At 45.1% G+C, this 47,574-nt stretch carries 38 protein-coding genes (1 of these 38 running past the window's edge); 11 read left to right on the top strand and 27 right to left on the bottom strand.

Features of this window, described 5'->3' with window-relative positions:
• The first annotated feature begins 330 nt into the window (after nt 1-330).
• Complete coding sequence (locus NBH01_RS07400) at nt 331-1,482, top strand: lactonase family protein (RefSeq protein WP_061474407.1); 1,152 nt, start codon at nt 331-333, stop codon at nt 1,480-1,482.
• A gap of 72 nt (nt 1,483-1,554) precedes the next feature.
• Here NBH01_RS07400 and NBH01_RS07395 read toward each other — a convergent pair whose 3' ends face one another.
• Together NBH01_RS07395 and NBH01_RS07390 are read right to left on the bottom strand one after the other, a co-directional pair.
• On the bottom strand, nt 1,555-4,836 hold the full coding sequence (locus NBH01_RS07395; protein WP_195381200.1) for a DUF5107 domain-containing protein: 3,282 nt from the start codon (nt 4,834-4,836) through the stop codon (nt 1,555-1,557).
• A gap of 21 nt (nt 4,837-4,857) precedes the next feature.
• The gene (locus NBH01_RS07390) at nt 4,858-6,240 is read right to left on the bottom strand and encodes a sugar porter family MFS transporter (protein ID WP_074856445.1); all 1,383 of its coding nucleotides are present in this window, start codon (nt 6,238-6,240) and stop codon (nt 4,858-4,860) included.
• Between the two features lie 162 nt (nt 6,241-6,402).
• Between NBH01_RS07390 and NBH01_RS07385 the strand changes: the two genes are divergently transcribed.
• Complete coding sequence (locus NBH01_RS07385; protein ID WP_008760063.1) at nt 6,403-7,290, top strand: AraC family transcriptional regulator; 888 nt, start codon at nt 6,403-6,405, stop codon at nt 7,288-7,290.
• A gap of 94 nt (nt 7,291-7,384) precedes the next feature.
• Here the strand turns inward: NBH01_RS07385 and NBH01_RS07380 are convergent, their stop codons facing one another.
• Nucleotides 7,385-9,598: a beta-N-acetylglucosaminidase gene (locus tag NBH01_RS07380; protein WP_225679012.1), complete on the bottom strand. Its 2,214-nt coding sequence runs from the start codon at nt 9,596-9,598 to the stop codon at nt 7,385-7,387.
• Between the two features lie 205 nt (nt 9,599-9,803).
• Between NBH01_RS07380 and NBH01_RS07375 the strand changes: the two genes are divergently transcribed.
• Nucleotides 9,804-11,444, top strand: coding sequence for a beta-N-acetylhexosaminidase (locus NBH01_RS07375; protein ID WP_011109236.1), 1,641 nt, complete (start codon nt 9,804-9,806; stop codon nt 11,442-11,444).
• A gap of 265 nt (nt 11,445-11,709) precedes the next feature.
• Here NBH01_RS07375 and NBH01_RS07370 read toward each other — a convergent pair whose 3' ends face one another.
• From NBH01_RS07370 to NBH01_RS07335, 8 genes are all read right to left on the bottom strand, one after another.
• Nucleotides 11,710-12,348, bottom strand: a complete 639-nt coding sequence (locus tag NBH01_RS07370) for a M23 family metallopeptidase (protein WP_008760060.1) — start codon at nt 12,346-12,348, stop codon at nt 11,710-11,712.
• 11 nt (nt 12,349-12,359) lie between these two features.
• The gene (locus NBH01_RS07365; protein ID WP_008764547.1) at nt 12,360-13,025 is read right to left on the bottom strand and encodes a B3/B4 domain-containing protein; all 666 of its coding nucleotides are present in this window, start codon (nt 13,023-13,025) and stop codon (nt 12,360-12,362) included.
• A 39-nt stretch (nt 13,026-13,064) separates the two neighbouring features.
• On the bottom strand, nt 13,065-13,877 hold the full coding sequence (gene pgeF, locus NBH01_RS07360) for a peptidoglycan editing factor PgeF (protein ID WP_225679013.1): 813 nt from the start codon (nt 13,875-13,877) through the stop codon (nt 13,065-13,067).
• Nucleotides 13,874-15,040, bottom strand: a complete 1,167-nt coding sequence (gene obgE, locus NBH01_RS07355; RefSeq protein WP_008764545.1) for a GTPase ObgE — start codon at nt 15,038-15,040, stop codon at nt 13,874-13,876. Before obgE ends, pgeF begins: the two co-directional genes overlap by 4 nt.
• A gap of 12 nt (nt 15,041-15,052) precedes the next feature.
• Nucleotides 15,053-15,622 carry an adenylate kinase gene (locus NBH01_RS07350; protein ID WP_008760056.1) on the bottom strand — a complete coding sequence of 190 codons (570 nt, stop codon included), beginning with the start codon at nt 15,620-15,622 and terminating at the stop codon, nt 15,053-15,055.
• A gap of 33 nt (nt 15,623-15,655) precedes the next feature.
• Complete coding sequence (gene hpt, locus NBH01_RS07345; RefSeq protein WP_008760055.1) at nt 15,656-16,192, bottom strand: hypoxanthine phosphoribosyltransferase; 537 nt, start codon at nt 16,190-16,192, stop codon at nt 15,656-15,658.
• A gap of 41 nt (nt 16,193-16,233) precedes the next feature.
• A complete protein-coding gene (locus NBH01_RS07340; RefSeq protein ID WP_225679014.1) occupies nt 16,234-17,778 on the bottom strand; it encodes a peptide MFS transporter in 1,545 nt (514 codons plus the stop codon).
• A 192-nt stretch (nt 17,779-17,970) separates the two neighbouring features.
• Nucleotides 17,971-18,195, bottom strand: a complete 225-nt coding sequence (locus tag NBH01_RS07335; RefSeq protein WP_008760053.1) for a winged helix-turn-helix domain-containing protein — start codon at nt 18,193-18,195, stop codon at nt 17,971-17,973.
• A gap of 661 nt (nt 18,196-18,856) precedes the next feature.
• On the opposite strand from NBH01_RS07335, the gene NBH01_RS07330 reads away from it, so the two are divergent.
• The 3 genes from NBH01_RS07330 to NBH01_RS07320 all read left to right on the top strand — a co-directional run bounded on the left by NBH01_RS07330 (nt 18,857) and on the right by NBH01_RS07320 (nt 21,815).
• Nucleotides 18,857-20,368, top strand: coding sequence for an NAD(P)H-hydrate dehydratase (locus NBH01_RS07330; protein WP_225679015.1), 1,512 nt, complete (start codon nt 18,857-18,859; stop codon nt 20,366-20,368).
• A 73-nt stretch (nt 20,369-20,441) separates the two neighbouring features.
• Nucleotides 20,442-21,506: a DUF4831 family protein gene (locus NBH01_RS07325; RefSeq protein WP_195380961.1), complete on the top strand. Its 1,065-nt coding sequence runs from the start codon at nt 20,442-20,444 to the stop codon at nt 21,504-21,506.
• Nucleotides 21,507-21,527: 21 nt separating this feature from the next.
• On the top strand, nt 21,528-21,815 hold the full coding sequence (locus NBH01_RS07320; protein WP_011109229.1) for a basic helix-loop-helix domain-containing protein: 288 nt from the start codon (nt 21,528-21,530) through the stop codon (nt 21,813-21,815).
• Here the strand turns inward: NBH01_RS07320 and NBH01_RS07315 are convergent.
• From NBH01_RS07315 to NBH01_RS07245, 15 genes are all read right to left on the bottom strand, one after another.
• On the bottom strand, nt 21,805-22,152 hold the full coding sequence (locus NBH01_RS07315) for a PqqD family protein (RefSeq protein WP_055216975.1): 348 nt from the start codon (nt 22,150-22,152) through the stop codon (nt 21,805-21,807). The two genes, NBH01_RS07320 and NBH01_RS07315, sit on opposite strands and share 11 nt — an antisense overlap.
• 44 nt (nt 22,153-22,196) lie before the next feature.
• A complete protein-coding gene (locus NBH01_RS07310; RefSeq protein ID WP_008764538.1) occupies nt 22,197-23,585 on the bottom strand; it encodes an MFS transporter in 1,389 nt (462 codons plus the stop codon).
• A gap of 290 nt (nt 23,586-23,875) precedes the next feature.
• A complete protein-coding gene (gene secG / locus NBH01_RS07305) occupies nt 23,876-24,271 on the bottom strand; it encodes a preprotein translocase subunit SecG (RefSeq protein ID WP_008760047.1) in 396 nt (131 codons plus the stop codon).
• 6 nt (nt 24,272-24,277) lie between these two features.
• A complete protein-coding gene (locus tag NBH01_RS07300; protein ID WP_008764537.1) occupies nt 24,278-25,072 on the bottom strand; it encodes a DUF8458 domain-containing protein in 795 nt (264 codons plus the stop codon).
• 4 nt (nt 25,073-25,076) lie between these two features.
• Nucleotides 25,077-25,604, bottom strand: a complete 528-nt coding sequence (gene lptE / locus NBH01_RS07295; protein WP_008764536.1) for an LPS assembly lipoprotein LptE — start codon at nt 25,602-25,604, stop codon at nt 25,077-25,079.
• Complete coding sequence (locus NBH01_RS07290) at nt 25,591-26,832, bottom strand: sigma-54 interaction domain-containing protein (RefSeq protein ID WP_008760045.1); 1,242 nt, start codon at nt 26,830-26,832, stop codon at nt 25,591-25,593. Before NBH01_RS07290 ends, lptE begins: the two co-directional genes overlap by 14 nt.
• Nucleotides 26,833-26,962: 130 nt before the next feature.
• Complete coding sequence (gene pdxA, locus NBH01_RS07285; protein WP_151209607.1) at nt 26,963-28,057, bottom strand: 4-hydroxythreonine-4-phosphate dehydrogenase PdxA; 1,095 nt, start codon at nt 28,055-28,057, stop codon at nt 26,963-26,965.
• Nucleotides 28,058-28,061: 4 nt separating this feature from the next.
• Nucleotides 28,062-29,099 carry a DUF4837 family protein gene (locus tag NBH01_RS07280; RefSeq protein ID WP_074856424.1) on the bottom strand — a complete coding sequence of 346 codons (1,038 nt, stop codon included), beginning with the start codon at nt 29,097-29,099 and terminating at the stop codon, nt 28,062-28,064.
• 17 nt (nt 29,100-29,116) lie between these two features.
• Nucleotides 29,117-30,151 carry a dual-specificity RNA methyltransferase RlmN gene (gene rlmN, locus NBH01_RS07275; RefSeq protein ID WP_032813593.1) on the bottom strand — a complete coding sequence of 345 codons (1,035 nt, stop codon included), beginning with the start codon at nt 30,149-30,151 and terminating at the stop codon, nt 29,117-29,119.
• A 141-nt stretch (nt 30,152-30,292) separates the two neighbouring features.
• Nucleotides 30,293-32,431 carry a peptidylprolyl isomerase gene (locus NBH01_RS07270; RefSeq protein ID WP_195380960.1) on the bottom strand — a complete coding sequence of 713 codons (2,139 nt, stop codon included), beginning with the start codon at nt 32,429-32,431 and terminating at the stop codon, nt 30,293-30,295.
• Nucleotides 32,432-32,550: 119 nt separating this feature from the next.
• The gene (locus tag NBH01_RS07265) at nt 32,551-33,807 is read right to left on the bottom strand and encodes a hemolysin family protein (protein WP_008760040.1); all 1,257 of its coding nucleotides are present in this window, start codon (nt 33,805-33,807) and stop codon (nt 32,551-32,553) included.
• A gap of 3 nt (nt 33,808-33,810) precedes the next feature.
• Nucleotides 33,811-34,464 carry an LPS export ABC transporter periplasmic protein LptC gene (gene lptC / locus NBH01_RS07260; RefSeq protein ID WP_008764532.1) on the bottom strand — a complete coding sequence of 218 codons (654 nt, stop codon included), beginning with the start codon at nt 34,462-34,464 and terminating at the stop codon, nt 33,811-33,813.
• 5 nt (nt 34,465-34,469) lie between these two features.
• Nucleotides 34,470-35,795 (bottom strand): hypothetical protein, encoded by a 1,326-nt coding sequence (locus NBH01_RS07255; RefSeq protein WP_090613393.1) that lies wholly within the window; start codon nt 35,793-35,795, stop codon nt 34,470-34,472.
• Between the two features lie 57 nt (nt 35,796-35,852).
• Complete coding sequence (gene bamG, locus NBH01_RS07250; RefSeq protein WP_008760037.1) at nt 35,853-37,148, bottom strand: BamG family beta-barrel-assembly machinery protein; 1,296 nt, start codon at nt 37,146-37,148, stop codon at nt 35,853-35,855.
• On the bottom strand, nt 37,135-37,866 hold the full coding sequence (locus tag NBH01_RS07245) for a type III pantothenate kinase (RefSeq protein WP_008760036.1): 732 nt from the start codon (nt 37,864-37,866) through the stop codon (nt 37,135-37,137). Before NBH01_RS07245 ends, bamG begins: the two co-directional genes overlap by 14 nt.
• A 463-nt stretch (nt 37,867-38,329) precedes the next feature.
• On the opposite strand from NBH01_RS07245, the gene lnb reads away from it, so the two are divergent.
• The 5 genes from lnb to NBH01_RS07220 all read left to right on the top strand — a co-directional run bounded on the left by lnb (nt 38,330) and on the right by NBH01_RS07220 (nt 46,331).
• On the top strand, nt 38,330-39,517 hold the full coding sequence (lnb, locus tag NBH01_RS07240; RefSeq protein WP_055216964.1) for a lipoprotein N-acyltransferase Lnb: 1,188 nt from the start codon (nt 38,330-38,332) through the stop codon (nt 39,515-39,517).
• Nucleotides 39,517-41,091, top strand: a complete 1,575-nt coding sequence (locus NBH01_RS07235) for an alkaline phosphatase family protein (protein ID WP_008764529.1) — start codon at nt 39,517-39,519, stop codon at nt 41,089-41,091. Before lnb ends, NBH01_RS07235 begins: the two co-directional genes overlap by 1 nt.
• 180 nt (nt 41,092-41,271) lie before the next feature.
• Complete coding sequence (gene secA, locus NBH01_RS07230) at nt 41,272-44,592, top strand: preprotein translocase subunit SecA (RefSeq protein ID WP_118337121.1); 3,321 nt, start codon at nt 41,272-41,274, stop codon at nt 44,590-44,592.
• Nucleotides 44,593-44,713: 121 nt separating this feature from the next.
• Entirely contained in the window at nt 44,714-45,823 is a 1,110-nt protein-coding gene (locus tag NBH01_RS07225; RefSeq protein ID WP_195440127.1) for a DUF6340 family protein, read from the top strand.
• 61 nt (nt 45,824-45,884) lie between these two features.
• The gene (locus NBH01_RS07220) at nt 45,885-46,331 is read left to right on the top strand and encodes a hypothetical protein (protein ID WP_117977668.1); all 447 of its coding nucleotides are present in this window, start codon (nt 45,885-45,887) and stop codon (nt 46,329-46,331) included.
• Between the two features lie 449 nt (nt 46,332-46,780).
• Here NBH01_RS07220 and NBH01_RS07215 read toward each other — a convergent pair whose 3' ends face one another.
• On the bottom strand, nt 46,781-47,574 hold the end of the coding sequence (locus NBH01_RS07215; RefSeq protein WP_225693595.1) for an alpha-N-acetylglucosaminidase. 1,417 nt of this gene lie beyond the right edge of the window; the window shows 794 of its 2,211 coding nt (coding positions 1,418-2,211); its start codon lies beyond the right edge, outside the window; the stop codon is at nt 46,781-46,783.

Below are 47,574 nucleotides of genomic sequence, written 5' to 3'. Positions count from 1 at the left end.
TAAGTAAACCGGAGGCAGGAATAATAAATAATAAAGTAAACAGCTGCCAGGGTTAGTAATATTTCTAGTCAACACATAGCAGCTATTAGAGATAAACAAGTCAACCATTATTAGGGAAGTACAGTTATATAGTAGAGTATAACTGGGACAGGTAAGGGAGATTTCCGTTTCAAGTAAAGAAACGACAGTTTCCTCGTAGAGAAACGACCGTTTCCTCGCCGGGAAACCATCGTGTCCTCGTAAGGGAACGACAAGGAAACTGCAATCATCTATTATACAAGACATTAGTATAGACTAAGGAAGTTGCTATCTAACAAAAAGAACCTATATATGCTAAAAACTTTTGCAACCATCTGTATTATCGGTATGTTCACATCTAGTTGTACATCAAAAAAGGCTTCCCGGACCGAAGGCTCCCATGAAGCAGAACAGGAACTGACAATGATTGTCGGTACTTACACTTCGGGAGACAGTAAAGGTCTCTATAGTTTCCGATTCAATGAAGAAAACGGAACCGCAACCGCACTCAGTGAAGCGGAAGTGGAAAACCCATCTTATCTCGTACCTTCTGCCGACGGCAAATTCATCTATGCAGTCAGCGAATTCAGCAACGAACAAGCTGCTGCCAATGCGTTTGCTTTCAATAAGGAGGAAGGAACTTTCCGACTGCTGAATACGCAGAAAACCGGAGGCGAAGATCCTTGCTACATCATTACCAACGGAAGTAATGTGGTTACTGCCAATTACAGTGGAGGAAGCATTTCTGTCTTCCCGATCGATAAGGACGGGGCACTTCTCCCCGCTTCTGAGGTGGTGAAGTTCAAAGGGTCGGGAGCCGACAAGGAACGTCAGGAGAAACCGCATCTGCATTGTGTCCGCATCACGCCGGATGGCAAATACTTATTTGCAGACGATCTGGGCACGGACCAGATACACAAATTTATTGTTAATCCGAATGCAAAGGCAGACAATGAAGATGTTTTTCTGAAAGAAGGAAGTCCCGCCTCTTATAAAGTAGAAGCCGGTTCGGGTCCCCGCCATCTGACATTTGCACCGAATGGAAGCTATGCGTATCTCATCAATGAACTATCGGGAACAGTCATTGCGTTTGAATATAACGACGGAGAGTTAAAAGAAATTCAGACCATTGCTGCCGACACTGTGGGAGCCAAAGGAAGTGGTGATATTCATATCAGCCCGGACGGCAAATTCCTGTATGCAAGTAACCGGCTAAAGGCTGACGGGCTGGCGATCTTCAGTATCCATCCGGAAAACGGTATGCTGACGAAAGTCGGTTATCAACTGACAGGCATTCACCCGCGCAATTTCATTATCACGCCTAACGGCAAGTATTTGCTGGTGGCTTGTCGGGATAGTAATGTGATACAGGTTTATGAAAGGGATACGGATACAGGATTACTGACGGATATACGTAAAGATATAAAGGTGGACAAGCCTGTCTGCATTAAGTTTGTACCATAAACAGGAAGAAGTACTTGGTTAGCACCGGACTGAAACAAGAGTACGCCGGTCCTAACCAAGAACCAATACTTCCTACCCAATCAGACTACGAAAAGCCTGAATACCCTGATGATTGATATCCAATCTTTCTACCTCACTCAGCAACCGAACGGATTTCTCTTTTTCGTTCAATCCCCAATAACCCAATGCCATCATATATTTGCAGTGAATGACGTTTCGTATGGTCAGGTCATCTTCCCATATTAACAAATCGGGTAGTGACACTGCAAAATAATCCATTTTAACCTTGTCAAAAAGATGTTTCTCTCCGTAAGTTGTCAGTTTATGGAAGCGTCCGTTAGCCTCATCCATGCGGTTCAGTTTCAACAAAGCCAGTCCCTGATAGAAAATCTTATCCGGTTTTGCATCATTGTAGTACATGGCAGCAGCCGGTTCGGTAGGACCGACAATCGCTTGTTCCCAGCATTCCACCGCTTTGTCATTCTGCCCCAGACCTTCATAAGCGCAACCCATGAAATAATAGAAATCATTTTCCTGTGCACCGTGCAACTTACCTTCACCCAAGTGATGCGGATATTCAAGACACTCTGCCAGCAACGAGACAGCTTCACTGTAATTCCCGGCTTCAAGTGCTTTCTTCGCCAGTTCCACACGGGCAAACTGATATTGTCCCGGTACTTTTCCTTCGCCGCCTTCCCACGGATGGAAGATATGCGCATCAAGTAACGTTTTAGCCTTTTCATACTCGCCTGTCTGATTCAGCAAAGTTATCTCTTCCAGTACGAGGTCGTCACGTTGCGCTATCAATTCGGGGTATTGCTGCAAGAACGCCAGACGTTCGGAATGCGGACGACGGACACGTTTATAGAGCTGATCCAATTCCATCAACACACGTGCATCGGTCGTATCGAGTTGGAAAGCACGTTCCATATATTCGATGGCTGTTGCTTCTTCATCCTTTTTGTTAAAGTTAGCCAAAGCCAGATTACGCCATATCGTAGGGAACTTGTCGTCCAGTCCGGCGGAAGTTTCCCATGCTTCGAGTGCCAAATCGTACTGACGTTTGTCGTAGTACAAATTACCCAGATAATAAGGTGCTTTCGCATCATTCGGGTTTTGTTCCATAGCACATTGCAAAGCAAGAATGGCTTCCAAGCGGTTAGGGAAACAATAGTCCGGACAAGCACCGGCAGCATCGGCAAATGCCTGTTCCGCACCGGATAACTTACCCTGAACAAGACACCAACCCAAGTAATAATAAGTCATCGGTGTTACACTGCCCTCAGCGATAGCTACATTCCACAAAGAAGCGGCTTCTGTCCAGCAACCGGCAGCACAATAATCGAGTGCGATTTCATCATAGTTGTGAGCTTCGCCACGCATCATCGTTTTTAAAGTAAGCAAGTCTTCGGCAGCATTGGTTATCAGATATTTCTCATAACGGCAACCGAAGTTGAATTTATCAATAGCCAATGAATCTTCAATCACTTGCAAGGCTTCTTCCGCTTTCCCCATCTGACGGAGAATGGTCGTTTTCAGAGCACGCGCTTTATGATTATGCCAGTTGCGGATAAGCGAACGGTCCACTTCGTCCAAAGCGTCTTCCAGACGTCCTTGCATTGTAGCAATCTGAGCACAGGCAAAATAACCGGCATCCTGCCAGGCTGCATTCCAGCATGATTTATAGAAACGGTCGTAAGCCTCATTATAGCGTCCCTGATATTTCAAGGCAAGTCCGAGATTATAGATAGGTTCTCCATCATACGGATTCGGGTTGCGCTTCTGCAAGGTCTTCACTGCTGTAAGCAAGTATTGTTCAGCTTTACGGAAACGGCCTTTACGAATATACCATAATCCGAGTGCATTATTGCTACGTACATCGATCGGGTCACGGCGCAAGGCTTCTTCGTAATAGTCTACCGGATTATAGGTGGCGTGTCTGTATTGTTCCAGATGTAAACCTGTCAGATAGAGTTGCTCGGTTGTTTTTATTTCTTCCGGTAACAAAGCAGCTTCGGCAGCATCCGGAATCGGTTTTACTTCGTCCGGTTCGGCATGCCAGTAAAGCAGTTCCTTGCCGTTTGCGGTGATTTCAAGATTCAGTTTGTTCAACTTCTCCCCTGCTACGTCTACCGTTTCATTCAATAGTTCTTCCGGAGTAATGGTCACTTGCCTGCTATAATACACTTTTCCATCGTCACTTTTCAGCACTACATTAACCACCTGCTTAGACGTTGCGAATATCTTGAAACGTACCTCCTTTTCACCTTCCGGTTCTATGTTCATTAACAAATCTTTGCTTGCATTCTTCACCACTCCTAGTTCACGGTAAGGCAGGAAGTACTGTACGAAGCTCTTTTCTTCGTAAGGTTGCAGCCATGTAAAGTCCGGTTGGTTCTCGGTATAGACACCAGCCATCAGTTCGATGTAAGGTCCGTCCTCGTCAGTCAGATTACGGTCCCATGCACGGCCGAAATCACCGTTTCCCCATGTCCATTGCTTTTTGCCCGGAGAAATATGATGATTTGCCACATGAAGCATACCTGCACAAGTGTCGTTTTCGTAGCCACCCTCAAAGTTGTAACGGGAGTTAACAGCCATATACGAAGTCGGAACTTTGATATTCTTATAGTTCGAAATGTCTACTCCGGCAGAATAGTCCATCTTATAATAAGTACCCGTTGCTATAGGGAAGCTGGATACGGCACGCTTCCCATGATCGAACACCGCATTGATGTCGGGCGGAAATACACTCTGATAGTAGTCGTTCACCGCTACGGCAGGATTCGCCCACCACAGGAAGGTTTGCGGCACTTCGGTGCGGTTGTAGAGCACCCCTTTTATTTCGAGAAAAGCATGTCCCGGACAAAGCGTGAAGCCCGCCATCCCTTTCTGATGAAACATCCGTTCCATTTCGTTCACCCATACAGTGACGCTGCCGTCAGCATTTTCTTCAATTGCCGTATCTACAGGCATATAAGTACTGGGACGATGATGCTGAGGCCAGTTAAACTCAATGCCTCCCGAAATCCACGGACCTGCCAGCCCCACTAATGCAGGTTTAATCACGTGATTGTAATAAATAAAATGACGTTCCCTGATCTTATCATAAGCCATTTGTACACGACCGCCTAACTCGGGCAGAATCATCACCTTGATGTATTCGTTTTCAATAAAGATAGCTTCGTATTCCTTATCTACTTTTTCATCGGACATCGATTCGATGACAGGATAAGGATAAACTACCCCACTACTGCCCTGGTAGACACGTTTCTCCAGGAAAATAGGATTCTTTTCCGGTTTACCTACTTCATAAGTAGGAATTACAACCTTTTCTCTCCATGCTTTTACCATGATATTATTAATTATATCTTTTTATTTTATCAGATCTTTCTCCAATGTCTCCAGCGATTTCCCTTTTGTCTCAGGCAATGCACGCAGGAAGAAAAGGAAGCCGAAGACGCAGATAGCCGAATAAATCCAGAATGTGCCGTAACTGCCCAATGCAGTATTCAGCAACGGAAATGTGTAGGTAAGCGTGAAACTACCGACCCACAAAGCGAAAGTACAGGTTGCCATAGCGACACCACGCACGCGGTTGGGGAATATCTCAGCAAGCAGTACCCACGTGATAGGCCCCAGAGACATGGCATAACAAGCTATCGCCAACACTACCAGCACTACCATAAAGAAACCGCTGACCTGAAAGAAGTAACACGTACCGAGAACCAGATAAATACCTGCCAGTCCTCCAGCTCCCAAAAGCATCAGAGCACGGCGCCCCAAACGTTCGACCGTATAGATAGCCACAAACGTAAAGATCACATTCGCTACACCGGTCACCACAATATTAAAAAGTACATCACCCAGCGAATAACCCGCTGACTGGAATATCTCCTGTGCATAATTGAAAATCACATTCGTACCGCACCATTGCTGGAACACAGCCACGATAACACCCAGTACGAGTACTTTACGGAACGGGCGACTGAACAATAATTTCAATCCTCCTTCCGACTTGGAAGCAGAGGTTTGTTCCACCATCTGAAATTCCTGCTCCGCATAGCGGTTTCCTCCTATCCGGCTGAGCACACTCCATGCTTTCTCTCTCTTGCCTTTCATTGCCAGCCAACGGGGACTTTCGGGAATAAAACAGGCTAGCAGCAAAAATACCGCTGCCGGAAATGCTGCTCCCCAAAACATCCAGCGCCATCCCATCTGCCCGTTCCATGAAGCACAGATATCGGCAGGCGTAAAGTCGGCAGGTATAGGCTCGGCTATCAGCCAGTTGGCTATTTGTGCGCCAAGGATTCCTAATACAATAGTCAGTTGATTGAGGGATACCAGTTTCCCCCGGATGGAAGTAGGAGCTACTTCGGCAATGTACATCGGAGACAGCCCCGAAGCGATACCGATGCCGATGCCTCCCAAAAAGCGTGCTGCCAGAAACCAGCTGAATACGGAAAATGCACCGGTAGCGTATGCGGAAGATAAAAAGATAAATGCGGAAATCAGCAAGAGAGGTTTCCTGCCGTAGCGGTCAGCCATCATACCGGCTACCATAGCACCGATCAGACAGCCAAGCAGGGCTACACTCATAGCCAGTCCCTGCATTGTCGGCGAATCGGCAATACCGAAATAGAGTTCATAGAAAGGTTTCGCTCCTCCGATTACCACCCAGTCATACCCAAAGAGCAGACCGCCCATCGCAGAAACCAAACAAATGGAATAGACAAACTTTTTATTATAACTTTTCATACCACTAGAAGATTGATTAATTGATGTTGCAAAGATAGAGCGTATCCAAAGCACAAAAAATAGAATTTCATTTTATAAAGATGGACAATCTTATTTTTAATGTATTATTTGACAGATCGCATACATTATTATATATTTGCGCAGAATAACCAATTATGTACTATGGTAAAACTAAAAGATGGATTTACCGGGGAAAGAGCCTTAGTATTACCCCGCATCATCGTTGATAAGATGGAAGAGGACCCGCTGACCTCCATGCTGCATATCACTGACATCGGATATTATCCCAAAGCCAAGCATCATTTTCGGGAACGGAAAGAGCCCATCAATCAATATGTCTTCATCTATTGTATTGATGGCGCCGGATCTTACCGGATCGGAGATCAGGAATATACCGTCTCCGCCAATCAGTATTTTATTCTTCCGGCAGGAGTCCCGCATTCATACGCTTCCAACAAATCGACGCCATGGACCATTTACTGGATACACTTCAAAGGTATTCTTGCTCCGTTCTATGCCAAAGACGCCAACCGTCCGATGGATATTCAGCCCGAACAACACTCCCGCATCAGTACGCGGATCAACCTGTTTGAAGAGATATTCAATACACTCAAAAATGGTTATAGCAACGAGAACCTGCGCTATGCGTTTTCGATGTTTCACTTTTATCTGGGAACATTACGCTATGTCCAGCAATATCGTAATGCAGGCACCAATGAGGCAGAAGATGAGGGAATAGTGAACGTTGCCATCCACTACATGAAAGAGAATATGGAGAAACATCTGAGCCTGGAAGAGATTTCGACACAAATCGGATATTCTCCGTCGCACTTCTCCATGTTGTTCAAAAAGCAAACGGGACACAGTCCGCTTACTTACTTTAATCTGCTAAAGATGCAGCAGGCCTGCCTGTTGCTGGATACCACCGATATGAAGATAAATCAGATATGCTATAAAATAGGCATTGAAGATACTTATTATTTTTCCCGCCTGTTCAGTAAGATCATGGGAATGTCACCACGGGAATATCGTAAATCAAAAAAAGGCTGACTAAAAAGTCGGTGGTAACTTCCAACTCTCCTCCTTCGGGAAGGAGGGGAATTGTGGGTAGTTCCGACTTTTTAGTCAGCCTATATAATCATTCTTATTTCTTCTCTATAGTCAGAACAAACTGGCGCAGATAGACCTGCTGTTCTTCATCACTCACATTCGTGAAGCGGACAAACTTCACAGGAGCTTTCTGCAAACCGGCCGACAATCTGCTTTCTTTCTGCTTCAGATCCACCGTTTTCCATTCCTTACCGTCCGTAGAGATCTCAAGGCATCCCCATGTGCAAGGAGCATCCTTACCAAAGTTTATCTGAATATTCTCTCCCGGATAGATGGCGTCCAGTTCTATTTCAACACTGTTTCCTGCTGCCCATTTCACAACTTCATTGGCAGGAGAAATGAGCACACGGTTCGCTTTCACCTGCAACGGCAGGTTCTTGATCTGCTCCACATTACTGATCATCTTATGCGGCATATAATCGGTAGTGGCATCCAGATGAGCATTAAACTTTTGATTGAAGAATTTCACAACTGTGGCAAAAGTCCGGTCAATTAATGGTTTTATCACTCGCGTAGCTGTCTTTACTCCCGGTTGATAAGGATTCTGATTACTCGTCTGATCGATATAGAACATCTGTTGCTGCAAAGCCTTCACATGATTGTATTTCCGCAGAAAATAAGATTCATTCCGGCCTTCTACCATCTTCAGCACTTCTTCTCCCATTTCAGCCGTCAGTTTAAACTGATGCACCCAAGGAGTGATTTCCACAATCAACGGTTTGTTCTCCGTATTCATCAACAGGATATCGGCGGATTCTTTCATACGTTCGAACGTATATTGAAGAGTCTCGAAATCTGCCTTATCGTAATTTTTGCCTTCTTTGAACGCTTTCAGGAAACGTTCGGCAGCCGGTTGGATATCCATAGATTCTTCGCGGCGGTATCCATGTCCGTTAGGTCCCAAGTCGGAATTGTGCATTGCAAAGCATTCAAGTTCTTCCGCTGCACTTGGCAGAATGGTACGGATCGCATCCTTCCACGTCTGCCATGTATCATACTTGGCAGGATTCCAGGCATAACTTGCCACACTATAAATCGCTATCTTTGACGATTCGGCATGTTCCATCGGATTGGTTACAAAGCCCGACATCTCTTTGGCAATCGTAGTATCGTTGCCATACACAGGACCGAGAAGCAGATGATCGCGCACATAATCGGACACCGGGAAGTTCCACCAGATATAAGCCGGACGCTTGATTCGTTCGTTAATCCATGAAATGCCGTCACGGGTAATATCGGAAATGACACGGTCTCCCGTCCACATGATCTGAATGGAAGGATTGAGTTTATCGCCCAGCGTAGTCAGATAATTGCCATTAGGGTTCGACCAGCTTTTATTATATTCCGTAGGGCACATCACCAGTTGGTTTATATCCGGTTTTACCTGTGCGAATTTCTCATCAATGTAGTTCAGTAGTTCCGCTTGTTTCTGCGGATTAGTACCTTCACCGGAGATATCATCAAAGAATACGGCGAACGAACGGACACCGAGCTGATACATCTTCTCAAATTTAGCGAGCAGAAGATCACGATCTTCCTGATTCCATTTGATATCCTGTCCCGGATGGATCGCCCATACAAAGTCAACTTCATTTTCATTGGCTACCGCCACCAATTCCTGCAACTGGGCAGCTTCTTTGTCGGGATAAGGCAAACGCCAGTTGGGAGCACTATGATACGGATCATCTTTCGGACCGTATATATAAGTGTTCATCTTGTTTTTACCGTAAAACTTCAGTTGGCTGAGGCGTGCCTGATGGCTCCAGGGAGTTCCGTAAAACCCTTCTACCACTCCCCGATACCGTACAGAAGGGTAATCTTTGATTTCTACTTCGGGCAGCTTTCCGTCTTTCAGCAATTGCGCAAAAGTTTGCAGAGCGTAATAAGTACCTCGTTCGTCGTTTCCGGCCAGTACGATTTCCTTCTCATTCACAGACAGGTAATAGCCTTCTTTGTGGTCAGGAATCTGGCGGCTATATTTACGCACACTCTTGTCACCTTTCTCACCAATAGAAATAAGCATCCCTTTCTTGCTGCTTTGCTTACCGGAAAGCAGTTCTTTCAGTACCTTTACAGCATGCGGATTGGCTTCTTCCCCGCCATTCAGCTGATAGACAGCAGGCAGATCGATGGTCTTGTTTTGAACAATGAGTTGTTGAGGAGGAGGTTGCAGACTAACATTCTGCGCAAAGGTAGTAACAGCACACAGGAGGCAGGCTCCCAACAGATAAATCTTGTTGTTTTTCATAAGTTGTAATAATGGGGGTTAGTTATCATGACTTATATCATGGTGCAAAGAAACACTAATTTATCAAATTAAGCAAATTTATGAGGAACCTAGATCAAACAAATCAAAAAGAGCAAACAAAATAATCATAAAGACATACTTTTCTGATTTATTATTTCTATCTTCGTCCGCTGTTATACTTTTTATTTAAATACCCCCAATTACCATGAAAATCAAACATTTTCTACCCCTGCTATTGCTACTCGGTAGCAATGAGATGCTTACAGCACAAGAAATCGCTCTCACCCCACAACCGGCTCACCTTACCGTAAAAGACGGCCGCTTTGAGTTTGGCAACCAACTTAAAGCCAAAGTCACTCCTTATCAGGGAGACAGCATCCGTATGGTCTTTGAATCATTCAAAAAGGAATTGCAAGAAGCAACCGGCATCAAGGTTTCATCTACTCAAAAAGAAGCTAAAGCAAGGATTATCTTAGATTTGAATCCACAACTTCCCGCTGAAGCTTATAAGCTGAACGTCTCGAAAAAACAAGTCCGGATCGAAGCCTCCCGTCCGGCAGGTTTCTATTATGCGCTACAAACGCTAAAGCAACTGATGCCCCGCAACGTAATGGCAGGCGTAGCAACGTCCGACCATTCACAATGGAGTCTCCCATCTGTCGAGATTGAAGATGCTCCCCGTTTCGAATGGAGAGGTTTTATGCTGGACGAAGGCAGACATTTCTTCGGTAAAGATGAGATAAAACGAGTAATCGACATGATGGCCATCTACAAAATGAATCGTTTCCACTGGCATCTGACAGAAGATCAAGGCTGGAGAATCGAAATAAAGAAATACCCCAAACTGACGGAGACAGGCGCATGGAGAAACAGCAAAGTACTTGCATACGGTGACGTGAAACCAGACGGTGAGCGTTATGGCGGCTTTTATACTCAGAAAGATATCAAAGAAATCGTAGCGTATGCAAAGAAGAAATTTATAGAAATCATTCCCGAAATAGACATTCCGGGACATTCACAGGCAGCCGTTGCAGCTTATCCGGAGTTCTTGGCGTGCGACCCAAGGGATAAACATGAAGTATGGCTACAACAAGGGATTTCTACTGATGTAATCAACGTAGCCAACCCGAAAGCGATGCAGTTTGCCAAAGAGGTAATTGATGAACTCACTGAATTGTTTCCATTCAATTATATTCATTTAGGCGGTGACGAATGCCCCACAAGGAAATGGCAAAAGAATGACGAATGCAAGAAGCTGCTGAGTGAAATAGGTTCTTCCAACTTCAGAGACTTGCAGATTTATTTCTACAAACAACTAAAAGATTACATTGCCACCAAACCTGCCGATCAACAACGCCAACTTATATTCTGGAACGAAGTGCTTCACGGAAATACCAGTATCCTTGGCAATGACATCACCATTATGGCATGGATCGGAGCTAATGCCGCCGCAAAACAGGCTGCCAAGCAAGGAATGAACACCATACTGAGCCCGCAAATACCTTATTATATCAACAGAAAACAGTCGAAACTTCCCACGGAACCGATGTCGCAGGGACATGGAACGGAAACTGTGGAGGCCGTTTATAACTATCAGCCGCTTAAAGACGTGGATGCTGCCTTGCAACCTTATTATAAAGGTGTACAAGCCAACTTTTGGACCGAATGGGTGACCGAACCTTCCGTTCTCGAATACCTGATGTTGCCACGTCTTGCCGCCGTTGCCGAAGCCGGATGGACACCACAAGAAAAAAGGAATTATGAAGACTTTAAAGAAAGGATTCGTAAGGATGCAGAGCTATACGACCTCAAAGGATGGAATTATGGCAAACATATCATGAAATAAGCAAACGCTTTCATTTGACTGCCGATAACTGGGGAGTGACTAAAAAGTCGGTAGTATCTCAATTCTCCTCCTTCGGGAAGGAGGAGTACCCGCAGGGGGAGGTGGTAGGTGAATACGCAGTCCACTTATTCACTGCAAATTATAGACAACCCTATTTTACCTACCACCCCGGCTTTCAGCCACCCCTCCTTCCCGAAGGGAAGGGGAGATACTATTGTCTTTTTAGTCAATCCCCTTCCGTCTTTTTCAGACCATCTCAGTTCTTTCACTTTTTATTTTGTGCCACACGATTATTATTCGCCTGTGGCTTCACCACTACCCCATTTCCATTCTTCGTACATTTAATACATTCCTTTCGTAATGTGCCCTCCTTCAGATTGAAAATAAGATTCGGATTAAAATGCTGACCGTTAATGCGGGTTTCAAAATGCACATGCTCCGTAGTAGCACGGCCGGTACGTCCGGTCAGTCCGATAGGTTGTCCGGCTTTCACCGTATCTCCGCTCTGTACCAAATTCTTGAAGTTATGACTGTAAATCGTTTCCAGCCCGTTCGCATGACGGACTACAACCAAATTTCCGTAAGCATAATATGGCTTCGACATACGTACGACTCCATCAAAAGCAGCACGAATCGTATCTTTGGCACACGTCTTTATATCTGCTCCCGAATGTCCTCCGCGAGTTCCGTAAGCGGAAATAACTTTGGCTCCCGGTAAGGGAAAAGCATATTCATGCTCTTGCAAAGAATCCAAATGCAGATATATATGATTGCTTTTCGCAAAAAGTCCGGGAGTAGCAACCCGTACATGATTCACCTCCATAGAAGAAAAAGAGGATTTACTTTGCGCATAAGCAAGAGTTGGTAAAAGCAGGACTGTCAATAAAATAAGTATGTTCTTCATGTATTCCTTTATTATTCAAAATAGATAAGCTCGCCGCCATCCGATCCGGCATAATCCCTCAGTAAGGATTGAATCATTTCAGCAGCTTCCTTTAATCCCTCTTTTCCGTTATACCCGTTGACTATCGCGAGAATATGAGTAGTCCCGACATCCATCTTCGTACGTTCGTGGTCGCTTGTCGGTGTCCCGATTCCTCCAAAAGAATCTCTGTACACCGGCAATCCTTCAATGTTCAAAATGCCCCGACCGATACCTTCGAAAGGTTCTTCCGCTTTGCCAATGCCAAGTTCAAGATGTTTACCCTGTATCTTATCCGCATCGAAGCCACCGATAGAATGTCCGGTACGGAGAGAAACCAGATTGATAAGGTCAACCAAAGTATCAATCTGATACAAAGGGATGCCACGCATCAGGCGACGGCGCAGCGCTTCTGCCGACGGACGATAACGCCCCGGATCTTTTCCGCAACGCTTATAAGCCTCACGGGTAGCAGCAATCACAGGTTGCAACTTAATGTCTGCCATTTGGGTGGTGGTAGTCAAGTCTTCTGTGAAAGTATTTATTTCTTTCCAAAGTCCATCGCAGTAAGCAGTATTCTTCACTGCTGCATATACGGCTGCTCCGGCAAAAACAGGGCAGGCGTTCTTTATTTCCTGAGATACTTTTATTTCAAACATACTTCTATTCAAGTTTATATCAACTTACGTTCAAGTCTATTATTTATGAATCATGATCCCCGACAGAATCCGTCCGGACTTAATGCCCAAACGCCTTGCCGAGAAAAACTCGTCGTGATGAATATACGTACATATCCGGGCAAGCTCCACCTGGCCGGACGGCACACCGAAAGCAAGGATTTGCATCCGGTTCGCTTCCCACAAGTCGATATGATGTTTTCCGGTTTCCTCTTTCCTGATAGAAATACGAGGCATATCAAAACCATTCTTCTGAAATGCTTCGTACACTTCCTCACCCACTTCAAAAGAAGCCAATGAGATACTCGGACCGATACAGGCAACTACATCTTCTCCACTTGTGCCAAACTCCTTTTCCATCCGCAACAAAGTATCACGCACGATGTATGCTACCGTCCCTCTCCATCCGGAATGAATGGCAGCTATGGCACTATGTTTCTTATCATATATCAACACAGGAACACAATCCGCAGTAGAAATACAAAGACAATATCCCGGCTCGCGGGTAATCAAAGCATCCACTCCGTGCAGCATCTCCTGTCGTTGTTGAGACGAAGCCGATAAATAAGCATCCCCGATCAGCAGGCAATTCGTCTCATGAGTCTGCACAGGAATCACCAGTTCTTCGGGTATCTGCGACATTCCTTCCATCAGAAGCGTCTGATTCCGCCGGACCTTTTCCGCCTCGTCTCCACTGTAAGGCGTACAGTTGAATGACGCATAATTTCCCTCGCTGCATCCTCCCTGCCGGGTAGTTACAAAATGAGAAATGTTGGAGTATGAGCTTAACGACTCATACCCCAACATTCTTTTATCTCTTGTGATTGAAATCATTTTTCTTCCCAATCCTCTTCTTCGTATTCGTAGTCGAGATCATCATCGTCGTCGTCAGCGTCTTCCTCATATTCATAGTCGAGTTCTTCATCCTCGCCCATGTCCTTGAGTTCCTGCTGCAGACGGGTCACGTCTTTCGGACGGTGAACAATGTCTTCTATCTTATTACTTTCCTTGTTCAGTTCCTCCCACAGAATGTCTTTCAACACTGAGATTCCCAAACCGGAAACAGAAGAAATGAATATATGCGGAACACCCTCGGGCAATGTCGGTTCAATCTCGTCCATCAGCTCCTGATCGAGCATATCGCTCTTCGTGATAGCCAGCACACGTTGTTTGTCCAGCATTTCGGGATTGAACGTACGCAACTCATTCAGCAATACTTCATACTCCTTGCGGATATCATCGCTATCCGCCGGAACCATGAACAACAGCAACGAGTTACGCTCGATATGACGCAGAAACCGCAGTCCCAATCCTTTTCCCTGACTGGCTCCCTCGATGATACCCGGTATGTCCGCCATCACGAATGACTTTCCATCGCGATAGGAAACAATTCCCAAATTCGGTTCGAGTGTCGTAAACGGGTAATCGGCAATCTTCGGTTTCGCAGCCGAAATGGCAGAAAGTAACGTAGACTTTCCCGCATTCGGGAAACCTACCAGTCCTACATCTGCCAACAGTTTCAGCTCCATGATCACCGTCATTTCCTGCATCGGTTCGCCCGGCTGCGCAAAACGCGGAGCCTGACGGGTAGCCGTCTTGAAATGACTGTTTCCCTGACCGCCACGACCGCCTTTCAGCAAGATCACTTCCTGTCCGTCGTCCGTCACATCGCAAAGGTATTCTCCGGTTTCGGCGTTATACACTACCGTTCCGCAGGGTACTTCGATCACTTTATCCGCACCGTCTTTTCCGAAACTACGGTTCTTGCTGCCCGATTCGCCATGACCTGCCATCGCATGACGGTCATACTTCAAGTGAAGCAATGTCCAGTAATTACGGTTACCGCGCAAGATAATATGGCCTCCTCTTCCACCATCGCCCCCATCGGGACCTCCGTTAGGACAATATTTCTCGCGCCTCATGTGCGTAGAGCCTCTTCCGCCCTTGCCTGAGCGACAGTATATCTTTACGTAATCAACAAAATTCGATTCAGCCATATTTTTTATTTATTATAATTTGTCTACCGCTTCGCAGATATCAGCGAAGATACCATCCATAGTACCCAGACCGTTGATGTGCTGGTATTTCTTTTCGTTCTTGTACCAGTCGATCAGCGGAGATGTCTGTGAATGATATACATGCAGACGTTTTTTGATTGTTTCTTCGTTGTCGTCGGCACGACCGGAGTCTTTGCCACGTTTGATCAGACGTACCATCAGTTCATCTTCCGGAACTTCGAGATCCAACATTACAGAAACATCCTGTCCTCTTTCCGCCAACATCTTCTTTAATGCTTCCGCCTGTGCAATTGTTCTTGGGAAACCGTCGAAAATTACACCTTTGCTGTCTTTGAAGCTATCGAATACGCTTGCCAGAATATCAATCATCAATTCATCCGGAATCAACTGCCCCTGGTCGATGTAACCTTTAGCAGTTTTGCCCAGTTCCGTGCCGTTCTTGATTTCTGCACGCAATACATCTCCTGTCGAGATGTGGTTGATTCCATACTTTTCTACAATACGTTCGCTCTGCGTTCCTTTTCCTGAACCCGGAGCACCGAAAATTACAATGTTCAACATCTTTTTAACCTAAAAATTAATTTGTATTTGAATTTAATCTACTACAGTATAAATATCGGGATAATTGCGTCCGAAACCATCATAATCCAATCCGTAGCCAACGATAAAATCATTCGGTATTTCCATCGCTACGTATTCTATGTTCAGATTGACCTTCAGCTTTTCCGGTTTCACCAGCAAAGAGGCGATATGAATCGCTTCGGGGTTGCGTGTGCCCAGTGTATCCAGCAGACGCTGCATCGTCAGTCCGGTATCTACAATATCTTCTACGATCACTACCGTACGTCCGGCAATGTCTTCATTCAGCCCGATCACTTCTTTAATTACTCCGGTGGAAGTCACCCCCTGATAAGATGCCAACTTCACGAATGAAATTTCGCACGGAATCGTAATATGCTTCAGCAAGTCGGCGGTAAACATGAACGAGCCGTTCAACACACTGAGGAAGAGCGGATTCTTACCTGCCAAATCACGATTGATTTCGTTCGCTACGCGAATCACTTCTTTTTGAATATCCTGTTCCTTAATGGAAACAGTAAATTGCTTGTCTTTTATCTGTATGGTATCCATAACCAGTCATTTTAAAAAAGTTGTCGCAAAAATACAATTTTTTATTCTACCCCGTGCATCATCTTCTGTAATTTCTTCGAGAGAAGGAACAGAATCAGTGAGGCAACACCGGACATAATGACGAACAGCATGAAGAAGTCGTACATGGTAGCAATCTGATAACCAAGGATTGATTTCACTTTTCCGTCTTCGGGATAGAGACCGCTCAGCATACCTGCAAATTTATTTGCGGTGGCGGTAGAAAGATACCAGATCCCCATCATCAAGGAGGCGAAACGTAACGGACTCAACTTATTAACCATAGAAAGCCCGATAGGTGACAGAGCGATTTCTCCCATTGTATGAATAAAATAAAGTCCTGTCAGCCAGATCATGCTCACCTTTACTCCCGGAATAGCATCTTTCACTCCAAAACAGATGAAGAGATAACCAAGAGAAAGCAGCAACAGACCGATTGCCTGCTTGGTAGGGGAAGCCGGTTCCATGTTTCGCTTATTCAGAAAGCTCCATATACCGGGCATAATATAGGCAAGGATCACTACAAAAAGCGGATTGAATGACTGGAACCACGAAGCCGGCATCTCCCAGCCGAAAATGCTGCGGTCAGTCTGTTCGGAAGCGAATAATGTCAGAGAAGCTCCTGCCTGCTCGTAAGCTGCCCAGAAGAAAATGACGAAGAAAGCTACGATATAGATTACGAAAATACGGCTACGTTCTACTTTGGTCAATGAACCATCCAGCAGAATGAGCACTGGAAAGACAATACAAGCCGTAAAGATACCCACACTAATCCAGTCATCGCTAAAGGCATAGCTAAAAAAGGCTATTAAGGCAACTGTAAGGGCAGTAATGATGATGATATTACGTACTTTGGTACGTTTGTCCATCTTCGGATGTGAAATATGTTCGGCTTTATCCCCCTTTTTTTCACGTCTGGCATCGGGGACGATACCAATCGGTTCACCGGAAGGAGAGAAAAGGTATTTATTCTTCTGAGTTTCAAAGAGGACAACAGTGAACAGCGTCATGATTCCGGATGCGAGGAATCCCCATTTAAAGTCCTGCGGATTACCTGTGTCTCCCAAGAAACCGCAAATCAAAGGAGCAGCGAAAGAACCGACATTAACACCCATATAGAAAATGGTGTATGCAGCATCCAACCGTTTATCCCCCGGTTCATATAATTGCCCGACAAGCGAAGAAACGGTAGGCTTAAAGCAACCGTTACCTAAAATCATGAATCCGAGCCCACCATACATCATCCAGTGGGCAAGGTCTGTATTGTTTAGTGAAGAGGCACTCATAAACATCAGGAACTGACCGACTGCCATCATCACCGCTCCCCAAAACACCGAACGACGGATGCCCCAATATTTATCGGCAATGTATCCGCCGATCAACGGAGTCAGATAGACCAGTCCGGTGTAGCTACCGTAGATAGAGGCTGCCGCTTCTTTATCAAAAAGCAATGCCTGCGTCAGAAAGAGGATAAAGATGGCACGCATACCGTAGTAACTGAAACGTTCTGCCGTGCTCGTTGCGAAAATTAGGTAAAGGCCTTTCGGGTGCCCTTTCAATGAACTCATGAATTATGTGTTTAGTAGTTTATGGGGTGCAAAGGTACTAAAAAGTAGATTAAATGCCTCAAAAAAGAAGATTCTTATGGAATAGAAAAATACAGGATGGCGTGCAAGAAGTCTCAGTTACCCACCTTATTATGTTTTCAACAGTGTAAATAATCAAGTGGATATTCCCCTTAAATGTGGGTCAGTCGCCATTTATCCAAAAGTAAATTCAACATTCTCAATACTGGCATAGAGCATTCCTTCTTTTTTTCTAAGCAGGATTTTATTTTCCCTTGCCAACCAGCCGATAGCAATCGCTACATCCTCGAACGTCAAACCTAACTCATGGCACAAGGTGAACATAGACTGTTCGCCCTTTTCATTTAAGATGCGCCATACTTTCCCGGCATTTGAGCCAATTCTTTTCTTTTCCATCATGCAAACTTTAGAAGATTAAACAATTTATATTTATAATCTAAACATTGTGAGCACAGGAGAATAACGTAAAGCACATTACTGCACTACAAAGATATCATTTTTTTCGAAAAAAGCAAATAATCAAGGCATTAGCTGTTTATATTGTACCATATCTACTGACAGCTTTATTCCAAACGCCGAAGACACTCATAAAGGAAGCAGTTCTATAGCAGGCCGGAGAAGGCGTAACTATCTCTCAAAGTATCGGAAGATTAAGGAGAAAGCAGTAGAATAGTTACATCAAAGCACCGATATCATTAACTGACCACGGTCGTGACAAGCATTGTTCACGACCGTGATTAGCATTGCTCACGGTCGTGGCGAAGTCTTGTCACGGCCGTGAGCAACTAAAGAAAAAGGCACTTTAAGAGAAGAATGCCTGCATCTTAGCCGAAAAGTCTCCGCATCTTATCTGAAGAATGCCCGTACCTTTGCAGAGAAATATCCGCCCCCCAACTGAGGAATCACAGACAGACAGGACAAAGCCACCCCAAGATAACTTCTGATTTCCCCTGCATTTTTCAATTTGCCACTTTATCTAAAGCCGAAAACCAACCGGAATAAAGGATTAATTCAGAGTTTTTGTGTAAGTTTGTGCGTCGAAAACTAAAAGAATATCGCAATGAAAATATTTCCAAGCAGCAGCATTAAGAAGTTAGATGCCTATACCATTGAACATGAACCGATTGCATCCATAGATTTAATGGAGCGTGCCGCACAGGCGCTGACTAAAGCCATCACCAACAGATGGAATCCGGAAACACCTGTCACCATCTTTGCCGGACCGGGCAATAATGGCGGAGACGCCCTCGCCGTCGCCCGCATGATGGCGGAAAAAGGATACAAGATCGAAGTATATCTCTTCAACACGAAAGGCGAACTTTCGCCCGACTGCCAGACCAACAAAGAACTGGTAGAGATGATGGAAGAAGTAACTTTCCATGAAATCAGCACCCAGTTCGTACCTCCCACACTGACATCGGAGCATCTCGTGATCGACGGATTATTCGGTTCCGGACTCAACAAACCATTGAGCGGAGGATTCGCTGCCGTTGTGAAATATATCAATGCCTCTCCCGCCATGGTAGTCTCCATCGACATCCCTTCCGGGCTGATGGGAGAAGAAAATACATTCAATGTAAAAAGCAATATTATCCGTGCGGATGTCACTTTCAGCCTGCAACTTCCTAAACTGGCCTTCCTCTTTGCCGAAAATACAGAATTTGTTGGCGAATGGGAATTATTGGACATCCAGCTGAGCGAAGAAGGAATCGAAGAGACTGAAACAAACTACGAAATGCTGGAAATCGAAGAAATCCGTTCGCTGATCAAGCCACGCCAGCAATTCGCCCATAAAGGAAACTTCGGACATGCCCTGCTGATAGCCGGTTCGAAAGGAATGGCAGGTGCATCGGTACTGGCCGCCCGTGCCTGTCTGCGCTCGGGAGTAGGTCTGCTGACCGTACACGCGCCGTTATGCAACAACGATATTCTGCAAACGTCCGCCCCCGAAGCCATGGTAGAAACAGATGTCAGCGAAACATGCTTTGCCGTACCTACCGATACGGACGATTATCAAGCTGTCGGCATCGGTCCGGGACTCGGTCGCAGCGAGGAAACGGAAGCTGCCTTGATAGAACAACTGGAACATTGTCAGACTCCGACCGTAGTGGATGCCGACGCGCTCAATATTCTGGCCAATCACCGACATACGCTCACCCATCTGCCGAAAGGTTCCATCCTCACCCCTCACCCGAAAGAACTGGAACGTCTGGTCGGCAAATGTCAGGACTCATACGAACGACTGATGAAAGCCTGCGAACTGGCTCACACTGCCAAAGTACATATCATTCTGAAGGGAGCTTATTCCGCCATTATCACCCCCGAAGGCAAATGTTACTTCAACCAGACCGGTAATCCCGGTATGGCAACAGGAGGCAGCGGAGATGTACTGACAGGAGTAATCCTTGCACTCCTTGCGCAAGGCTATCCTGCCGAGGATGCCGCAAAGATCGGTACTTACATTCACGGATTGGCCGGAGACATCGCCCAGAAAAAACAGGGCATGATCGGATTAATCGCAAGTGATATCGTGACCTGTCTGCCGACGGCATGGCGACTTGTAAGCGAATAAAAGTTAAGAACTTACGGTTTATTCAATAACTTCATTAACTTTGTTTTTCAAAATCAGCTAAAAAGAACCGAATATGAAAAAGTTAATCATAGCAACAGGACTACTAATGGCAACTTCCGCCTATGCGCAGACCGAAGTGCTGACAGGAGTGACACGAGGAAAAGACTACGGAGTAGTGTACGCCCTCCCCAAAACCCAGATAGAAATAGAAATAAAAGCAAATAAAGTCAACTATAAGCCGGGTGAATTCAGCAAATACGCCGACCGCTACCTGAGACTGACCAACGTCTCTGCCGAACCCGAAGAATACTGGGAATTGAACAGCGTCAAGGTGAAACCTGTAGGTGTACCAAACAGCGAAGCCACTTATTTCGTCAAACTGAAAGACAAAACCGTAGCTCCTCTTATGGAACTGACTGAAGAGGGTCTTATCAAATCAATCAACGTCCCCTACAGCAGCAACAATGCAAAGAATGCAGCAAACAATGCCGTTGCTCCCCAACGAAAAGCCAATCCCCGCGACTTCCTCACAGAAGAAATTCTGATGGCAAGTTCTACCGCCAAGATGGCCGAACTGGTAGCAAAGGAAATCTATAATATCCGCGAAAGTAAAAACGCATTATTGCGCGGACAAGCAGATAATATGCCGTCGGACGGCGCACAGCTCAAAATCATGCTCGACAACCTGAATCTTCAGGAAGAGGCCATGACCGAGATGTTTTCGGGAGTCCGCGATAAAGAAGAAAAGACATTTACTGTCCGCCTCACTCCGGATAAAGAATTCGAGAATGAGGTAGCTTTCCGCTTTTCAAAGAAGCTGGGTGTAGTTGCCAACAACGATTTGGCAGGCACTCCATTCTACATCAGTCTGAAAGACCTGAAAACGGTGAAGATTCCGCAAGAGGACGGGAAAAAGAAGAAAGAGATGGATGGAATTGCTTATAACGTACCGGGACAGGCAATGGTGACGCTGACGGACGGCAAAAAGAAATTGTATGAAGGAGAAATACCTGTTACTCAGTTCGGTATCATAGAATACCTTGCTCCGGTATTATTCAACAAGAACTCGACCATCAAAGTTTACTTTGATCCGGTGACCGGTGGACTACTGAAAGTAGATAGAGAAGAAGGCAAATAAAACCTCTAAAAAAACAAAACGATGGGTGGCGAAGGACATATGCTCGACATGATACGTCGGCTGAAAGACGGCAAAGAAGCCTCCCGCTTACGCCGTGAACGGAGAAATGACAAGTTAGGGCGACTTAGAAGAAACAACGACCCTTATCTTCTGCCGGATACGACTCCGGAAGAGATGGAACGCATCATCAAGGATTCGGAAAAGAAAAAAGAAAAAGATAACAGCTATTTCGTATGGGGAACGCTCATCATTATGGGCGTACTGATAGGATGCGCTGTCCTCCTGTGGGCAATCTTTTTTAATGGATAATTATCCATTTAATAAATCCGTCTTTCTGTAATTGGGAAAGATAGGTAGATACACGAGACTCGTAGCCTGCTTCATGCTGAAAGTGGTCTGCGAGTTTTTCTATAATCTCACGAACCGTCCGCTGCCCGTCTATCAGGTTCCATACAGCCGTACCGTGTTCTTCCAGACGCACATGAATATCTTTGGACATTCCTTTCGGCAATAAATAACGACTCATCCACGAACGTTTAAAACGAGGGAAGGAGAGCACAATAGTCTCCCCTTCCTGTTCAGCTTTAATATGTTCGTTACGACAAGGGATCACCTCCAGGAGGTTTATTTTCTCTTTCGTAGCCATATCTTTTCTCTTTTATATCTTTTCAGATAGAATATATACTGTGATTATTTCTGAATATTTGCTTCTTCCAGTCCGTAGCCTTTCTTCTTGTTTTCTGCTTTCAGCATCAAGGCAACAATCAGGGCAAGTACACCGAACATAGCAAAAATAGCCATCGGCAAGGTATAATCATAAGTCTGTGCACCATCTACAACCGGACCTTTGCAATAAGAATTCAACACCCATCCAATCAGCAAAGGCACGCCCATCAATCCCCAGTTCTGTACCCAAAAGATCAACGCATAAGCCGTTCCCAACTGTTTCTCCGGAATAATCTTCGGAACCGAAGGCCACATTGCCGAAGGAACCAATGAGAAAGCAAATCCCAGAATAATCATGATCACCGTTGCAAACCACCAGATATTCAGAATAGGAAGAGCGAACATAGTGTGTACGAAAATCAGCATCACCGACCCGATCACCATCAGCGTGGCTCCCTTACCGATACGGTCATACAATGACCCGAACAACGGTGTCAGGATGATCGCGCCAATCGGCAGCAATCCGGGAATCGTTCCCGCAAGTTTCGGATCTACATTGTACTTCTGTACCATCAAATCAGCCGCATACTTGATGAAGGGGAATACAGCCGAATAGAACAATACGCACAGTAATGCGATCAGCCAGAATCCTTTGTTGGTAATGATATATACGATGTCTTTCATGCGGAAAGGTTCTTCCGGTTCCAGTCCTTCCGCATCCAGTGAAGCATCCAGTTTCTTATCATAGAAAGTATAGATGAAGAATGCGATGGTACCTACGCACAGCATGACGAGACAGAACAGAATCGGAGCGGGAATATTGGTATGGAATACGCCGCTCTCATCCGTAGACCCGAAGAAGTCTGCCAAAGGAACGGTAAGCACCATGGCCAAAGTTGTTCCAATACGCGCGGTCGCCATTTCCAGTCCCATAGCGAGAGCCATCTCTTTGCCTTTAAACCACTTCACGATAATCTTCGAAACGGTGATACCCGCAATTTCGACTCCTACACCGAAAATAGCATAGCCCAATGCAGCCAATGTGACTTGCATCTTGAATCCGAAAAGCATCGCACCTTCCGGGAAAGTAGTAGTAATAGCATAATATTTCAATCCACAACCAAACACCATCAATAAACAGGCACCCATTCCGGTGAAGCGTACTCCCATCTTATCCAGAATGATACCACCAAAGATGAGCATCAGCAGGAATACATTAAACCAGCCATAAGCACTGGTGAAAAAACCGTAATCTAAACTGTCCCAGAGAAGTTCTTTTTCAAGCATGGGTTTCAGAGGAGACATAACGTCTGTGAGGAAGTAGCCGCACAACATGGTAAAAGCGACTAATGCTAGAACACTCCAACGCAGCACTGCGGAGTCATTCAGCTTTTGTTTCAATTGTTCTGTCATTGTAATATTTAAAAGGAGTTAATAATCTCGTAACGGGCAACAAAGTTAACTAATTATCATTTGTTTTACTAAAAAAGGAGAACATTTTATAAGAAAAAGGACATCTGACCGGATATTCCTGTATGAAGAAGAGCAGACCGGACCCAATAATAAAGATAGGCGCGAACCACACGTATTACACAATTCTATTAGAATCTCTTGTAATTCGCGTAATTCGCGCCTATAATGAAGAGAACGGGTCAAAAAGCCCGTTCACTCAATAAGTTTAAACCGAATATCCTGTCACTGAATTATTCTGCTGCAGGAGCAGGAGTTTCAGTAGCCGGAGCTTCTGTTGCTGGTGCAGACTCTGCAGGAGCAGTAGCGTCTGTCTGAGGAGCAGCAGTACCGGTAGGCATATTATACGGATTGGTTTGTTGTTCTTTCTGTGCTTGTTCCAACAATACATCTTTAGCTGCAGAAGAAGAAGGAACAACGTAAGCAGTAGCAACGCTCATCACAACCATGAAGATAGCCAGACCCCAAGTTGCTTTTTCCAGAAAATCTGTAGTCTTGCGCACGCCCATGATAGCGTTTGATGAAGAAAAACCAGAAGCAAGTCCGCCTCCTTTTGAATTCTGAATCAGCACGATGAAGCACATCAGCAAGGCTGCAATCACCATTAAGATAATGAATAATAAGTACATTTTTAGTTATTTTGAATTAGCGTTAATAATCAATTTCTCCAAAAATCTGATTTGGTCTGCAAAGTAAGCATTTTTTTTTGGATATTTCAAGCTTAATTTTTTAATTATTTCAAGAGCTTTCGAATATCGTTGCTGTTTTACGTAGATTTTGGCCAAAGTTTCTGTGAAACAGCTGTCATCTTCCTCTTCTACGGTGTTGGTTTCAGTTGTTTCGTCTGTTCTGCCCGTTTCGTTTGTTTCAGCGGAAGAAGCTGCCTTTGCTTTCTCTTCTTCCTTCAAAGGTTTCAGGTATACGACTGGATCAGTCTCGCTTTTTTCGATAAAGTTGTCAATCAGCTCGTGTCCTTTCAACTTGGGCATTGCCTCTGCCGGCTCATCGACGACAGGTGTCTCTTCGAGAAGGTATGCCGTATAGTCCATGGAGTAATCAAAGCTTGTCTGACTGGTTACTTCTTCGGGAGCCGTCGAAAGGAAAGCATCGATCAGAGCCAGTGTCCGGTCGACGGTAGGCTCATCTTTCAATACTTCAGAGAGAGGCAGCCCTTTCTTCTGGGATTCGACAGCGAAGCGTTCGCCTTCGATCAGATGAAACAGTTTCCGTCGGTCGGCAATATACAGAACGGCTTTCCGCAGTTCCGCACCGAAATTAATGTCGTGGAGAATATACAGGTTCTTGAGATACAACAACCGGAGCGACTGAAAATACGGATACCTCGCGAGCTGGTTGCGCAGTTCGTACAAAGTATCCCTATTCAGCGTCTCGGGATGCTGAATCCATTGTTGCAAGTTAACAGAAGTCATTAAATTACCAGTTTGCTACAGTTGCATTAAAGATTTGGTCGGTTATCTCTTTACTCATTTCCGCTATTAATCCATCCTGTACGGCTGTCAGCAGCTGGCTGGAATCATAGGTACGGAAAGCTGAGAATTGTTGTTCGAAGTCTTCGGCGTGATTTGTGTTGTTGACAAAGCGTACATTGACCGTGATGGTCAGCTTCGTTTCCGAAGAGTAACCATCGGCAGACACTGCCTGGTTATACTGGTTGTAGCCCGTAATTTCACCGTCAATCTGCAGATCCGCATTCTGGTTCGGTTTCAGCAGTTGCAGACGGGTCTGTCTGATGAAGATATCTTTCAGGTCTTCATTGAACTTGGTAGCCAGTGGAGCATACACATACTCCGACTTAATCGGGAAATCAGCAATCGAAATGGTCTTCACCTTATCGTAATTGATAGAGGAGCCATTAAACTTATAGGACACACTACAGGCGATGATGACTGCCGGTAAAACAATCAGTATCAGCGGTCGTGCTATTTTCTTAATCCAATTCATATTCTTTTATTTTTCTGTAAAGGGTACGCTCGGAGATATTCAGATCCTTCGCCGCACTTTTCCGCTTACCATGATGCCTCTCAAGCGCTTTACGTATCATTTCTTTTTCCACTTCATCGAGCGAAAGGGTTTCTTCCACATACTCTTCCGTGTCCTGAATGTCGTCATCGTCTTCTTTGGGACAAACAGACGGTTGCTGCACAGCATGGATAATGGCCGGCACGGATGGTTGGTGCGTCGTCGTCACTACCGGAGTAGCCACTACCTGCCCCATCTGTCCGACTTGTCCCGCACGTTCGGCCATCATGTTGTGCACCATCTTCTTCAGTTCCGCCACCTCCTGACGCATATCGAACAAGACAGAATATAGTATTTCGCGTTCACTCTCAAAGCTCTTGCTCTCGCGTGTGCCGAACAGTGCCGGAAGGCGTTGGGTATTCTGCGCCGGAAGATAGGTCTGCAGAATCGCAGCCGTTATCTCACGGTTTGTTTCTATAATCGAAATCTGCTCTGTGATGTTCTTCAACTGCCGGACGTTTCCCGGCCACGGATAAGCAAGCAATATCTTCTTGGCATCTTCCGTCAGCTGGATAGCCGGCATCCGGTACTTTTCGGCAAAGTCTGCGGCAAACTTACGGAACAACAACAGCACATCATCTCCGCGCTCACGCAAAGGTGGTATCTGAATAGGCACCGTGTTCAACCGATAATACAAATCTTCCCGGAAGCGTCCTTCGGCAATGGCTTGTGTCAGGTTCACGTTGGTAGCTGCCACAATACGTACATCCGTCTTTTGCACTTTGGATGAACCGACCTTGATAAATTCACCGCTTTCAAGTACACGGAGCAGACGCGCCTGTGTAGGCAACGGCAACTCTCCCACTTCATCAAGGAAGATGGTTCCACCGTCAGCTTCTCCAAAATATCCTTTCCGCTCACCAATAGCACCGGTAAATGCTCCTTTCTCGTGTCCGAACAGTTCGGAATCGATCGTACCTTCCGGTATGGCACCACAGTTGACAGCAATATACTGCCCATGCTTTCTCCGGCTATATTGATGAATGATCTGTGGAAAACTTTCTTTTCCGACACCACTTTCTCCGGTAATCAGCACAGACAAATCGGTAGGCGCTACCTGAATGGCAACATCTATGGCACGTGATAAAGCCTCGGTATTGCCAATAATACCGAAACGCTGTTTCACTTGTTGTATCTCCGCTTTGGTCATCTATCTTAATATTAAGTAATAGGTAATAAGTATTAAGTAATAAGTATTAAGTATTAAGTATTAAGTATTACCATCATGATCATCTCGCTTCCATCCGCATGGCTAATACTTAATACTTAATACCTATTACTTAATCTTCGTCTACTGTATCCAGTTTTAGTTTATCACTATCGTCCCGTTTCTCGTAATACTGCTTCCGCAACGGGTTTATCCGTGCCGCTTTCTCGCGCTGGCGGTTGCGGAATACATCAATCGCGACATAAATAGCCTGGCGGAAAGAATCTTCGCTGGCCAGTCCTTTACCGGCGATGTCATAGGCTGTTCCATGGGCCGGAGAGGTACGTACAACCGGCAGTCCGGCGGTATAGTTCACACCGTCTTCCATAGCCAGGGCTTTGAACGGAGCCAGTCCCTGATCATGATACATAGCAAGAATTCCGTCAAAGTGAGTATAATTGCCCGAACCCATAAAACCGTCCGCAGCATAAGGACCGTAACAGATGATCCCTTTCTCTTCCATTTCTTTCATGGCAGGGATAATAATTTCCTGTTCTTCCATGCCCAGCAGTCCGCCGTCTCCTGCATGAGGATTCAGTGAAAGCACTGCAATACGGGGCGCACCGATACCGAAATCCTGTTTCAGACAACGATGGAAAATCATCAGCTTTTCCTGAATCAGTTCCTTGGTGATCGTTGTGGCAATCTCCCTTACCGGAATATGCGTCGTTACTAAAGCCACACGAAAATCGTTTTTCATCAGGATCATCAGTGACTTGTTTCCATCGCCCAGACGTTCTTCAATATACTCCGTATGACCGGGGAAAGAGAACTCTTCCGACTGAATGGTATGTTTGTTGATCGGAGCTGTCACAATGACGTCGATCAGCCCCTCACGATACTCTTCTATGGCACGTTCTAAAGCACCCAATGCAGCCTTACCTGCTTCGGGATCGGGTTTGGAGAATTCCACTTTCACTTCGTCATCCGTACAGTTCACTACACTCAGACGGTTGTATCCGGCTTCGGAAGCTGTGTTGACAATGCTGAAATTAGCCTGTACATCCAGTGCTTTACGATGGTAAGCCGCTACTTTAGGTGAACCGTAGATAATCGGAGTACATAGCTCAAGCATGGTAGGGTCTGAGAATGTCTTCAAGATCACTTCATAACCTACCCCGTTGATATCTCCTTGGGTAATGCCGATTCTTATTTTGTTTTCTTCCATGTTTTTATTTATTAGTTGGTTCCGCTTCTTTGGTTACCCCCAGTGGAATCTGGCTCTGCTGACCTTCTTGCGGAAGTTTCAGCGTATAAAGAGATGCTTCCATCTGGCGAACCAGATTGCGTTTCATTTTATCGGGTGAATATACAAATATTTCTGCTGTAATAATACGTTGGTTCTTCTGATCCAGACGAGTATGGGAAACGAACGGCCCACCCATGAAGTCACCCTTCATGCGCCACAATCCACGAGCTTCCATCGTGTAGTCATTGTGCACGTTGATCGGACGAACATCGGTCAGTAACGAGTCTGTCGACATATATACGCCTTCTTTATATCCGGGGATATTGGCTTTCATCACGGAATCGCGCTTATGAACAAAGTATTCTTTGGTGAATGTATCCTTGTCAGTATAAGGATAAGAATACATCACGAAATTGCGATCCGCGCTGCCTGTATTGGTAGATGCCCAGAAGAAGTCCTCTCCTGTCTTGGAGTTATTCAGTTCGGAAGGTATCCAGATATCGCAGCCAAACAGACTATCTACCTTATTTGAGATAAAGTTGTTGTGCTTTTCCTCCAGCAAAGTAATCTGACGGTTCATTTCAGCGCGAGTGAAGAAGTCGATAATCGTCTGCTTGTTTTCTTCCACAAACTTCTCAAACACTTCTTCGTTCGGAGCCTGAATGGTCAGTATCATCTGTGGAGAAGCATAAACGTCTTTCGCATACTTGAAAGTACCTTTGGTATAAATATCTTTTATATCTACTATCACAATATTACGGATCAACTTCAGCGTAGAATCATAGTCCTTCGGTGAAGTATACATAATCCGGAAAGAAGGTTCCGACTGGGGCAGTCCCGGCATGTCAGAATCAAGCACATCATGCAAGGCCCTTCCGGCGGCACGGTCCCACACTCCCGCATCTACTACAACCAGCAGTTCATACGGACGACCACTAGAGGTATGATTCCCCTTTAATCCACAAGAAGCAACTACGAAGGCTACCAGAGCCATGCTTAAATAAAAAAAGTACTTTTTCATGATGTTCGATTTTTATATTAACTTTTATTATTTTCCTCCTGTTTCGCAGTCGACAGCATACCGCATGCCGCAAAAATATCCTCTCCCCGCGAAGCACGAATGGTAGTGAAAAGCCCGTGCGTGGTCAGATAGTCACGGAAACGGGTCATCGTATCCATATCGGCTCCTTCAAGGGCTACTCCCGGAATAGAATGGAAACGGATCAGGTTAATCCGGCAATCCAGTCCGCGAAGCAGTTTGAGTAACTCCTTGGCATAAACTTGCGAATCATTAAGCCCCTTAAAAACAATATACTCAAACGAAAGTCGACGCTGTTTGCTAAAATCATAGTTTTTTAACAGTTCCACCATTTCCGTGATAGAAAAGGCTTTCTCCGCCGGCATCAGTTCCGCACGCTGGGCGGTCACCGGAGAATGCAGGCTGATGGCAAGGTGACAGTCGCTTTCTTCGATAAAGCGCCGCAATCCTTTCCGCAATCCGACAGTTGAAACGGTAATCCGCTTCGGACTCCATGCATAACCATAGGACCCAGTCAGTATGTCCAATGCCTTCAACACCTCTTCCAGATTATCGAGCGGTTCGCCCATTCCCATCATGACGACATTCGTCAGTTTGTCCCGTTCCGGCAAGGAGTGAATCTGATTGATAATCTGATGGGCGGTCAGGTTGGCAGAGTAGCCTTGTTTCCCGGTCATACAGAACTTGCAGTTCATTTTGCAGCCTACCTGCGAAGAGATGCATAAAGTCGCCCGTTCATCATCCGGAATATACACCGACTCCACAAAATGATTCTCGCCCACAGGGTACAGGTATTTCACCGTACCGTCTACAGAGCGCATTTCCTCCACCGGAGCTTCAGCTCCTACCTCATAGTTCTGCTTCAGTAACTCCCGGTATTTCAACGACAAGTTAGTCATTTCATCAATCGAAGTCACCTTCTTATCATAAAGCCAGGATGCAATCTGTTTGGCTGCAAAGCCCGGCATTCCCAGACGTTTCACCAGTGACTGCAGCTCTATAAGCGTCATTCCTAAGAGGGGATATTTAGACATCATTCTTTCTGTTCATGGTTTATATTTGCAAATGTAAGGAAATAAAGTCGATTTCCGTATAGCAAGGATGTAAAAGTTAGCAAAAAAGGTCGTTCCAAAGCATGGAACGACCTTTTGCAGTTATCGTTTTTACGACTAATCTTAGAAGAACAGGTAACGTGTATCCTTCACTTTTCCTTTCAGATACAGGTCGTTCATCAGACGGCTTGCGAAGCGTGCGTGCATGTTAGCCAATGTAGCTTCTTCATCTTTAGCGTTGAAAGTATCGCTCAGTTTGTCTTTGCCATACATCTGAAGCACAAATACACCGGCATTACCTTTGATCGGAGCGCTCAGTTTATTCATTTCAGCCACAGAAGCATAAGCACCTACCAACGGTTCGCTGCTGCGCAATGCAGAAACATAAGCGGGAGCGGCAAATGTAACCAGCTTCAAAGAATCGCTGACTGCGCCGGACATAGCCTTGTACTGGTCGAGAGAAGTTGCATTGGCAGCCTTCATATCAGCCATGATCTTTTCGGCTTTCTTATCTTTAACAATTTCAGCTCTCAACTGATCCTGTACAGCTTTCAGCGGACGATATCCTTCCGGAGTAACACCAACCAGAGCTACTGCAACCATATGGTCGCTTTCGCCACATTCATACAAACCGGAAACATCACCCGGTTTAGCGGCAAATGCCCATCTCAATGCTTCTTTAGTACCTCTTACACCACCGATAGTGTGTTCTGAGCTATACAAGTCTCTTCTGTCAAGCAGTTTGTATCCGGCTTCTTCAGCGTTGGCGATCATCTTTTCTGCAGTAGGATTGGCAGCGATGAACTGGCTGAAATCATTGTAAGCACGGTTATAAGTTTCTTTGCTGAATTCAACTTCACGTTTCACAACAGCTACTTTATATTTATCCTTCACAGCTTTCTTGTTAGTCACTTGCAGGATTACATTAGCTTGTCCCAACGGCAGGTTTACTACTTCGTTCACGCCTGTATTATTGATAGCAGAGATAAACTTCAGGTTGTCACCATCGATCTGTGCGCCTTCATACTGTGCAGAGCTCATCCAGTTAGTCTCACCCGTCTGACCGTATTTCTTAGCCAGATCTGCGAAGTTAGCACCGCCTTTGATAGCAGTATAGATACTGTCCGCCAAGGCTTTTGTCTTCAAAGCGTCTTCTGCAAACACCTGAATCTGACGGAACTCGATTGAGTCGGCAGCAGCTGTTTTTGCAACCACTTTGAATGAATTGATAGTATTGTCGGCACCATTATAGTACGGACCATAAACAGAACCAACGGATGCAGAGTCCAGACGGGCAACTACATCTGACGGGAAAGCTGTTTTATTATAGAACAAGTCTACATAAGGAGCTTCCGAGCCTACAGAACGGATAAAAGAAGTATAGTCATCTGTTGTAGTAGCCAGCTGTGCAGTAGCTTCGTCTACTTCCTGCTGGATAGCAGCTCTGTCTTCCGCACTTGCAGTCACCTGAACATCAATGTACTTGATATCACGGCTTTCCTGATATTGCTTGAACTGTTCTTTTTTCTTGTTATAAAGGTCTTTCAGTTCCGATTCTTTCACAACGATTGTAGAATCTACTATAGAAGAATAAGGAACGGCAGCCATCAACAAGTCATATTGATTCACTCTTGCGTCAAAAGCGTCCTGTGCTTCTACCGGGTTAGAGAGAAGCGCTTTTGCTACCAATGCCTGATATTTCTCTGCCAGGCGGCTCTGAACCAATGTCTTCTGGATGAATGACCAGTATTTGTACATGTTGTTGTACTGTTCTGCATACTGAGCCGGCATCTGAGATTCGTTCATTTTAGCGTAATCTACCAGGAACTTATTGAGCATATCCTTATCGAAAGCACCGGTCTGCGGGTTGCGGAAAGGAGTCTGTTGCAACAACGGATGCACGCCTGCTTTCAGGATATCCTGAATTTCAGCAGCAGAAACTGTCAGTCCCAATGCTTTTGCTTCTTTCTCAACCAGTTTGTTATTAACGTAGGAACGCCATACTTCGTCGCGCACCTGATTGGTCTGTTCGTCGTTCAGTGCAGTCACTCCACGGGAGAGTTTTATCACTTCGGTATATTCTTCTACCAGATTCTGATACTCTTGAGCGGAAAGAGCATCTCCGTTCACCTCACCTACGTCATGTGCCTGGTGCGGTTGCATCACCTTCCACGCGTCACCCGCGATGAAAGCAAACAGCGCCAAACCGATAACAATCACCAATAGAGGTCCTTTCGACCTAATGTTTTGTAATGTTGCCATTTTGATTAATACGATTTATGTTTATTATTATTTCTTTCTATTGTCATTTTAGCGCACGAAGATACAAAAAATGCTAATATGCTTCTATTTATTAGCTAAAAATTTCACGGTTATCGCCATTATTCCATGACTTTTAAGCGTACAAGTTCTATTTTTGTCGCTGTCACCTTGATTATTTTAAACTGATAACGGCCGACACGTACCAATTCGTGCAGTTTCGGGAAGCTCTGATATTGGTTCAGTATCAATCCGCCTACCGTCAGATAGTCGTCCGATTCGGGCAGATCAAGTCCGAACATTTCATTGACTTTTTCTATCTCCAGACGGGCGGACAAAACATATTCATCTTCGTCAATTTTCTTGCAGATATAGGAAGTATTGTCATGTTCATCTTCTATATCACCAAATATTTCTTCTACCAAATCTTCCAACGACACAATGCCGGATGTACCTCCAAACTCATCCACTACCACGGCAATCGTCCTCTTTTGCAACATAAACAGCTTCATCAGTTTGTGGGCAGACATCGTTTCGGGTACGATCGGCACGTCTTTCACGTTATCGCGCCAGTCTTTCGGATCACGAAACATTTCCGACGAATGGATAAAACCGACCACATTATCGATATTTCCGTCATACACGATGATCTTCGAGATCCCGGATTCTATAAAACGACTCTTGAGTTCATCCAGCGAAGTAGTAAGGTCAACCGCAACGACTTCGGTACGCGGAACGATACAGTCACGTATTTTTATGTTTGAGAAATCAAGTGCATTTTGAAAGATTTTCACTTCCGTATCCAATTCTTCTTCATTCGCAGCATTATCGATGCTACTCTGCACGAAGTAGTCCAGATCGACTTTTCCGAAAGCCTTGTCCGAAGCATCCTTATTTACCTTCATACCGAATATACGAAGAAAAAGGCAAGACAAACCGGAAGATAACTTCGAGACAGGATATAAAATGACATAACAAATAAAAAGCGGAATAGCGGCAACATTCAAGACCAGATTGGGATTGATCTTAAACAATGTTTTAGGAAGAAACTCTCCAGTCACCAAAATAATCAGAGTAGAGATGACGGTCTGCGCCAACACCATCAGAAAGTGGTTATCAATAAAACCAGCCAACAGATTATCACCGATGATCTGTGCCATCAATATACCATAGATAACCAATGCTATATTGTTTCCTACCAGCATGGTAGAGATAAATTCGTTCGAGTTCTTGAAAAAGATGGAAAGAATACGGGATGTGATTCCCCCCTTACGTTCCATTTCAAAGCGCAACTTATCTACTGAGACAAACGCGATCTCCATTCCTGAGAAGAAAGCGGAGAAAGCCATAGTGATGAGTAAAGAGATATAAATATTCATAGTTTATTTCACAGAATCTTTTTTCGTCGAATCCGGCGGCAATGCTTTTACTTCCGGTTGAGCAGTTCCCCCATTTTCGTCAACATAGAAAATGCCCTCAATATTCTGAATGACATAAACGGTCATTTGCTGATTGGAGTCAAAACCATGTCCGGTAATTACACGATCCGGCTGCTGGATACGTATAAACTTGTCGGAATAGACTTTTTGAGTTGCCTCGTTCCAATAAAGCAACTCGGTATTGAAACGCTCCCCTTTCCGGTTCTGTATATCTACATTCCCTATCAGTTTCCAGAGTTTCTGCTTATCATAATAATAAGCGGTATCTGCCTTGATGCTGGCTTCAATATTAAAGATAGAATCAAATTGTTCCAGATAAACTCCCTTTTCAAATGCCCAATAGGAAGGTTTCTTGCGGTCGTACACCGTCCATTCTTCTGTATTCACCCGATAACGTGTCACTCCCGAGTCGGATATAAGAGTAGTTACTCCCAGTGTATTCATCACCGGTAATGAATCACGTTCTGTGATGGCGTCGCCCAGCGTATTCTTCTTACCGCCGCAGGAAGAAAATGAAAGAAGCATAACAATTGCCCCGAAGGCAATTGTTATGCTTATGCTTTTATGCAACAAACGGTTACTTCGTTTTCGCAACATAAATTTTATCTAATCGTTGTAGTCTCTCCGATCCAGCCACCGATAGTGATACGGTCGCCTTGTTTGTAACCTAACATAAATAGGTCTTTAGCCTGTGGAGTATGACCGGAATATGTACCAATCAACTTGTTTGCTTCTTCAGCCACACTTGGGTCAACTGCTTTTGCACGTTGCAGTTTATCAATTACAGCGAAGTAAGTACACTTATTCAATGCAGACTCGTCACTCCAGTTAGGACTCATTGCATACAAGTTAGCAATCAGGATATAAGGAGCACCATAGTTCTCGTTGAAGCTAATTGCTTTCTGACAGTATGATCTGGCTTGAGACAATTTCTTAGCAGAAGCCAATACAGCTGCAGCAGCATATGCCTTTTCTGCTTTCTTCACGTTGTCAGTTTCCAGTTGGATTGCTTCGTCAAAGAACTTCACAGCACCATCAATATCACCTTTCTTGAATGCCTGATAAGCACATCCTGTAGCAGCTTCAGCTGTTGGCTCTATCTTATAAGCGTAGAAAGATGCTTGCAGATAAGCTTCGCTTTCTGTACATCTCATCATTTTCATGATATCGATTACTTTTTTCAGATAAGCCAAGTCTGTCTGGTTAGCTTCTACTTTCGGACCATAAATACCCTGCAGAGATTCGCAGTCAGCAGTACCACTGTTTACGAACAAAGCCACGAGGTTATCTTTGATACCCATAAAGTTTTTCTTTTTTGCTTCATTAGTTTCTGCAGCAATAGCAGCGTCAGCATATTCTGAAGCAAGCAGATAATCCTGAATAAATTGTTCTTTATGATTAGGATCAGCTTTCAGTTTATCCAATGACATCTGAAGAAAATAAAAAAGCGTAGCAGCTGCCGATTCGCCTTTCACTGCATTTACAGACTGGCTCAACCATTGATAGGCTTGGTTAGCGTCTACTTTCGGAGCCAAAGCAATATAGTCTACAGCCTTGATACCCAGCGCTTCGTCAGCAGAAGACACTTTAGTTCCTTTTGCAAGGAATTCTTCTGTGTATTTCATACGCAAATCATGCGTATTCATCAATTCATCAAAATACTTCTGATATTCAGGATTATTCTTATCCTTAATCTGAGCCATCAAGCCTTTAAGGATTTTATATCCGTCAGTAAAAGTGTAAAAACGGAGTGTGGGACAATTTTCCAACACAGCTTTCCAGGGAGTATACGCATCTTTAAAATTTCCTGCACGCACAGCCTCATGCGAAATACTACTGTTTGAGTTACAGTTAGACGCATCCTGTGCCACCACAGTGGTTGCTCCAGCCGAAAGGAACAACATAGCCACAAGCGTTTTAATTTTCATTGTATCTAAATTTTAGTTGTTTATATAATATCGTCTATTCTCTCTCTCTCACTTTTATTACTCTACCCTACGCTTGAAGAACCAACGTTCGTTGAACGTAAGCCCGATACTCACGCGGAAGATATTTTCATTCACCATGTTCGTCTCCAATCCTTTTACACGGACAAATTGTCCACTGATACTAAGTATGGAACGCGAACGGGGAACAGGCAGACCGAAACCGGCAGTTACACCATATTCACGTGAAGCCTTTTTCCCATCAATCTTATAATACGGTGTCGTATAATAAGCTCCTAAACGGTATTTTATGTGGGCGAAATAGGAACGTCCTATCAAATTAGGAATGTATTCCGCACCTACTGATATTTTTGTACGATCACAATAAGTGAAAGTTTCATTAAAGTCCTGACGTACATTCTCGTCACTTGTTACTACGCCAAAATTAGTTTTTGACCATTGCTGTAAGCTATAATCTGCACCAACTGTCAAACGCTTGTCATAGTTATATGTAAATCCGACTCCAAAGGTATTGGGTAATTCAAATGTAGCATCCAGTACATCCTTATATTCAGTTCCATAACTTGAACTAGATGCTCCCATGATTACAATTGACGTATAATCATTATTCAACTTATGTTTAGGAGAATATACAGCACCAATCGTCAAAGAACTCTTTTTATTCAAAGCCTGTGTATACTGTGCACCGAAATCCAATTTATAATCAGAAATCGAGGTTACCATTTTTCGCTGATAGGAATCATAAGAAGATGTTCCCGGATAGAACATTCCTCTTGTACGGGTTATATCTCCCCAAAAATAAGATGCATTCACACCGACAGAGAGATTCTTAAGTACTTTTACACCAGCACCAACGTACATTTGATGCAAACCACCGTCACCGGTAAAACTTCTGCTATATGCCAAACCATTGTCCGTAGTCTGACTATCAGACACCGTATACCCCACATTAGAATATGGCAACAATCCGACACTCATCGCCATCCACGGAGCCAACCGGAACTGCATAGCGAGATAATCGAAACTGGCGTTTTTGGCATTCAACTTCAGGCCACCACCACTAATATTCATATTCTGTAAACTGACACCCCCTTCGAACAGGAACGTCAACGAATCAATGGCCGTATAGGAAGCAGGATTCGTTGGATTGATCTGTGCTCCATCCCTGAGTCCGAAAGCAATTCCACCCATCGCCTTGCTATTTCCGAAACTTTGATCGGACAAGTCGCCATAGCCATATCGTGTGTAAGGAGAGTTTGTATTATTTTGAGCGATTGCCGTTCCGGTAACCATCATGAGCAAAAGCGCCCAAATCGTGTGTTTAAATCCTACCATTATTATAGTTTAAAATTCTATTTAATCCTTTCAACACTAAAAATCTATCTGCAAAGATGGCACTTTTTACGCTGCTATCAAAAGAAAAGTCATCTCCGCCCGTTAAAAAAACCAAAAGTTCAGGATATTTATGCTTCATAGCCTCAATATAACCTGAAATTTCATATTCCATTCCTTTCAGCACCCCTGCACGGATGGCAGTTTCCGTATCCCTTCCCATCGGCAGTTTGCGCCCGTTGGAGTCTATCAGCGGCAAGCGTCCGGTAAACTGGTGAAGCGCTTTATAGCGCATCTGCATGCCGGGAGAAATATTACCGCCATGATATTGTCCTTTCGAGTCAATAAACTCATAAGTGATGCAAGTGCCCGCATCAATGACCAAGATGTCATTATGAGGAAACTGCTCGTTGGCACCCACTACGGCAGCTATCCGGTCGTATCCCAATGTCTCGGGAGTTTCGTATAGATTACCTACCGGCAGCGGAGTCTCATGGTTGAGCCATAACAGAGGGAACGGCAAAGCAGCCAGTTCGGCAAGTATCCGTTCGTTCAAATCGACGACAGTAGCTACAATCCCCCGCTCAATCCGGTATTTGGAGCAAAGAGCCTCCAAGCTATCCAATGATTGATTGGATTCGGTCAACACCTCCACCATCTCACTTCCATTGAAGAGGGCAACTTTCGCTGTCGTATTTCCTATGTCGATAATTAAGTTCAATACTTTTCGTCTTTAGCGGCGCAAAGGTAAAGTAAAAAAAGAAAAGTTGAAGCATACAGGAGGAATTATCTTCTTTTTTCATTTCAAATATCGTCCCAAACGCCAAAATCGAACTATATATTTTTAAATATATAATTTATTAGTTATCCCTTATTATGGTACCGCTTTGCGTTTCATAGTTATTTTTCCTTACACAATATTTCCCTATATATCAATCAGTTACAAGAGTTTCAAAGTGTTCCGTTCAGCGTTCCACATTTTATAAGAAAAAAAGAACGCTTTTAGAGGCCCTATTTACCCTAATCAGAGCCTCTGTTTGGGTGAAACGAAGCCTCTGTTTGGGTAAAACAAAGCCTCTGTTTGGGTAAAACAAAGCCTCTGTTTGGATAAAACGAAGCCTCCGTTTCTACAATCCAACTATTCTTCGTATATTCGCCACCAAAATAATAAACGGGCATTTCTGATGAAACGGACAATTCTATATCCATTACTGACTCTTTATCTGCTTATCTTTTCAAACGGACAAGCCATAGCTTCTGACAACGACTCCATCCGCCTCAGCCTGCTGACTTGCGCCCCCGGTGAAGAAATATACTCCCTGTTCGGACATACAGCCATCCGCTACGAAGATCCGGCCAACGGAATAGATGCCGTATTCAACTATGGACTATTCAGCTTCAATACTCCCAACTTCATCCTCCGTTTTTCACTCGGTGAGACAGACTACCAGCTAGGAGCTACCGACTACGCCCGTTTCGCGGCGGAATATGCCTTCGACGGGCGCAGCGTCTGGCAACAGACACTCAACCTGAGCAAAGAAGAAAAAGCGGAACTCATCCGACTACTGCAAGAAAACTATCTTCCCGAAAACAGAGTTTACCGGTATAATTTCTTTTATGACAACTGCGCTACACGCCCGCGCGATAAAATAGAAGAAAGCATTGACGGAAAGGTAATATATCCCGCAGAGCCGCAAGACGGTTCGCTATCTTTCCGCGATATCGTACATCAATACTGCAAAGGGCATCCGTGGGCCCGCTTCGGCATCGACCTCTGCATCGGCAGCGAAGCAGACCGCCCCATCACGCAACGCCAAATGATGTTTGCCCCCTTTTACCTGATGGATGCTTTCGCAGGCGCCCAAATCGTCCATGATTCGGTTCAGCGTCCGCTCGTATCCGGCAAGGAGCTGATCGTAGACGCCCTTCCCGAGGAAGAAGAAGGCGGTTGGATGCCCACCCCGTTCCAATGTTCCCTCCTGCTTTTTATACTTACCGCTGCTGCTACTATCTACAGCATCCGCAAAAGGACAGGACTCTGGGGTGTCGACCTTATTTTATTCGGTGCCGCAGGCATCGTGGGCTGTGTGCTGGCCTTCCTCGCCCTATTCTCCGAACATCCGGCTGTCAGCTCCAATTTCTTATTGCTGGTATTCCATCCGGGACAGCTTCTGCTCCTTCCATACATCATTTATTGTGTCCGAAAAGGAAAGAAATGCTGGTATTTGACGCTGAATTTAGTCGTTTTAACACTTTTTATGGTGCTTTTTCCGCTAATTCCGCAGAGATTTGACTTAGCTGTTGTACCTTTGGCACTCTGTTTGCTGATACGTTCAGCGAGCAATTTGATATTGACCTCTAAAAAGAAATAATGAAAGGACTACTAACTTCCCTGATTACCGTACTGACCTTCACCGGGCTACAAGCTCAGTCGTTGCCTACTGCCCCTAAACTTGTGGTAGGACTCACGATTGACCAGTTGCGTACGGACTATCTGGAAGCTTTTTCGTCGCTCTACGGCGAGAGAGGCTTCAAACGCCTTTGGAAAGAGGGAAGAGTATTCCATAATGCAGAATATACATTCAGCGGTGTAGACCGTGCCTCTGCCATGGCAGCCATCTACAGCGGATCAACGCCTTCCGTCAACGGGATCATTTCCAACCGATGGATGGATGTAGCCACCCTACGCCCTGTCAACAGTACGGACGACGCGGCCTTCATGGGTTATTACACCGACCAGACCTGCGCCCCTACCAAATTATTAACCTCTACCATTGCCGACGAACTGAAAATAGCGACACAAGGCAAAGGTATCGTATACGCCATCGCCCCTTTCTGCGACGCAGCCATTTTCGCTGCCGGACATGCAGGAAACGGAGCGTTCTGGATCAATCCCACGACCGGAAAATGGAGCGGAACGACTTATTATGGCGAATTCCCCTGGTGGGCAAGCCAATATAACGACCGTCAGGCCATCGACTCCCGCATCTCCAGCGTCACATGGGAACCGGTTTTCCCACGTGGTATGTACACTTTCCTGCCAGATTGGCGGGACGTAGTGTTCAAATATAAATTTGACGACGACCGCAACAATAAGTTCCGCCGTTTCATCACCAGCCCGTTCGTCAACGATGAAGTAAATGCCCTCGCAGAAGAAGCAATCGGCAAAGGTTCGGTCGGCATGGATGACATTACTGACTTATTGGCACTTACTTATTATGCAGGCAACTATGCGCACAAGTCCGTACAAGAGTGTGCCATGGAAATACAGGACACTTATGTACGCCTCGACCGCAGCATCGCCAACCTGCTTGACCTGCTCGACAAGAAAGTAGGCTTGCAGAATGTGCTTATCTTCGTCACTTCCACCGGATATACGGACAGCGAATCGACGGATTCGGGACTGTACAAAATACCGACCGGAGAGTTTCACCTCAACCGCTGCACGGCCTTGCTGAACATGTTTCTGATGGCCACTTACGGCGAAGGAAAATATGTAGAAGCCTATCACGACCAGCAAATCTATCTGAACCACAAGTTACTGGAACAAAAGCAACTGAACCTGACAGAAGTGCAGGAAAAGTCTGCCGACTTCCTGATGCAGTTCAGCGGAGTAAATGAGGCATATTCCGCCCACCGGCTTCTCCTGGGTTCATGGACTCCGGAAATATACAGAATACGCAACGGCTATCACCGCAAGCGTTCCGGCGACCTCGTGATCGACGTATTGCCGGGATGGACTATCGTCAGCGAAAACGGCAACGAGAACAAGGTGGTACGTCATTCCTATATCCCCGCACCGCTGATCTTCATGGGTCACTCCGTGAAACCGGCCATCATTCAGACACCTGTAACAATCGACCATATTGCGCCTACACTGGCTCATTTCATGCGCATACGGGCTCCCAATGCCTCTTCTTCGGCCCCTATTACCGATCTTCGGTAAAAGATTCCTCACAAAAACCATGCGCAAAACATAAATAAATCAGCATTTTAATGTAACTTTGCGCGGATTTATAATCACTCTGCACTGCTTGGTAGCAGGTTTATGCTACTTTCCTTTCTCCGAAAGTGAAAAAGCACCGTGCAGACAATCAAGAAATAATAATAAACTAAATAATACAACATGGGATTTAATGAATTTTTAAGCTCGATTTTCGGAAACAAATCCACACGAGACATGAAAGAAATCAAACCCTGGGTAGAAAAGATCAAAGCTGCCTACCCGGAGATTGAAGCACTGGACAACGACGCCCTCCGTGCCAAAACGGAAGAACTCAAAAAATACATCCGCGAATCGGCTACTGACGAACGCGCTAAAGTGGAAGAACTCAAAGCGAGCATCGAAAGCACCGAACTGGAAGACCGCGAAGAAGTCTTTGCACAAATAGATAAGATAGAGAAAGAAATTCTCGAAAAATACGAGAAAGCACTGGAAGATGTATTGCCCGTAGCTTTCTCTATCGTCAAAGCAACTGCCAAACGATTTACGGAAAACGAAGAAATCGTAGTAACCGCGACTGAATTCGACCGCCATCTGGCTGCTACCAAAGACTTTGTACGCATTGAAGGCGACAAGGCCATCTACCAGAACCACTGGAATGCCGGTGGCAATGATACGGTATGGAACATGATTCATTACGACGTTCAGTTGTTCGGTGGTGTCGTTCTGCACAAAGGTAAGATTGCGGAAATGGCAACCGGTGAAGGTAAAACTCTCGTTGCTACCCTTCCGGTATTCCTGAATGCGCTGACCGGAAACGGTGTGCATGTAGTAACCGTGAACGACTACCTTGCCAAACGTGACTCCGAATGGATGGGCCCGCTTTATATGTTCCACGGTTTGAGCGTAGATTGCATCGACCGCCATCAGCCGAACTCCGACGCCCGTCGTCAGGCATACCTTGCCGACATCACGTTCGGTACCAACAATGAATTCGGTTTCGACTACCTGCGTGACAACATGGCTATCAGCCCGAAAGACCTTGTTCAACGCCAGCACAACTACGCTATCGTCGATGAGGTTGACTCGGTATTGATTGACGATGCCCGTACTCCGCTGATTATTTCCGGTCCGGTGCCGAAGGGCGACGACCAACTGTTCGAACAGCTCCGTCCGCTGGTAGAACGTCTGGTAGAAGCTCAAAAAGTACTGGCAACCAAATACCTTTCCGAAGCCAAACGACTGATTGCCTCCAACGACAAGAAGGAAGTGGAAGAAGGATTCCTTGCCCTTTATCGTAGCCACAAGTGTCTTCCGAAGAATAAGGCATTGATCAAGTTCCTCAGTGAACAGGGTATCAAAGCCGGCATGCTGAAGACCGAAGAAATCTACATGGAGCAGAACAACAAGCGTATGCACGAAGTGACCGAACCGTTGTACTTCGTCATCGAAGAAAAACTGAACAGCGTAGACCTCACAGATAAAGGTATCGACCTGATCACCGGTAACTCCGAAGACCCGACATTGTTCGTTCTGCCGGATATCGCCGCACAACTCTCCGAACTGGAAAATCAAAACCTGACCAACGAACAACTGCTGGAAAAGAAAGATGAGCTGCTGACTAACTACGCCATCAAATCGGAGCGCGTACACACCATCAACCAGTTGCTGAAGGCTTACACCATGTTCGAGAAAGATGACGAATATGTTGTGATCGACGGACAGGTGAAGATTGTAGACGAGCAGACCGGACGTATCATGGAAGGCCGCCGCTACTCTGACGGATTGCACCAGGCTATCGAAGCGAAAGAACGTGTGAAAGTAGAAGCCGCAACGCAGACATTCGCAACGATCACTTTGCAGAACTACTTCCGTATGTATCACAAGCTGTCCGGTATGACCGGTACTGCCGAAACGGAAGCAGGCGAACTTTGGGACATCTACAAATTGGATGTAGTCGTTATCCCGACTAACCGCCCGATCGCAAGGAAGGATATGAACGACCGCGTTTACAAAACCAAACGCGAAAAGTATAAAGCCGTTATCGAAGAAATCGAAAAACTAGTGCAGGCAGGACGTCCGGTACTGGTAGGTACGACTTCGGTAGAAATCTCCGAAATGCTGAGCAAAATGCTTACCATGCGTAAGATCGAACACAGCGTACTGAATGCGAAGTTGCACCAGAAAGAAGCTGAAATTGTAGCAAAAGCCGGTTTCAGTTGTGCAGTGACCATCGCTACCAACATGGCAGGTCGTGGTACCGACATCAAGCTGAGTCCGGAAGTAAAAGCCGCAGGCGGTTTGGCCATCATCGGTACGGAACGTCACGAATCCCGTCGTGTAGACCGCCAGTTGCGTGGTCGTGCAGGACGTCAGGGTGACCCGGGTTCTTCTGTATTCTTCGTGTCACTGGAAGATGACTTGATGCGTCTGTTCTCTTCCGACCGTATTGCCAGTGTAATGGACAAACTCGGTTTCCAGGAAGGCGAAATGATCGAGCACAAGATGATCTCCAACTCTATCGAGCGTGCACAGAAGAAGGTGGAAGAAAACAACTTCGGTATCCGTAAACGTCTGTTGGAATATGACGACGTGATGAACAAGCAACGTACCGTTGTTTATACCAAACGCCGCCACGCCCTGATGGGTGAACGTATCGGTATGGATATCGTTAATATGATCTGGGACCGTTGCGCGAATGCGATCGAGAACAATGACTACGAAGGCTGTCAGATGGAACTGCTTCAGACATTGGCAATGGAAACTCCGTTCACTGAAGAAGAATTCCGTAATGAGAAGAAGGATACGTTGGCAGAAAAGACATTCAACATTGCCATGGAAAACTTCAAACGCAAAACGGAACGCCTGGCACAAATCGCTAATCCGGTCATCAAACAGGTATACGAAAACCAGGGACATATGTACGAAAACATTCTGATCCCTATCACGGACGGAAAACGGATGTACAATATCTCTTGTAATCTGAAAGCCGCTTACGAGTCCGAATCAAAAGAGGTGGTAAAAGCATTCGAAAAGTCTATCCTGCTGCACGTTATCGACGAAGCATGGAAAGAAAACCTGCGTGAACTGGATGAGTTGAAACACTCTGTACAGAATGCAAGTTACGAACAGAAAGACCCGCTGTTGATCTACAAACTGGAATCCGTAACACTGTTTGACGCTATGGTGAACAAGATCAATAACCAGACTATCTCTATCCTGATGCGCGGACAGATCCCTGTACAGGAAGCTCCGGCAGACGAACAACAGCCACGCCGTGTAGAAGTACGCCAGGCTGCTCCCGAGCAACGTCAGGATATGAGCAAGTATCGCGAACAGAAACAAGACCTCAGTGATCCGAACCAGCAGGCTGCTGCCAGTCAGGATACTCGCGAGCAACAAAAACGCGAACCGATCCGTGCGGAAAAGACGGTAGGGCGTAATGATCCTTGTCCATGCGGAAGCGGTAAGAAATATAAAAACTGCCACGGACAGAATGCTTAACAGCAGTCCGATGTAAGATTATAATCTAAAAGAAAGCCTCAAACGGTTAAAAACTGTTTGAGGCTTTCTTTTATTCATCCAAAATAGTACTTTTGCTTAAACTACTAAAGATATCAAGACTATGGCAAAATTCTATTCACTGGCATTTGTTTCTCTGCTACTGTTGGCACTCGGCAGCTGTCAGAGCCTGGAGCAGATTTCTATTGACTATATGCAGCCCGGAGATATGACTTTCCCTTCTCAACTCCGTAAAGTGGCTATCGTGAATAACACCAGCACCGAACCGGATAACAAGCTGATCACACAGACCGAAAAGCCGAAAGAAAACGTACCCGAAATAAGCCACGCCACAGCGTATGCCAATGGTAACGTTAAGATTGCGGCTGAATCGCTGGCGGAAGAAATCGCGCATCAGAACTATTTCGATGTAGTGGTGATCTGTGATTCCGCTTTACGGGCCAATGACAAGTTTCCTCGTGAAAGTACATTGAGTCAGGAGGAAGTCCAACAGCTGACATCAGACTTGGGAGTGGACTGTATCATCGCCATGGAAAACCTGCAATTCAAAGCGACCAAAACGGTTCGTTATATCCGTGATTTTAATTGTTACCTGGGGACGGTTGATGTAAAAGCCTACCCGACGGTGAAAGTATACCTGCCCTCACGCAGCAAACCGATGACTACGCTACACCCCACCGACAGTATCTTCTGGGAAGAATACGGAGGATCGGTAACAGAAACATTTGCACACATGATACCTGACGCACAGATGCTACGGGAAGCCTCTGAATTTGCCGGGACTATTCCTGTCAAACAGTTACTCCCTTTCTGGAAGACAGGCAAACGATACTTGTACACCGGTGGCTCCGTACAGATGCGTGATGCGGCAATCTTTGTCCGTGAAAATTCATGGGACAGAGCTTTCGAACTTTGGAAACAAGTGTACAACGGAACCAAGAAGGAAAAGAAAAAGATGAAAGCTGCCCTCAATATCGCTGTTTATTATGAGATGAAGGACAGCCTTGCAAAAGCAGAAGAGTGGGCAGTCAAAGCACAACAACTCGCTAAAAAAGTAGATAAGAAAAACATTTCCGAAAATGCGGCATACGCCACCATTGATGATGTACCGAATTACTATCTCACTAGCCTTTATGCAAATGAATTAAAGGAGCGTAACAGTCAATTGCCCAAGCTAAAAATGCAAATGGAGCGATTTAATGATGATTTTTAAGGAAATCATGCATTGATTATTATTTTTTTTATACCTTTGAGGTAACAAAAAGGAAGAACCTATGAAACTGAGCCAACAATCTCTGTCTACCATCGAATCGGCTATCCAAAAGGCAGCCGGCAAATATGTATGTGGCTGCGACCAAACAGCCGTAACCGATATTCATTTACAACCGGACCAAACATCGGGACAACTCACTATTTATAACGACGATGACGAGGAATTGGCTAATGTAATGATTGAAGAGTGGGCAACATACGACGGAGATGATTTCATGGAGAATATAGAGCCCGGCTTGAAAAGTATCCTTTGCAGAATGAAAGATGCAGGCGACTTCGATAAAGTAACAATATTAAAGCCTTATTCATTCGTACTGGTAGATGAAGATAAGGAAACAGTTGCAGAGCTGTTGCTGATAGACGATGATACGTTGCTCGTGGACGATGAACTGCTGAAAGGACTGGATAAAGAACTGGACGAGTTTCTGAAAAATTTGTTGGAGAAATAAATATGTTCGATTGCCCGGCGTGGCCTTGCCGAAGCAATTATCATTTATAAAAAGAATAATCGGAAGTAAAAGGTATTCCCCCGTTTACTTCCGATTATTCTTTTTTCGTTTTATATGATTCGTACAAACCCAAGTTTCCCTATCAGGAGTGACTAAAAAGTCGGTAGTGCCTTAAATGGGAATGACTAAAAGTCGGTAGTATCTAAAACTCCCCTCCTTCGGGAAGGAGGGGTGGCTGAAAGCCGGGGTGGTAGGTAAAACAAGGTTGTATCTAATTTACTATGAATGAAAGAATTGCGTATTCACCTACCACCTCCCCCTGCGGGTACTCCTCCTTCCCGAAGGAGGAGAATTAAAATACTATCGACTTTTAGTCACTCCCATTTAAGGCACTACCGACTTTTTAGTCAGCCCTCTAGCTGAAAGCCGGAGCAGTGTAGGTAGATAAATTACTTTGCTTCAATCGCTGTCCGATAAACAGATTTTGCCGTTTCAATTACATTTTGTAACTTATGATCTGATGAATCAGCTGTTTTGTTTTTCTCCGCCCATGCTTTCTCCATGCCATAGAAATTAATCGGTTCTTCCGCTGATTCACCAAGTTTGCCGTCCAACTCCCGTTGTTTCTGCTCAAAGAAAGTTTTCCAACGTTGATAATACAAGTCTTTCAAAATCCCGCTCCACTCCCGATGGGAATAATCATGCAGACCTCCCTGATTAGCAGCTATACTGTCTCCCCAAACCGTGATCAGCGCAGAAGCATTCCATTCGTAAAGTTTCTTTTCTTCTTCCGTGGTTCCCAAAGAACGTGCGGCATTCAGCCATGAAGACGCCGAGAACTCCTTTCGGGTGGACAGCAAACTGTCCTGAGCTAATATTAACTCCAGAAACTGTTGTGTCTGTTTCCCGAAGCTATCCCTATCTTTCCGATCATAACTCTGAGAAATTTCTTCAAGCAGCACATTCCCCTTATCTGCCAGGCTCTGACGCACCACGTCCACCAAATCATATTCAAAGTTATTATTTCCCTTGTACTGATCTGCAACAGAAAGTAACAAGCGGGCTGCCTTTGCCGTTGAATCAGGTGAATAGAATAACTTGGCATATCCCCATGTCGACGTTCTGTCCAGATGAAATCCCGGACGGGCACACAACAAGGATTCGACTGTCCCTTCTCCCTGATAATTCTTCGGAGCATTGTAAACTGTATGTTCCAGCGCACGCCATGCTTCCGCTACTTCCG

The sequence above is a fragment of the Bacteroides sp. B1-V-101 genome, from assembly GCF_023656585.1.
GTDB lineage: Bacteria > Bacteroidota > Bacteroidia > Bacteroidales > Bacteroidaceae > Bacteroides > Bacteroides thetaiotaomicron.
The sequence above is the reverse complement of the archived record's forward strand: the minus strand, read 5'-3'. Positions and strand labels throughout refer to the sequence as shown.

Bases quoted from the DNA above. Each gene is read 5' to 3' on its own strand.
- rlmN (WP_032813593.1), bottom strand. From the start codon at position 30,151: ATGTCTAAATATCCCCTCTTAGGAATGACGCTTATAGAGCTGCAGTCA.
- NBH01_RS07225 (WP_195440127.1), top strand. From the start codon at position 44,714: ATGGCAAAATTCTATTCACTGGCATTTGTTTCTCTGCTACTGTTGGCA.
- NBH01_RS07385 (WP_008760063.1), top strand. From the start codon at position 6,403: ATGGTAAAACTAAAAGATGGATTTACCGGGGAAAGAGCCTTAGTATTA.
- NBH01_RS07335 (WP_008760053.1), bottom strand. From the start codon at position 18,195: ATGATGGAAAAGAAAAGAATTGGCTCAAATGCCGGGAAAGTATGGCGC.
- NBH01_RS07270 (WP_195380960.1), bottom strand. From the start codon at position 32,431: ATGGCAACATTACAAAACATTAGGTCGAAAGGACCTCTATTGGTGATT.
- secG (WP_008760047.1), bottom strand. From the start codon at position 24,271: ATGTACTTATTATTCATTATCTTAATGGTGATTGCAGCCTTGCTGATG.
- NBH01_RS07220 (WP_117977668.1), top strand. From the start codon at position 45,885: ATGAAACTGAGCCAACAATCTCTGTCTACCATCGAATCGGCTATCCAA.
- obgE (WP_008764545.1), bottom strand. From the start codon at position 15,040: ATGGCTGAATCGAATTTTGTTGATTACGTAAAGATATACTGTCGCTCA.
- NBH01_RS07390 (WP_074856445.1), bottom strand. From the start codon at position 6,240: ATGAAAAGTTATAATAAAAAGTTTGTCTATTCCATTTGTTTGGTTTCT.
- lptE (WP_008764536.1), bottom strand. From the start codon at position 25,604: ATGAATTGGATTAAGAAAATAGCACGACCGCTGATACTGATTGTTTTA.
- NBH01_RS07255 (WP_090613393.1), bottom strand. From the start codon at position 35,795: ATGAAAATTAAAACGCTTGTGGCTATGTTGTTCCTTTCGGCTGGAGCA.
- NBH01_RS07325 (WP_195380961.1), top strand. From the start codon at position 20,442: ATGAAAAAGTTAATCATAGCAACAGGACTACTAATGGCAACTTCCGCC.
- NBH01_RS07340 (WP_225679014.1), bottom strand. From the start codon at position 17,778: ATGAGTTCATTGAAAGGGCACCCGAAAGGCCTTTACCTAATTTTCGCA.
- NBH01_RS07365 (WP_008764547.1), bottom strand. From the start codon at position 13,025: ATGTTTGAAATAAAAGTATCTCAGGAAATAAAGAACGCCTGCCCTGTT.
- lptC (WP_008764532.1), bottom strand. From the start codon at position 34,464: ATGTTGCGAAAACGAAGTAACCGTTTGTTGCATAAAAGCATAAGCATA.
- NBH01_RS07315 (WP_055216975.1), bottom strand. From the start codon at position 22,152: ATGGCTACGAAAGAGAAAATAAACCTCCTGGAGGTGATCCCTTGTCGT.
- NBH01_RS07400 (WP_061474407.1), top strand. From the start codon at position 331: ATGCTAAAAACTTTTGCAACCATCTGTATTATCGGTATGTTCACATCT.
- NBH01_RS07395 (WP_195381200.1), bottom strand. From the start codon at position 4,836: ATGGTAAAAGCATGGAGAGAAAAGGTTGTAATTCCTACTTATGAAGTA.
- NBH01_RS07280 (WP_074856424.1), bottom strand. From the start codon at position 29,099: ATGAAAAAGTACTTTTTTTATTTAAGCATGGCTCTGGTAGCCTTCGTA.
- NBH01_RS07375 (WP_011109236.1), top strand. From the start codon at position 9,804: ATGAAAATCAAACATTTTCTACCCCTGCTATTGCTACTCGGTAGCAAT.
- NBH01_RS07265 (WP_008760040.1), bottom strand. From the start codon at position 33,807: ATGAATATTTATATCTCTTTACTCATCACTATGGCTTTCTCCGCTTTC.
- bamG (WP_008760037.1), bottom strand. From the start codon at position 37,148: ATGGTAGGATTTAAACACACGATTTGGGCGCTTTTGCTCATGATGGTT.
- lnb (WP_055216964.1), top strand. From the start codon at position 38,330: ATGAAACGGACAATTCTATATCCATTACTGACTCTTTATCTGCTTATC.
- NBH01_RS07330 (WP_225679015.1), top strand. From the start codon at position 18,857: ATGAAAATATTTCCAAGCAGCAGCATTAAGAAGTTAGATGCCTATACC.
- NBH01_RS07310 (WP_008764538.1), bottom strand. From the start codon at position 23,585: ATGACAGAACAATTGAAACAAAAGCTGAATGACTCCGCAGTGCTGCGT.
- secA (WP_118337121.1), top strand. From the start codon at position 41,272: ATGGGATTTAATGAATTTTTAAGCTCGATTTTCGGAAACAAATCCACA.
- NBH01_RS07300 (WP_008764537.1), bottom strand. From the start codon at position 25,072: ATGACTTCTGTTAACTTGCAACAATGGATTCAGCATCCCGAGACGCTG.
- pgeF (WP_225679013.1), bottom strand. From the start codon at position 13,877: ATGATTTCAATCACAAGAGATAAAAGAATGTTGGGGTATGAGTCGTTA.
- hpt (WP_008760055.1), bottom strand. From the start codon at position 16,192: ATGGATACCATACAGATAAAAGACAAGCAATTTACTGTTTCCATTAAG.
- NBH01_RS07380 (WP_225679012.1), bottom strand. From the start codon at position 9,598: ATGAAAAACAACAAGATTTATCTGTTGGGAGCCTGCCTCCTGTGTGCT.
- NBH01_RS07235 (WP_008764529.1), top strand. From the start codon at position 39,517: ATGAAAGGACTACTAACTTCCCTGATTACCGTACTGACCTTCACCGGG.
- NBH01_RS07290 (WP_008760045.1), bottom strand. From the start codon at position 26,832: ATGACCAAAGCGGAGATACAACAAGTGAAACAGCGTTTCGGTATTATT.
- NBH01_RS07370 (WP_008760060.1), bottom strand. From the start codon at position 12,348: ATGAAGAACATACTTATTTTATTGACAGTCCTGCTTTTACCAACTCTT.
- NBH01_RS07350 (WP_008760056.1), bottom strand. From the start codon at position 15,622: ATGTTGAACATTGTAATTTTCGGTGCTCCGGGTTCAGGAAAAGGAACG.
- NBH01_RS07320 (WP_011109229.1), top strand. From the start codon at position 21,528: ATGGGTGGCGAAGGACATATGCTCGACATGATACGTCGGCTGAAAGAC.
- pdxA (WP_151209607.1), bottom strand. From the start codon at position 28,057: ATGGAAGAAAACAAAATAAGAATCGGCATTACCCAAGGAGATATCAAC.